Annotated in this window: 51 protein-coding genes and 1 pseudogene (2 of these 52 cut by a window edge); 32 read left to right on the top strand and 20 right to left on the bottom strand. The window is 67.5% G+C overall.

What is annotated here, in order from left to right; all coding sequences use genetic code 11:
• From AC5P78_RS11900 to AC5P78_RS11885, 4 genes are all read right to left on the bottom strand, one after another.
• Positions 1–173, bottom strand: partial view of an NAD-dependent succinate-semialdehyde dehydrogenase gene (locus AC5P78_RS11900; RefSeq protein ID WP_099474829.1) — the start only. It extends 1,192 nt beyond the left edge of the window; 173 of the gene's 1,365 nt are visible here — the first part of the coding sequence; its start codon is at positions 171–173; its stop codon lies beyond the left edge, outside the window.
• 83 nt (positions 174–256) lie between these two features.
• On the bottom strand, positions 257–1,099 hold the full coding sequence (locus AC5P78_RS11895) for an ABC transporter permease subunit (protein WP_005408823.1): 843 nt from the start codon (positions 1,097–1,099) through the stop codon (positions 257–259).
• Complete coding sequence (locus AC5P78_RS11890; RefSeq protein ID WP_005408822.1) at positions 1,096–2,028, bottom strand: ABC transporter permease subunit; 933 nt, start codon at positions 2,026–2,028, stop codon at positions 1,096–1,098. The genes AC5P78_RS11895 and AC5P78_RS11890 overlap by 4 nt, the downstream gene beginning before the upstream one ends.
• Positions 2,025–3,161, bottom strand: a complete 1,137-nt coding sequence (locus AC5P78_RS11885) for an ABC transporter ATP-binding protein (protein ID WP_005408821.1) — start codon at positions 3,159–3,161, stop codon at positions 2,025–2,027. Before AC5P78_RS11885 ends, AC5P78_RS11890 begins: the two co-directional genes overlap by 4 nt.
• A gap of 273 nt (positions 3,162–3,434) precedes the next feature.
• Here AC5P78_RS11885 and AC5P78_RS11880 point away from each other — a divergent pair, with 273 nt between their 5' ends.
• On the top strand, positions 3,435–4,835 hold the full coding sequence (locus AC5P78_RS11880; RefSeq protein WP_495217212.1) for a flavin-containing monooxygenase: 1,401 nt from the start codon (positions 3,435–3,437) through the stop codon (positions 4,833–4,835).
• A gap of 38 nt (positions 4,836–4,873) precedes the next feature.
• Here AC5P78_RS11880 and AC5P78_RS11875 read toward each other — a convergent pair whose 3' ends face one another.
• The 3 genes from AC5P78_RS11875 to AC5P78_RS11865 all read right to left on the bottom strand — a co-directional run bounded on the left by AC5P78_RS11875 (position 4,874) and on the right by AC5P78_RS11865 (position 8,230).
• The gene (locus AC5P78_RS11875) at positions 4,874–5,983 is read right to left on the bottom strand and encodes a polyamine ABC transporter substrate-binding protein (RefSeq protein ID WP_005408819.1); all 1,110 of its coding nucleotides are present in this window, start codon (positions 5,981–5,983) and stop codon (positions 4,874–4,876) included.
• Between the two features lie 91 nt (positions 5,984–6,074).
• The gene (locus tag AC5P78_RS11870; protein ID WP_005408818.1) at positions 6,075–7,472 is read right to left on the bottom strand and encodes a glutamine synthetase family protein; all 1,398 of its coding nucleotides are present in this window, start codon (positions 7,470–7,472) and stop codon (positions 6,075–6,077) included.
• Positions 7,469–8,230, bottom strand: a complete 762-nt coding sequence (locus AC5P78_RS11865; protein ID WP_043034384.1) for a gamma-glutamyl-gamma-aminobutyrate hydrolase family protein — start codon at positions 8,228–8,230, stop codon at positions 7,469–7,471. Before AC5P78_RS11865 ends, AC5P78_RS11870 begins: the two co-directional genes overlap by 4 nt.
• Positions 8,231–8,391: 161 nt before the next feature.
• On the opposite strand from AC5P78_RS11865, the gene AC5P78_RS11860 reads away from it, so the two are divergent.
• From AC5P78_RS11860 to AC5P78_RS11840, 5 genes and pseudogenes are all read left to right on the top strand, one after another.
• A complete protein-coding gene (locus AC5P78_RS11860; RefSeq protein WP_043034385.1) occupies positions 8,392–9,669 on the top strand; it encodes an NAD(P)/FAD-dependent oxidoreductase in 1,278 nt (425 codons plus the stop codon).
• 50 nt (positions 9,670–9,719) lie between these two features.
• Positions 9,720–11,328, top strand: a pseudogene (locus AC5P78_RS11855) (MASE1 domain-containing protein).
• Between the two features lie 198 nt (positions 11,329–11,526).
• Complete coding sequence (locus AC5P78_RS11850) at positions 11,527–13,080, top strand: MASE1 domain-containing protein (RefSeq protein WP_099523920.1); 1,554 nt, start codon at positions 11,527–11,529, stop codon at positions 13,078–13,080.
• Positions 13,081–13,176: 96 nt separating this feature from the next.
• Complete coding sequence (locus AC5P78_RS11845; protein WP_005408813.1) at positions 13,177–14,520, top strand: diguanylate cyclase; 1,344 nt, start codon at positions 13,177–13,179, stop codon at positions 14,518–14,520.
• 85 nt (positions 14,521–14,605) lie between these two features.
• On the top strand, positions 14,606–15,067 hold the full coding sequence (locus AC5P78_RS11840; RefSeq protein ID WP_004151683.1) for a bacteriohemerythrin: 462 nt from the start codon (positions 14,606–14,608) through the stop codon (positions 15,065–15,067).
• Here AC5P78_RS11840 and AC5P78_RS11835 read toward each other — a convergent pair.
• Positions 15,048–16,340: an MFS transporter gene (locus tag AC5P78_RS11835; RefSeq protein WP_174842179.1), complete on the bottom strand. Its 1,293-nt coding sequence runs from the start codon at positions 16,338–16,340 to the stop codon at positions 15,048–15,050. The genes AC5P78_RS11840 and AC5P78_RS11835 overlap by 20 nt on opposite strands.
• A 156-nt stretch (positions 16,341–16,496) precedes the next feature.
• Between AC5P78_RS11835 and AC5P78_RS11830 the strand changes: the two genes are divergently transcribed.
• Entirely contained in the window at positions 16,497–17,138 is a 642-nt protein-coding gene (locus AC5P78_RS11830) for a hypothetical protein (RefSeq protein ID WP_049460101.1), read from the top strand.
• Positions 17,139–17,253: 115 nt separating this feature from the next.
• On the opposite strand, the gene AC5P78_RS11825 is transcribed toward AC5P78_RS11830, so the two are convergent.
• The gene (locus AC5P78_RS11825; RefSeq protein WP_088430119.1) at positions 17,254–18,750 is read right to left on the bottom strand and encodes an aldehyde dehydrogenase; all 1,497 of its coding nucleotides are present in this window, start codon (positions 18,748–18,750) and stop codon (positions 17,254–17,256) included.
• Positions 18,751–18,853: 103 nt separating this feature from the next.
• Between AC5P78_RS11825 and aptA the strand changes: the two genes are divergently transcribed.
• The 6 genes from aptA (at position 18,854) to AC5P78_RS11795 (ending at position 25,073) form a co-directional block, all read left to right on the top strand.
• Entirely contained in the window at positions 18,854–20,206 is a 1,353-nt protein-coding gene (gene aptA, locus AC5P78_RS11820; RefSeq protein WP_049460099.1) for an omega-aminotransferase AptA, read from the top strand.
• Positions 20,207–20,269: 63 nt separating this feature from the next.
• The gene (locus tag AC5P78_RS11815; RefSeq protein ID WP_062607534.1) at positions 20,270–21,148 is read left to right on the top strand and encodes a hypothetical protein; all 879 of its coding nucleotides are present in this window, start codon (positions 20,270–20,272) and stop codon (positions 21,146–21,148) included.
• A gap of 118 nt (positions 21,149–21,266) precedes the next feature.
• On the top strand, positions 21,267–22,553 hold the full coding sequence (locus tag AC5P78_RS11810) for a DUF445 domain-containing protein (RefSeq protein WP_024958724.1): 1,287 nt from the start codon (positions 21,267–21,269) through the stop codon (positions 22,551–22,553).
• 245 nt (positions 22,554–22,798) lie between these two features.
• Complete coding sequence (locus tag AC5P78_RS11805; protein WP_005412781.1) at positions 22,799–23,113, top strand: DUF3649 domain-containing protein; 315 nt, start codon at positions 22,799–22,801, stop codon at positions 23,111–23,113.
• Complete coding sequence (locus tag AC5P78_RS11800) at positions 23,110–24,747, top strand: PepSY-associated TM helix domain-containing protein (RefSeq protein ID WP_099523907.1); 1,638 nt, start codon at positions 23,110–23,112, stop codon at positions 24,745–24,747. Before AC5P78_RS11805 ends, AC5P78_RS11800 begins: the two co-directional genes overlap by 4 nt.
• Complete coding sequence (locus AC5P78_RS11795; RefSeq protein ID WP_005408803.1) at positions 24,744–25,073, top strand: DUF3325 domain-containing protein; 330 nt, start codon at positions 24,744–24,746, stop codon at positions 25,071–25,073. Before AC5P78_RS11800 ends, AC5P78_RS11795 begins: the two co-directional genes overlap by 4 nt.
• A gap of 120 nt (positions 25,074–25,193) precedes the next feature.
• Here AC5P78_RS11795 and rlmKL read toward each other — a convergent pair whose 3' ends face one another.
• Both rlmKL and AC5P78_RS11785 read right to left on the bottom strand, forming a co-directional pair.
• Entirely contained in the window at positions 25,194–27,332 is a 2,139-nt protein-coding gene (gene rlmKL, locus AC5P78_RS11790; protein WP_099523906.1) for a bifunctional 23S rRNA (guanine(2069)-N(7))-methyltransferase RlmK/23S rRNA (guanine(2445)-N(2))-methyltransferase RlmL, read from the bottom strand.
• A gap of 145 nt (positions 27,333–27,477) precedes the next feature.
• Complete coding sequence (locus AC5P78_RS11785) at positions 27,478–28,005, bottom strand: alpha/beta hydrolase (protein ID WP_043034404.1); 528 nt, start codon at positions 28,003–28,005, stop codon at positions 27,478–27,480.
• A gap of 72 nt (positions 28,006–28,077) precedes the next feature.
• On the opposite strand from AC5P78_RS11785, the gene AC5P78_RS11780 reads away from it, so the two are divergent.
• On the top strand, positions 28,078–28,644 hold the full coding sequence (locus tag AC5P78_RS11780; RefSeq protein WP_012479642.1) for an N-acetylmuramoyl-L-alanine amidase: 567 nt from the start codon (positions 28,078–28,080) through the stop codon (positions 28,642–28,644).
• Between the two features lie 276 nt (positions 28,645–28,920).
• Here the strand turns inward: AC5P78_RS11780 and AC5P78_RS11775 are convergent, their stop codons facing one another.
• The 3 genes from AC5P78_RS11775 to AC5P78_RS11765 all read right to left on the bottom strand — a co-directional run bounded on the left by AC5P78_RS11775 (position 28,921) and on the right by AC5P78_RS11765 (position 31,540).
• Positions 28,921–29,823 carry a sulfurtransferase gene (locus AC5P78_RS11775; RefSeq protein ID WP_012479641.1) on the bottom strand — a complete coding sequence of 301 codons (903 nt, stop codon included), beginning with the start codon at positions 29,821–29,823 and terminating at the stop codon, positions 28,921–28,923.
• Positions 29,820–30,623 (bottom strand): CoA pyrophosphatase, encoded by an 804-nt coding sequence (locus AC5P78_RS11770; RefSeq protein ID WP_024957875.1) that lies wholly within the window; start codon positions 30,621–30,623, stop codon positions 29,820–29,822. The genes AC5P78_RS11775 and AC5P78_RS11770 overlap by 4 nt, the downstream gene beginning before the upstream one ends.
• A gap of 215 nt (positions 30,624–30,838) precedes the next feature.
• Positions 30,839–31,540 carry an FKBP-type peptidyl-prolyl cis-trans isomerase gene (locus tag AC5P78_RS11765; protein WP_005408797.1) on the bottom strand — a complete coding sequence of 234 codons (702 nt, stop codon included), beginning with the start codon at positions 31,538–31,540 and terminating at the stop codon, positions 30,839–30,841.
• 167 nt (positions 31,541–31,707) lie between these two features.
• Here AC5P78_RS11765 and AC5P78_RS11760 point away from each other — a divergent pair, with 167 nt between their 5' ends.
• From AC5P78_RS11760 to rnt, 15 genes are all read left to right on the top strand, one after another.
• Positions 31,708–32,490, top strand: a complete 783-nt coding sequence (locus AC5P78_RS11760; RefSeq protein WP_012479639.1) for an enoyl-CoA hydratase/isomerase family protein — start codon at positions 31,708–31,710, stop codon at positions 32,488–32,490.
• Between the two features lie 4 nt (positions 32,491–32,494).
• Positions 32,495–32,848, top strand: a complete 354-nt coding sequence (locus tag AC5P78_RS11755; RefSeq protein WP_005408795.1) for a hypothetical protein — start codon at positions 32,495–32,497, stop codon at positions 32,846–32,848.
• Complete coding sequence (nth, locus tag AC5P78_RS11750) at positions 32,848–33,537, top strand: endonuclease III (protein WP_012479638.1); 690 nt, start codon at positions 32,848–32,850, stop codon at positions 33,535–33,537. The genes AC5P78_RS11755 and nth overlap by 1 nt, the downstream gene beginning before the upstream one ends.
• Before the next feature lie 196 nt (positions 33,538–33,733).
• Positions 33,734–34,945 (top strand): OprO/OprP family phosphate-selective porin, encoded by a 1,212-nt coding sequence (locus AC5P78_RS11745; RefSeq protein WP_005408793.1) that lies wholly within the window; start codon positions 33,734–33,736, stop codon positions 34,943–34,945.
• Positions 34,946–35,167: 222 nt separating this feature from the next.
• Complete coding sequence (gene pstS, locus AC5P78_RS11740) at positions 35,168–36,184, top strand: phosphate ABC transporter substrate-binding protein PstS (protein WP_005408792.1); 1,017 nt, start codon at positions 35,168–35,170, stop codon at positions 36,182–36,184.
• Positions 36,185–36,875: 691 nt separating this feature from the next.
• Positions 36,876–37,964, top strand: a complete 1,089-nt coding sequence (gene pstS / locus AC5P78_RS11735) for a phosphate ABC transporter substrate-binding protein PstS (protein WP_005408791.1) — start codon at positions 36,876–36,878, stop codon at positions 37,962–37,964.
• A gap of 82 nt (positions 37,965–38,046) precedes the next feature.
• Positions 38,047–39,015: a phosphate ABC transporter permease subunit PstC gene (pstC, locus tag AC5P78_RS11730; RefSeq protein WP_005408790.1), complete on the top strand. Its 969-nt coding sequence runs from the start codon at positions 38,047–38,049 to the stop codon at positions 39,013–39,015.
• Complete coding sequence (gene pstA, locus AC5P78_RS11725) at positions 39,015–39,878, top strand: phosphate ABC transporter permease PstA (RefSeq protein WP_005408789.1); 864 nt, start codon at positions 39,015–39,017, stop codon at positions 39,876–39,878. Before pstC ends, pstA begins: the two co-directional genes overlap by 1 nt.
• 19 nt (positions 39,879–39,897) lie before the next feature.
• A complete protein-coding gene (gene pstB / locus AC5P78_RS11720) occupies positions 39,898–40,728 on the top strand; it encodes a phosphate ABC transporter ATP-binding protein PstB (RefSeq protein WP_005408788.1) in 831 nt (276 codons plus the stop codon).
• 65 nt (positions 40,729–40,793) lie between these two features.
• A complete protein-coding gene (phoU, locus tag AC5P78_RS11715) occupies positions 40,794–41,501 on the top strand; it encodes a phosphate signaling complex protein PhoU (RefSeq protein ID WP_005408787.1) in 708 nt (235 codons plus the stop codon).
• 258 nt (positions 41,502–41,759) lie between these two features.
• Complete coding sequence (locus tag AC5P78_RS11710) at positions 41,760–42,116, top strand: hypothetical protein (RefSeq protein ID WP_049395295.1); 357 nt, start codon at positions 41,760–41,762, stop codon at positions 42,114–42,116.
• Entirely contained in the window at positions 42,103–42,978 is an 876-nt protein-coding gene (locus tag AC5P78_RS11705; protein ID WP_005408785.1) for an HvfB family MNIO-type RiPP peptide maturase, read from the top strand. Before AC5P78_RS11710 ends, AC5P78_RS11705 begins: the two co-directional genes overlap by 14 nt.
• Entirely contained in the window at positions 42,971–43,726 is a 756-nt protein-coding gene (locus AC5P78_RS11700) for an HvfC family RiPP maturation protein (protein WP_049395296.1), read from the top strand. The genes AC5P78_RS11705 and AC5P78_RS11700 overlap by 8 nt, the downstream gene beginning before the upstream one ends.
• Positions 43,727–43,752: 26 nt before the next feature.
• Positions 43,753–44,274 (top strand): HvfX family Cu-binding RiPP maturation protein, encoded by a 522-nt coding sequence (locus AC5P78_RS11695; protein ID WP_100438043.1) that lies wholly within the window; start codon positions 43,753–43,755, stop codon positions 44,272–44,274.
• Between the two features lie 159 nt (positions 44,275–44,433).
• A complete protein-coding gene (rnt, locus tag AC5P78_RS11690) occupies positions 44,434–45,084 on the top strand; it encodes a ribonuclease T (protein ID WP_032965690.1) in 651 nt (216 codons plus the stop codon).
• Positions 45,085–45,275: 191 nt separating this feature from the next.
• Here rnt and AC5P78_RS11685 read toward each other — a convergent pair whose 3' ends face one another.
• The 3 genes from AC5P78_RS11685 to AC5P78_RS11675 form a co-directional block, all read right to left on the bottom strand.
• On the bottom strand, positions 45,276–48,302 hold the full coding sequence (locus AC5P78_RS11685) for a ligand-binding sensor domain-containing diguanylate cyclase (RefSeq protein ID WP_049395297.1): 3,027 nt from the start codon (positions 48,300–48,302) through the stop codon (positions 45,276–45,278).
• Positions 48,303–48,479: 177 nt separating this feature from the next.
• Complete coding sequence (locus tag AC5P78_RS11680) at positions 48,480–49,889, bottom strand: ATP-binding protein (RefSeq protein WP_005408780.1); 1,410 nt, start codon at positions 49,887–49,889, stop codon at positions 48,480–48,482.
• Between the two features lie 6 nt (positions 49,890–49,895).
• The gene (locus tag AC5P78_RS11675) at positions 49,896–50,624 is read right to left on the bottom strand and encodes a response regulator (RefSeq protein ID WP_005408779.1); all 729 of its coding nucleotides are present in this window, start codon (positions 50,622–50,624) and stop codon (positions 49,896–49,898) included.
• A gap of 204 nt (positions 50,625–50,828) precedes the next feature.
• Here AC5P78_RS11675 and AC5P78_RS11670 point away from each other — a divergent pair, with 204 nt between their 5' ends.
• The 3 genes from AC5P78_RS11670 to AC5P78_RS11660 are packed head-to-tail and all read left to right on the top strand — an operon-like array spanning position 50,829 to position 55,464.
• Complete coding sequence (locus AC5P78_RS11670) at positions 50,829–52,073, top strand: efflux RND transporter periplasmic adaptor subunit (RefSeq protein WP_099527861.1); 1,245 nt, start codon at positions 50,829–50,831, stop codon at positions 52,071–52,073.
• Positions 52,070–54,028 (top strand): MacB family efflux pump subunit, encoded by a 1,959-nt coding sequence (locus AC5P78_RS11665; protein WP_005412764.1) that lies wholly within the window; start codon positions 52,070–52,072, stop codon positions 54,026–54,028. Before AC5P78_RS11670 ends, AC5P78_RS11665 begins: the two co-directional genes overlap by 4 nt.
• The gene (locus tag AC5P78_RS11660) at positions 54,025–55,464 is read left to right on the top strand and encodes an efflux transporter outer membrane subunit (RefSeq protein WP_111197984.1); all 1,440 of its coding nucleotides are present in this window, start codon (positions 54,025–54,027) and stop codon (positions 55,462–55,464) included. The genes AC5P78_RS11665 and AC5P78_RS11660 overlap by 4 nt, the downstream gene beginning before the upstream one ends.
• On the opposite strand, the gene AC5P78_RS11655 is transcribed toward AC5P78_RS11660, so the two are convergent.
• The 3 genes from AC5P78_RS11655 to AC5P78_RS11645 form a co-directional block, all read right to left on the bottom strand.
• A complete protein-coding gene (locus AC5P78_RS11655; protein ID WP_024957861.1) occupies positions 55,436–55,669 on the bottom strand; it encodes a hypothetical protein in 234 nt (77 codons plus the stop codon). The two genes, AC5P78_RS11660 and AC5P78_RS11655, sit on opposite strands and share 29 nt — an antisense overlap.
• Positions 55,670–55,699: 30 nt before the next feature.
• Entirely contained in the window at positions 55,700–56,443 is a 744-nt protein-coding gene (rlmB, locus tag AC5P78_RS11650; RefSeq protein ID WP_005408775.1) for a 23S rRNA (guanosine(2251)-2'-O)-methyltransferase RlmB, read from the bottom strand.
• A 151-nt stretch (positions 56,444–56,594) separates the two neighbouring features.
• A protein-coding gene (locus tag AC5P78_RS11645) for a GFA family protein (protein WP_005408774.1) crosses the window boundary here: on the bottom strand, positions 56,595–56,748 show its final stretch. The gene runs 329 nt beyond the window's last position; only the last 154 of its 483 coding nucleotides appear in the window; the start codon falls outside the window, past its right edge; the stop codon is at positions 56,595–56,597.

The raw sequence follows: 56,748 nt of genomic DNA, 5'->3' as shown, positions 1-56,748 counted from the left end.
AGCTGCGCGGCGATCTGGCGAAGGATGGCGCCGCGGTCCTGCAGCGAGCGATCTGCCCAGCCCGGAAATGCATCGGCAGCGGCCTGCAGGCGCTGCTCGATGTCGGCTGCGCCCATCAGTTCATGGCGGTAGGTCACCTGTCCGGTGGCCGGGTCGACGATCTCGACGGTCATGGGGGATCTCCATCTGGAAGACCCCCATTGTGCGCCGCCGGCTGTGAGCCGGGTGTTGCCGGCGTTGTCGGCAGACCGTGTGCTCAGCCGTTGTCCTGCCGCGCCAGCTGCAGGTCGCGCTGGCGCCGCTTCTCGGCGCGGGCGTTGATGTACCAGCCGATCACCGCGGCGATCGACACCGCCGACACCAGCAGCGTGGCCAACGCGTTGATCTTCGGGCTGATGCCCATGCGCACCGAGGCGAACACCTTCATCGGCAGCGTGGTCGAGCCCGGCGTGGCGACAAAGCTGGCCACCACCACGTCATCCAGCGACAGGGTGAACGCCAGCAGCCAGCCCGCCACCAGCGCCGGCGCGATGATCGGCAGGGTGATGCGGCCGAACACGGTCAGCCGGCTCGCACCCAGGTCCATCGCCGCTTCTTCCAGCGACAGATCCATCTCCTGCAGCCGCGAGGACACCACCACGGTGACGAAGCACAGGGTGAAGGTGACGTGGGCGATCCAGATGGTGGCCAGGCCGCGTGCCGGGAAGCCGGGAATCGCGCCCATCGAGGCCAGCAGCGCCATCAGCGAGAAGCCCAGGATCACATCCGGCATCACCAGCGGCGCGGTCACCAGCGCGCCGAACAGCGGCTTGCCGCGGAAGCGCTTGAAGCGGGTCATGACCATCGCTGCCAGCGTGCCCAGCACGGTGGCCGTGCAGGCAGTCCAGAACGCCACCACCAGGCTGGTCCACATCGCATCCATCAGCGCGCGGTCGGCGAACAGGTCGCTGTAGGCACGGGTGGAGAACCCGGCCCAGACCATCGCCAGCCGCGAGCTGTTGAACGAATAGAACATCAACAGCAGGATCGGCAGGTACAGGAAGGCGAAGCCGAGCAGCAGCACGCCCAGCCCCAGGCCCTTTGCGCTACGCGGGCTCATGCCTGCTTCCCTTCCAGCAGGCGCTGCTGGGAACGGTTGAACAGCAGGATCGGCACCAGCAGCAACAGGATCATCGCCACCGCCATGGCCGAGGCGCCCGGCCAGTTTCGGTTGTTGAAGAACTCGTTCCACAGCTGGCGGCCCACCATCAGCGTCTCCGAGCCACCCAACATTTCCGGGATCACGAATTCACCGATGGCCGGAATCATCACCAACATGCAGCCGGCGATGATGCCCGCTTTGGACAACGGCAGGGTGATGCGCAGGAACGCCTGCCACGGCTTGGCACCGAGGTCGTAGGCCGCTTCCAGCAGGCGGTGGTCATGCTTGACCAGATTGGCGTACAGCGGCAGCACCATGAACGGCAGATAGCAGTAGACGATGCCGATGTAGGCGGCGGTCGGGGTGTCGATCAGCTGCAGTTTCGGCAGGCCCATCGACGTCATCAGCGTCTGCAGGCCGGTGAACTGCAGGAACTGGTCGAGCAGGCCGTTGCGGTCCAAGATCGCCTTCCATGCATACACGCGGATCAGGAACGAGGTCCACGACGGCAGCACCACCAGCATCATCGCCACGTTGCGCGCGGCGGGCGACAGGCGCGCGATGGCATAGGCCATCGGATAGCCGATCAGCAGCGTCAGGAAGGTCGAGATCGCCGCGATCCTGATCGAGCTCAGGAACGCCTGGGCATAGATCGAATCGCGGAACAGCGCCAGGTAGTTTTCCAGGTTCAGCTTCAGCGAGAAACCGCCATCGGCGTACTGCAACAGCCAGGTGTACGGCGGCGAGCCGACCCGGCTGAGCGAGAAGCTGATCATCAGCACGATCAGGAACGGCACTGCGAAGAACAGCAGCAGCCACAGGTACGGAATGCCGATCACCGTGGCACGCAGCCCCGGCAGCCAGCGCTTCAGGCCGGCGGTGCTCATGAGGTGAGCACCACGCCGTCGTTGTCGCGCCAGTGCACCCACACCTCGTCGCCCCAGGTGAGGCCATCACTGGCCCAGCGCTGCGAATTGGCGAAGTTGGCCAGTACCTTGGCGCCGCTGGGCAGGCGCACGTGGTAGACCGAATGGCTGCCGAAGTAGGCGATGTCCTCGATCACGCCCTGGGCCTTGTTGGTGTGCCCTTCCGGTTCGTCCTTGCCGATCATCACCTTCTCCGGGCGCAGCGCGAACGCGACCGGCTGCCCTTCATAGCCGGTGATGCCATGGGCGATGTAGATCGGCGCCGGGAACAGCGGCGAGCGTACGGTCACGTACTCCGGCAGGTCCTCGTCGATCACCCCGTCGAACAGGTTGACCGAACCGATGAACTCGGCGACGAAGCGGTTGGCCGGCTGCTCGTAGACCTCGTCCGGCTTGCCGACCTGCTGGATCCAGCCGGCATCCATCACCGCGATGCGGGTGGCCATGGTCATCGCTTCTTCCTGGTCGTGGGTGACCATCACGCAGGTCACGCCCGACGATTCGATGATGCTGACCAGTTCCAGCTGCATCTGCGAGCGCAGCTTCTTGTCCAGCGCGCCCATCGGCTCGTCCAGCAGCAGCAGCTTCGGCCCCTTGGCCAGCGACCGCGCCAGCGCCACGCGCTGCTGCTGGCCGCCGGACAGCTGGTGTGGCTTGCGCTTGCCCAGGTGGCCCATCTGCACCAGGTCGAGCATCTCGCCCACGCGCTTGCCGATCGCATCCTTGCCCAGGCCATCCTGCTTCAGGCCGAAAGCGATGTTCTGCTCGACCGTCATGTGCGGGAACAGCGCATAGGACTGGAACATCATGTTGACCGGCCGCTGGTACGGCGGCAGCGCGTCCAGGCGCTGGCCATCGAGGGTGATGCTGCCCTTGGTGGGCGTCTCGAAGCCGCCCAGGCAGCGCAGCAGGGTCGATTTGCCACTGCCGGAGCCACCGAGCAGGGCAAAGATCTCGCCCTTGCGCACGTCCAGGTTGACGTCGTCGACGGCGACGAAACCGTCGAATTCCTTGCGCAGGTCACGAATGGAGAGATAGCCGGGCGCACCGGTCGTGTCGACGACGGTGGCTACCGGCTGGGCTTCAACGGGCATGGGGGCTCCGGGAGCGGGCGGTGGACAGCGGCCGCCATTCTAACGGCCGGGGGGCCCAGGGGATATGACGGCGGCAGGCGGAAGCGGCCGCTGGCCGGCTCCGGGGGCGTTAGGAGTGTCGGTTTTCCCCCGCCATGGTGGCCTGCCCGCGCAAAGGCCCGGGCTCCCCGGGACGACCCTGCGGCCGTCCCGGCCAGACACCACAGGCGACGCCTCGATCTGCAACGTTTTTCAGAACCGGATCTGTTGAAGGCCCGGGGCATTCCCCGCGCAATGGCCCTGATCAAGGCCTTGCATGGACCCACACTGGTGATTTCCCCGGACAGCCCCTCTCCTTTCCCGCCCCGCCTGCCGGGCTCCCTGCCTGCAAGGCTGCCGCTGGTCATCATCGGCGCCGGCCAGGCCGGGTTGTCCCTCAGCGCGCTCCTGCAGGAAGCCGGCGTCGAGCATCGCGTGCTGGAGGCCGAAACCGTAGGCGCCAGCTGGCAGCGGCGCTGGGAGTCGTTCCAGACCAACACCGCCAACGCGACGATGGCCCTGCACGGCCATGCCTATGCGGGTGACGACCCGGAAGGCTTCATGGGCGCCCCGGAGGTGATCCGGCACCTCCGCGACTATGCCCACGAGCGTTCCCTGCCGATCAACGAGGGATGCGGGGTGCATCGGGTTGGGCCTGGGCCCGGTGGCTACGCCATCCACAGCAGCCAGGGGCTGATCCATGCCCGCGCAGTGGTGGTCGCCACCGGTGAATACCGCCGCGCACGGATGCCCCGGGTCCCGTTCGCGCCCGCGCCAGGCCTGACCGTGCTGCACTCGGGCGACTACCGCAGTGCCCGCCAGCTGCCCGATGGCGCCGTGCTGGTCATCGGGGGTGGGCAGTCCGGCGCGCAGATCGCCCAGGACCTGCGCGACAGCGGTCGCAGCGTGCACTGGTCACTGGCCCAGCGGCATTCGCATACCCGCCGGCTGCGCGGCAAGGACTCGATGACCTGGTGGGACATGGCCGGGCGCATCCATCAACATGTGAGTGAAGCGGCGGGCGTACTTGCCGGGGAACCGGATGCACTGCGCAAGGCCCGCACCGCAGAGTTCCCGCTTATTTCCGGCAAGGGAAACGGTGGCCTGGGCAGCTCGATCAGCCTGCTGGCGATGCACCGCGCGGGCATCAGGCTGCTGGGCCGGTTGCAGGGCTTCGATGGAAACGTCGCCCGCTTCGCCGATGTGCGCCCGCAGCTGCGTACCGCGATCGAGGCCACGCAGGCCGAGTACGCCTATCTTGATTCGCTGGCCAGCGCGTACTACGCCACGCGTCCCGAGCCACGCACCGACGATGCCCGCTACATTCCGGAGGAGGTCTATCTGCACTGGGAGCCGGACGCCGCCCCGCGTGAACTGGATCTGCAGGCGGAAGGCATCCGCTCGGTGGTGCTGGCCACCGGCTTCGTCGCCGAATGGCCCTGGCTCGACGTACCGGGCGCGCTGGATGCACATGGCTACCCGCTCGGCGACTTCGGTGTTTCCCCGCAACCGGGGCTGTTCTTCATCGGCATGCACAACCTGCAGCGGATGAGTTCATCGTTCCTGTGCAACGGCGGTCGCGCTGCACGCGACCTGCTGCCTGCCATCCTGCGGCACCTGGGCCGAAGCGGGAGTACCGGCATCGACCCAGGGTAAGGCAGCCGCCGGGCATGACCCGGCGGCACCAGGCCGGCTCAACGGCCGGTCTTCACCTCGGTCCACAGCCGGGTGTAGAGCTTGTCGGTTTCCGGCGTGTTGATCGAGTACGTGAACATCTTCGCGGCCACGTCGGCCGGCGGGTAGATGGTCGGGTCGGTACGGATCGCCTCATCCACCAGTGGGGTCGCGGTCGGCACCGGGTTGGCGTAGTGGATGAAGTTGGTGTTGGCCGCGGCAACCTTCGGCTGCAGCAGGTAATTGATGAAGGCGTAAGCGGCCTCCGGATGCTTGGCGTCCTTCGGGATCGCCAGCATGTCGAACCACTGCGGGGCGCCTTCCTTCGGGATCGAATAGGCCACGTGCACGCCATTGCTGGCTTCCTCGGCGCGGTCGCGGGCCTGGATGATGTCACCCGACCAGCCGACCACCAGGCAGGTGCCGCCATTGGCCAGCGAACCCACGTACTGCGAGGAGTGGAAATTCTGCACGTACGGTCGGATCGACTTCAGCAGGTCGGCCGCCTTCTGCAGCTCGGCCGGGTCACCGCTGTGCGGGTCCAGGCCCAGGTAATGCAGCGCGATCGGGATCATGTCGGCCGGCGTGTCCAGGATGGTCACGCCGCAGTCCTTCATCTTGCTGATGTTCTCCGGCTTGAACACCAGGTCCCAGCTGTTGGCGATGTCGGTGCTGCCACCGAAACGCTGCTTCAGCATCTCCACGTTGTAGCCGATGCCGGTGGTGCCGATCATGTACGGCACGCCGTACTGGTTGCCCGGGTCCTGGGTGGCGATGCGCTTCATCACCGCCGGATCGAGATTGGCCAGGTTCGGGATCTTGCTCTTGTCCAGCGGCAGGAACACACCGGCCTGGATCTGGCGACCGAAGAAGTTCAGGGTCGGCACCACCACGTCGTAGCCGCTGTTGCCGGCCAGCAGCTTGGTCTCGACCATCTCATCGCTGTCGAACACATCGTAGGTCACCTTGATGCCGCTCTCCTTCTCGAAGGTCGGGATGGTGTCCTCGGCGATGTAATCGCTGTAGTTGTAGACGTTCAGGACCTGGCTGTCCTGCGCGCCGCCATTGCCACCGCCACAGGCGGCGAGCATGGCGGAGGCCAGGCCGAGCGTGAGGATACGCAGCTTCATCGGGTGCTCCAGAATGCGGGAAGGGGGGCCGGCGGTGCCGGCGACGGGTGCCAGCCTACCCCCCGGCGGCGGATTTTTCTATTCCGGATGCTCAGACGTTCAGCAGCAGGAACTCGCGCTCCCACGAGCTGATGACACGGAAAAAGGTCTCGTATTCCTTGCGCTTCACCGAGATGTAGGCCCGGCAGAAGCGCTCGCCCAGCAGGGCCTGCAGTTCGCTGCACTGCTCCAGCCCATCCAGCGCTTCGCCCAGCGAGCGCGGCAGGTTGTAGCCCAGTTCCTTGGCGCTGCCGGTCACCGGCGCATCCGGTGCCAACCGCTCGCGGATGCCCAGCAGGCCGCAGGCCAGGGTCGCCGCCATCGCCAGGTAAGGGTTGGCGTCGGAACCGGCGAAGCGGCTCTCCACGCGCATGTTTTCCGGCGTGTCCAGCGGCACGCGCAGGCCACAGGTGCGGTTGTCGAAGCCCCAGTGCACGTTGCTCGGCGAGACTTCGCCGAACACCAGCCGGCGGTAGGAATTCACGTTCGGCGCGAAGAACGCCATCGCCTGCGGCGCGTACTTCTGCAGGCCGCCCAGATAGTGGCCGAACACCGGGCTGAACTCGCCTTCGGCATCGGTATCGCCAGCGAACACATTGCTGCCGTCGCTCACCCGCACCAGGCTCTGGTGGATGTGCATGGCACTGCCCGGCTCGTTCTCCATCGGCTTGGCCAGGAAGGTGGCATACACGCCGTGGCGCATCGCCGCCTCGCGCATGGTGCGCTTGAACAGGAACACCTGGTCGGCCAGGTCCATCGCATCGGCATGGGTGAAGTTGACCTCCAGCTGCGCCGCACCGGATTCGTGGATCAGCGTGTCCACATCCAGCTTCATCGCATCGGCGTAGTCGTACATCAGGTCGAGGATCGGGTCGAATTCGTTGACCGCATCGATCGAGTACGACTGCCGCGCGGTTTCCGGGCGCCCGGAGCGGCCGGCCGGTGGCAGCAGCGGGAAGTCCGGGTCGGTGTTCTTCTGCACCAGGAAGAACTCAAGCTCCGGCGCCACCACCGGGCGCAGGCCCAGCTCGGCGTAGGCCGCCAGCACGCGGCGCAGTACGTTGCGTGGCGCCAGCTCGTGCGGCTCACCGTTCTTGGTGTAACAGTCGTGGATGACCTGCGCGGTGGCGTCGGCCGCCCACGGCACCATGCGCACCGTGTCCGGATCGGGACGCAGCATCATGTCCGAGTCCGACGGCGAGGTCAGCTCGTAGTAGTCATCAGGGAACTCGCCGGTGACGGTGGTGGCGAAAATGCCTTCGGGCAGCCGCGTACCGTAATCATGCGAGAACTTGTCGGCGGGAATGATCTTGCCGCGCGCGTTGCCGGTGATGTCCGGGACCAGGCATTCGACCTCGGTGATGCGCCGCTCCTTCAGCCAGCGCAGCAGGCTGCTTTCCTGCGGTGCGGGGGGCGTAGCCGTCTTGCGCGGGCGCGTTCGGGAACTCATCGGGAATCCAGTCGGTTCTGTTGGTGCTGCCGGCAAGCTTGGCCGAACGCACGGAAAATAGCGTGATAGAACGGCGAGTCCATGACACGCCACTCCGGGTGCCACTGTACGCCGAGCACGAAACGATGGCGTGGGCTGCGCGCTGCCTCGACCAGTCCATCATCGGCCCTGGCCTCGACCTGCAGCCCGTGTGCCAGTCGGTCGATGCCCTGCCCGTGAACCGAATTGACCTGTGCGCGGTCACCGCCTTGCCACTGCGCCAGCCAGCCATCCGCCGCCAGGGCGACCGCATGGGCCGGCCCGTACTGCACATCAACCGGCGCCTTCGGGTTTTCACGATGATCCGAAAGACCGGGCGCCGCGTGCACCTGCGGATGCAACGTGCCACCCAGCGCAACGTTCAGCTCCTGCAGGCCGCGGCAGATCGCCAGCACCGGCAGGTCCAGCGCCAGCGCCTCGTGCAGCAGCGCGAACGCGTTGGCGTCACGGGCCGGGTCATGCGGATTGCCCGGCCAGCTGCGACCGCCGTCGTAATGCTGCGGTTCGATGTTGCTGACCGCACCGGTCAACAGCAGGCCATCGAGCCCCTGCAGCCAGTCGCCGGCCGGCAGCGGCGGCTGCACGCTCGGCAACAGTACCGGGGTCACCTCGGCGGCCTCGGCCAGCGCGCGCACGTACTTCTCGCCGGCCACCGCGAAACGGTGATGGCCGAGCACGGTGCTGTCGGTGGGCAGGCCCACCCAGGGCAGGCGGCGCATGGGAAAACTCCTTGGCGTGCCGACACGTTACCCGCCGTCCGGCGAAGGCAGCAAGTCGTCGCCGTCACACCATGGCTGTCACGCATCGGCGAAACTACTCGGGTGAATGCTGATCGTCCTCCCCCGCTCTCTTCCACCGCACTGCGCCCGCGAGGCCTGCGGTGAGTGCCGCGTTCCCGCCCAGCTGGTATGCCGCCAGCCTGCCCGAACCACCCGCGCTGCCCCCGCTGCAGGGCGAGGTTCAGGCCGATGTGGCAGTGCTTGGTGCGGGCTACACCGGCCTGACCGCGGCCCTGGAACTGGCCTCACGTGGCCAGCGCGTGGTGGTACTGGAGGCGCAGCGGATCGGTTGGGGCGCGTCCGGCCGCAATGGTGGCCAGGCGCTGGTCGGCTACGGCTGCGAGGTGGACGAACTGGAGCGTCAGCTGGGTCGTGATGATGCACGCCACCTGTTCGACTGGTCGCGCGACGCGGTGCAGGCGATGCGCACGCGCATCGATCGCCACCGCATCGACTGCCATTGGGTTGAAGGCCACGCCAGCGTGGCCATCCGTGAACGCCACGAGCGTGACCTGCACGCCAACTGCGAGCACCTGCAACGCCACTACGACTACCCCATGCAGTGGTGGAGCCGTGACGCTCTGCGCGCGCAGCTGGACAGCCCGCGCTACCGCGCCGCGATGTTCGACCCGCTCAGCGCACACCTGCACCCGCTGGCGTATGCACGCGGTCTGGCCGATGCAGCGCGCGCGGCAGGTGTGGTGATCCACGAGAACTCCGCAGTGACCCGCGTGCAACGCGGACCGCAGCCCACCCTGCATACCGCGCAGGGAAGCGTGCGCGCCATGCATCTGGTGGTGGCCGGCAATGCCTGGCTGCAGGGCCTGCTGCCCGAGCTGGAACGGCGGATCATGCCGGTGGGCACCTATATCGGTGCCAGTGAGCCACTGGGTGCAGAACGTGCCCGCGCCCTGATCGGCAACAACATGGCCGTGGCCGACACCGCCTGGGCACTGGACTACTTCCGCCTCAGCCACGACCACCGCCTGCTGTTCGGCGGCCGCGCCAGCTACTCGGCACTGCCCCCGCCCGGCCTGCGCGGGGTGATGCAGCGACGCATGCACGACGTCTTCCCGCAGCTGGCCGACGTGGTGCTGGACCAGGTCTGGGGTGGCTACGTGGACATCACCCGCAACCGCGCCCCGCACTGGGGCCGGCTGGACGGCAACCTGTACTTCGCGCAGGGATTCTCCGGCCATGGGGTGGCCGCCGCCGGACTGGCCGGCGAGGTGATCGCCGCCGCCATCGCCGGCCAGAGCGAGCGCCTGGACGTGTTCCAGCGCCTGCGGCATGCGCCCTTCCCCGGCGGCCGGCTGCTCCGCACGCCCCTGCTGGTGGCGGCGATGTCGTGGTACAAGCTGCGGGATGCGTTGTGGTAGCGGGGCCCTTCCCAGCCACATAATCGGCGCAGGAGCTGGGGAGCACGTGGATGCAGTGGTGGAAGGACGGCCTGCTGGTGAGGATACGGGTCAGCCCCGAAGGGCTGGCGCTGGCGCTGCTCTATGCCCTCGCCTGCTGGGGTGCGCGCAAGCTGTCACTGGACCAGTTCTTCCTGCCTGCCTGCCGGCGTGCGGGTGGCCGCGCTGTTGCTGTGCCCGCCCCGTCTTTGGCCCTACCTGCTGATGGGTGAATACGCCTACTTCGCGCATCTGCGCATCCCCCTGATCAGCAAATACAACCTGACCTGGGTAATCCTGGCCTCGGTGTTCCTGATGCCTGCCGTGATGCTGATCGTGCGCCTGCACCGGAAACTGCTGGCACGCACCACGATCGTCGGCGTGATCTCCATTGCGGTATGCGCCGCGACGGTCATCAGTCTGCTCAACCTGGGAATCTCGTACCTGCTCTGGGAGCCGTTGCAGAACGCGTCATTCATCACCAACGTATTGCGCTATGCGCTGGGCGACTTCACCGGCATCCTGATCCTGGCACCCCTGGCATTGCTGTGGATCCGCCGCGCCGAGGAAAAATGGACAACCGGGTCTGTCGCGGCCACGGTCGCAGCACTCGGCGCCATGCTGGTCATTGGCCTGCAGGCGACGCCGGTACCGGCCTCGATCACGGCCCCCGGCTCGCTGCAGCTGCTGTTGATCCTGCCTATTCCCGCGATCGCCCTGACCTGCCTGCTGGGATGGCGCGGTGCGGCCATCGGTGTCGCCGCCGTTAACATGATTCTTGGCCTCAGCACCCCCGCCGACCATCCGACGGCATTCGACCCGGCTACCTTCGCTACCCAGCAGGCCATGGCCATCGCCAGCATCGCCCTGCTGTTGCTGGGTGCGCGCATCACCCACTTCCAGAACCAGCACCGGCTGCGCGAGGAAGATGGCAGAGCGGCCCTGCAGCTTGCGCGGAATTCACACCTGGCCAGCGAGATGGACCTGCGCGAACGCGCGGCACACCTGCGCCAGCTGGGCGATGGCATGGACCTGTCGCTGAACGAAATGGTGAACTGGCTGCATGCGCAGGGTCATCACGCCGTGGCCGACAGCCTGCGGCATACCTCGGAGGTGCATTCGCGCCTGTTCCGGGCCCAGGCCAGCATGATCTATCCCGCCGCCCTGGAACAGCTGGGCCTGTACGTGGCGTTGCAGGCTGGCGGGGTGCGCGAGGCATGGAATGCTACGCATCGCATCGGCCAGCCGAGGTTGAAGGGTGACCCCTGCGCACTCGGGGTCGGCCTGCAGCTTGCTGCCTATCGACTCGTGGTCGATGCGGTCTCGCTTCTATTGAAGTGCGAGTGTGGACAGATCTCGGTCAGTATCCGCTGCGGAAGCTCCATCCGGAAGCGTGGTGCCTTCATCTGCGTGGCTCTTCTGGACCGCCACGCATCACTGGGAGGCCGTGCAAAGGCGCTGGCAAACGAGCAGCTGCTGGGCCGAGTGCTCGCACACGCTGGCCACATGGACCTGAGTGGCAACAGGCTCAGGATGGTGTTGACCGAAGCACGGGACGCTCCCCGCCAGGCAGGCACTACTGAAGCCTTGAGGGAAAGCACACGCTCCATGGACACTGGCGCCCCCCGGGCCGCGATCTGACTATCCCGGTGAAAGGAGCTGCAGATCATTGCGCGAAAGTGATCTTTGGTCGGCGCCGAATCCACCCCGTCAGGATCTGGCGCCGGCGTGCAATTGCGCCCCCCTGCTTCCATCCATACTGTCATCCAATGGCGCGTCATGGCGCGTTCAAGCAACCCGCACGGCCGCTGCCATGTCACGAGCAAGGGAGGCTCGGGTTTGGACCGATTCAAGAAGGCAGTTGAACTGAGCTTCCGTATCCGGCCAGCCGGCATCGCACTCGCGGCCGTCTATGCGCTGAGCTGCCTCGGCTCGCGTCAGTTTTCGCTGGATCAGTTCTTCCTGCCGGCGGGCATCCGCGCAGCGGCACTGCTGATCGTCCCGACCCGCCTGTGGCCCTACCTGCTGCTGGGCGAGTACGCGTACTTTGCAACGCTGCGCATCCCCATGATCGACACCTACGGCCTGGATTGGGTCATCCTGGCTTCGACGCTGCTGATGCCGATGGCGATGCTGGTGGTCTACCTGCATCGGATGAGAATACCGTCCGAAGCAGCCACCGGTCTGTGGCTGCTGTCGCTGTCGTTCTGCACAGCGTTGTTCGTGCCGGGTCTCAACCTGGGCATTTCATATGTCCTATGGTCGAACCCACCGCCCAGCAACCTGCTGGACGCGGTCGACCGGACGATCTTTGGCCACTTCGCCGCCATCATCACCCTGGTACCGTTGGCATTCCTCTGGTCGCGGCGGCAGGCCGACCCCGGTTGGACAGACCGTTTCGTCGCCCCTACCGCCTCGGCGATCCTGGTGATGCTGGTGCTGGGCCTGTGCATGCAATTGACACGCGCCGACGCCCACACGACGCGGACACACATGGTGCTGCTGGCCGCCCTTCCCGCCATCGCCCTGACCTTCATGCACGGGTGGCGCGGCGCAGCCATCGCGATTCCGTTGTTGAACCTCCCCCTGCACGGCGCAACGCCCAGCACTGGCCTGCCTTCCTCGTTCGACCTGGGCACGTTCGCCACCCAACAGAACATGGCGGTGATGAGTGTCGCACTGCTGGCACTCGGTTCCAGCATCAGCTATCACCATCAGCGCGCCCGGTCCCGCGGCCTGGCCGAGGCAACCACGCTGCGCCTGGCACGCGGCTCACTTCAGACCAGCGAGCGTGAGCTGCGTGAACGGGCCGTCCACCTGAAGCACCTGGGCGAGGGCATGGACAATTCGCTCAGCGAGATGGTCAGCTGGCTGAAGTCCCAAGGCCACCATGCGGTCGCAAACAGCCTGCAGCACGCGTCGTCGGTACATTCACGGCTGTTTCGCGAACAGGCCAGCCTGGTCTATCCCACCGGACTGGAGCAGGTCGGGCTCTACATCGCGCTGCACGCCGGCGGTGCATGCGAAATCTGGAACAACACGCATCGCGTCATTCCACCCAGGCTGGCGGGCAATCCCTGCCTGCTGACCGTGGATCTGCAACTGGCCATCTATCGCTCGCTGATCGAGGCGGTTTCACTTCTGCTGGAACTGGAAACCGGGCAGGTCTGCGTGCGCGCCCGAAGCGGTCGTGCAGGCAAGCATCGCGGCATTGTTGCCGTGGTGAGCCTGCTCGACCGTGGTTGCCCGCTTTCCACGCGTACCACCCAACAGGCCGTCGAGCGCCTGGCCGGACGGATGCTTGCCTACGGCGGAACGGTCCACTGCCGCGGCAATCGGCTGCGGCTGGTCCTGCATGAACCGATCACCCACGCGTCGCCAGCGGCGGCCTGACGCGGAATCTGGCCCGGCGCGCAACGTTCGCCGCTAAAGTTACACCCGAAACCGCCGTTATCCGTGCCGAGCCCCTCCCTCGTGAGCCACCGCATCATGCCCGTCCTGCCGCAGGCCGCCGTCGATGGCGACCTGGCCGATCCGCTGCCGCAGCGGATCCTGCTGGTCGAAAACTCCCGCGCCTTCACCGGCATGCTGCGCGAGGCCATCGAGCAGCGCCTGGAACTGCCGGTGGTGATCGCCTCCACCCTGGCCGAGGCCGACCGCCTGCTGAGCGAAGGTGGCGGCTGGTTCCTGGTACTGACCGGGCTGGTCCTGGCCGATGGCGACCGCGACGCGGTGGTCGAGTTCTTCCTCAAGCGCGACCTGCCCACCGTGGTGGTCAGCGGCGTGTACGACGAGGACCTGCGCAAGCGCGTGCTGCAGCAGCAGATCATCGACTACGTGCTGAAGAACACTCCCGGCAGCATCGATTACCTGGTGTGGCTGGTGCAGCGGCTGGAGCGCAACCGGCGCATCGCCGCGCTGGTGGTGGACGACTCACCGTCCGCGCGCGGTTATGCCGCAGCCTTGCTGCGCATGTACGGCCATGAGGTGCACGAAGCGGCCGATGGCAACGAAGGCCTGGCCGCGATCGAGGCGCATCCGGCGATCCGCCTGGCCGTGGTCGACCAGGAAATGCCGGGCATGCAGGGCGTGGAGTTCACCCGCCGCCTGCGCACCCTGCGCTCGCGCGACAAGGTGGCGGTGATCGGCATCTCCGGCAATACCGATGCATCGTTGATTCCGCGCTTCCTGAAGAACGGCGCCAACGATTTCCTGCGCAAGCCGTTCTCGCGCGAGGAATTCTTCTGCCGGGTCTCGCAGAATGTGGACCAGCTGGAGCTGATCGGCACCCTGCAGGACCTGGCCACCCGCGATTTCCTCACCGGCCTGCCCAACCGCCGCTGCTTCCTGGAGCAGAGCCAGCGCCAGCTGCCGCAGCTGCAGCTGCACGGCCAGTGCGTGGCGGTGGCGATGATCGACATCGACCACTTCAAGCACATCAATGACACCCATGGCCACGAAGCCGGCGACGATGCGCTGCGCGCGGTGGCCGGCGCGGTGGCCACGCATGCACGCAGCCACGACCTGATCGCGCGCTTCGGCGGCGAGGAATTCTGCCTGCTGGTGCCGGACATGGAACAGGACGAGGCGCTGCTGTACTTCGAGGAGCTGCGCCAGCGCATCGCCGCGCTGGAGGTGGACATCGGCACCGCCACGCTGCGCATGACGGTCAGCATCGGGCTGTGCTGCCTGCGCCCGCAGCGCGATGCACTGCACCGGCTGATCTCCGAAGCCGACCGCCAGCTGTACCTGGCAAAGGCCGGTGGCCGCAACCGGGTCAGCTGCACCACGGTCGCCAGCCCGCTGCGCCCACGCGAGCCGGCGCTGCCCTGACCGGTACGCTTTGATCCAGATCAACGCCGCCCGCGCCGGGCGGCTCTACAGTCGGCCCCGACATACGCATGAAGGGGAGCCGGGGATGGCACTACTGGTCTGGCAGGACGATCTGAACATCGGCATCGATGTGATCGACCAACAACACCGCCGCATCATCGAAATGCTCAACCACCTGCACGTGGCCCAGGCCAGCATGCAGCGTGCCGCAGTGGGTGAAGTGATCGACGAGGTGGTGGACTACACCATGTCGCACTTCGCGTTCGAGGAAGAGCTGATGGAGGAAGCGGGCTACCCGTTCTGTGCCGCGCACAAACGCGTGCATGAGGTCTTCATCAAGCGTGTCTCGGAGTACCGCATGCGCTTCCAGGCCGGCGAGGACATCAGTGACGAGCTGCGCACCATGCTCTCGCGCTGGCTGTTCAACCACATCCGCGGCGACGACCAGGCCTACGCCGAACAGGTCAAGGCGCACCTGAACCAGTTCGCCCGCGAACACCAGGGCGGCGGCTGGCTGGGTCGCACGCTCAAGCGCTTCTTTGGTTGAGCCGCAGCGCGCGCCGGTGCAGTGCCACCAGCGCGCACAGGGTCGCCACCGCAGTCAGGCACAGGTAGTAGCCGACCGCGACCAGGCCGAAGCGTTCGGCCAGCCAGGTGGCCAGGTACGGCGCCGGTGCCGCACCGAGAATGCCGGCCAGGTTGAATGACAGCGAAGCACCGGTGTAGCGCACCTCCACCGGGTAGATCTCGGCCAGGAAGGTACCGCAGGGGCCGTAGGTCAGCCCCATCAGGAACAGGCCCAGGCACAGGAAGGCGGTGACCAGCCACGGGCTGTGCGGCTGGAACAACGGTGCGAACAGTACGCCGAAGCCGACGATCAGTACGCTGGCAACAATCATCGTGCGCCGCGTGCCCCAACGGTCGCCATAGCGCGCCGACAGCGGGATGCCCAGCGCGAAGAACAGCATGCCGGCCATCTGCATCAGCAGGAACTGCTCGCGGCTGTAGCCCAGCACCGCGGTGCCATGGCCGAGACTGAACACCGTCATCAGGTAGAACAGCACGAAGGTGGCGAACGCACCCAGCGTGCCGAGCAGCATCGGTACCGGGTGGTCACGCAGTACCGTCCACATCGGCAACCGCACCGGCGCCTTGCGCTCCAGCGCCTTCTTGAAGTCCGGCGTCTCGTGGATGTTCAGGCGCACCCACAGGCCGAGGCCGACCAGCAGCGCGCTGGCCACGAACGGAATGCGCCAGCCCCACTGCAGGAAGTCGTTCTGGCTCAGGCAGCGGCCGAGCACGAGGAAGATGCCGGCCGACAGCAGGAAGCCGAGCGGTGCGCCCAGCTGCGGGAACATGCCGTACCAGGCGCGCTTGCCCGGCGGCGCATTCTCGGTGGCCAGCAGCACCGCCCCACCCCACTCGCCGCCCAACCCCAGGCCCTGGCCGAAACGGCACAGCGCCAGCAGCGCCGGCGCCCACAGCCCGATCTGCGCATGGGTCGGCAGCAGGCCGATCAGCACCGTGGACAGGCCCATGGTCAGCAGCGCGGCGACCAGGGTGGCCTTGCGGCCGATGCGGTCGCCGAAATGGCCGAACACCGCCGAGCCGACCGGACGCGCGATGAACGCCACCGCGAAGGTCGCCAGTGACTGCAGCAGGGCCGCCTGCTCACTACTGTCCGGAAAGAACAGGTGCGGGAACACCAGCACGGCGGCCGTGGCGTAGATATAGAAATCGAAGAATTCGATGGTGGTGCCGATCAGGCTGGCCAGCAGGACACGACGGGGGGAGTTCACGGGCGGCGCGGCAGCAGTGATCGTCGACATCGGCAACACGGGTAACGGCGGATCGCCCGATTCTGCCACGGGCCGATGGCCGCACGGGACGATGGTTTCAGCCGACACCGATGCCAACGGAATTTTTCCGGCCGCCGGCTAGGCTGCGCCACCGGTCCCTGCATGGATGCCTTGCCCATGGCTGCAGTTGCGTTGTCATGCTCCGATTCGCCGAAGCTGCCGCGCATGGCGGCATGGCTGGTGGTACTGCTGGTGCATGGCGGGCTCGCTCTGTGGCTGCAGGACAGCGGCCGGATCGAACTGCGTAGCGGTGAGGGCCCGCGGATCTCGCTGCATTGGCTGCCACCGGAACCGCCGGCGCCGGTACCTCAACAGCCCGCCTTGCCCTCCGCAAAGATGACGCGTCCGGCCGCATCGATGATGCCCCGCCCTGCCCCGGTTGCACAGGCAGAGAGCGCCCTGCCTGCCGCGGGGAACGTGGCTGCAGTGGCGCCACTGATCCTGAGCCTGCCTGCGGGCAGCATCGACGGCGGTGACGGCATCAGCGCAGCTGGCGTGGCGCCGCGCCTGATCGGTCGGCGCGAGGTCCATCCTGCGTTCGGGCCTCGCCGCAATTACTTCCGGATCCGTCGGCAGATGAGCCCCGAGCAGATCGTGCATGGCGTGGCGCAACTGCTGGGGCTTTGGCCGCCGGGATACATCGTCGACCCGTGCGAACTGGGTAAACAGGACATGGACTATTTCCAGAACGCGGTCGAAGAAGCCGACCGCGACATGCTGCGCGCGGCAGTGCTGCAGGTGAGTGCCCGCTGCCGGTAGCTCGACGGCTTTCTGCCTTCTGTAGAGTCGAGCAAGGCTCGACTGCTCTTCGCGAGAAGCAGTCGAGCAGGGCTCGACGCTACAAAGAGCGAACAGCGGTCAAGCAGCCACGTCGTTACAACTGGATCCAGGTGGCCTTGATCTCGCTGTACTTGTCGAACGCATGCAGTGACTTGTCGCGCCCATTGCCGGACTGCTTGTAGCCACCGAACGGTGCGGTCATGTCGCCACCATCCCAGCCGTTCACCCACACGCTGCCGGCGCGCAGCTGGCGTGCGACACGATGGGCGCGGCCGAGGTCGCGTGTCCACAGGCCCGCCGCCAACCCATAGCGGCTGTCATTGGCCACGCGCACTGCCTCCGCTTCATCCTCGAAACCAAGTACCGCCAGCACCGGGCCGAACACCTCCTCGCGTGCCAACGCGTGGTCCGGACGCACCTGGTCGAACACCGTGGGCTGCACATAGCAGCCGCCGGCCTCCACCTCGGCCCGATGGCCGCCGAGCAGCAGGCGGGCGCCCTCGCCTTCGGCCCGTGCGATATCGGCCAGCACCTTGTCCACGTGCGCGGCATCGACCAGAGCGCCCATCGGTGCATCGGCCTCCAGTGGATGCTGCGGCTGCATATGCTGGCCGTAGGCAATCACCTGGTGCACGAAGTCCTCACGGATCGAGCGCTGCACCAGCAGCCGCGAGCCGGCGGTGCAGACTTCGCCCTGGTTGAAGAAGATGCCCTGCGCCACGGCCTTGGCCGCTGCGTCCAGGTCCGGTGCGTCGGCGAACACCAGGTGCGGGCTTTTGCCACCGCATTCCAGCCAGACCCGCTTGAGGTTGGACCGTCCCGCATGCTCCAGCAGCTTCGCGCCGGTGGCGGTGGAACCGGTGAAGGCCAGCACGTCCACATCCATGTGCAGCGCCAACGGTTCACCGACGCGCGTACCGTGGCCTGGCAGTACGTTCAGCACGCCGTCCGGCAGGCCCGCCTCAGCGGCCAGCGCGGCCAATCGCAACGCACTCAAGGGCGACCGCTCGGAAGGCTTGAGCACCACCGAATTGCCCATGGCCAGCGCAGGCGCGATCTTCCAGCAGGCCATCAGCAACGGAAAGTTCCATGGCACGATCGCTGCGACCACGCCGGCTGGCTCGCGCGTGACCAGGCCCAGCTCGTGTGGGCCAGTCGGCGCGACTTCGCCGTACAGCTTGTCCACCGCTTCGGCGGTCCAGCGCAGGCAGCGCACCACGCCGGGCAGGTCGATACGGCGTGCGTCGCGCACCGGCTTGCCCATGTCCAGGGTTTCCAGCAGGGCCAACTCATCAGCGTGCTTTTCCACCAATGCCGCCAAGGCCAGTAACACCCGCTTGCGATGGGCCGGGCTGGCCTCTGACCAGTGGCCCGCATCGAAGGCACGCCGCGCCGACCGCACTGCGCGCTCTACGTCCTCTGCATCGCAGTCGGCGACCACCCCCAGCACGCGCCCATCAATCGGGCTGATGCAGTCGAAGCGCGCGCCGCTGGCAGCGTCGGTGTAACGACCATCAATGAAGGCCTGTGCGGGCATCGAAAGCTGCTGGGCCAGCACCTGCCAGTGGCTGCGGTCGGGAAAGTCGGCCATGTCGGGCTCCTCGGAACAGTTTCCCCGGTTATACCGGCGCGGCCGCGACTCCGCCGTGACGTGGCTGCGCTACATTTCCCCCATCGGACCCGATGGAGCTGGCATGAAGCGTTCCGCGAGCGACCTGCACGATCTGGCTACCCAACGCCCGGAGTCATTGGAGGCGTACTGGATGCCGTTCACCGCCAACCGCCAGTTCAAGGCCGCGCCGCGTGTGCTGGTGCGTGCCGAGGGCATGCACTACGAGGATGTCGACGGCCGCCAGATCCTCGATGGCACCGCCGGCCTCTGGTGCTGCAACGCGGGCCATGCCCGCCCACGCATCGTCGAGGCCATCGTCGAGCAGGCACGCACGCTCGACTACTCGCCGGCCTTCCAGATGGGCTCACCGCCGGCCTTCGCGCTGGCGCAGCGACTGGCCGCATTGGCGCCGACGCCACTGAACCATGTGTTCTTCACCAGCTCCGGCTCGGAGGCGGTGGATACCGCGATGAAGATCGTGCTGGCCTACCACCGCCAGCGTGGCGAGGGCCAGCGCACGCGTTTCATCAGCCGCGAGAAGGCCTACCACGGCGTGGGCTTCGGCGGCATGGCGCTGGGCGGCTTGCCCAACAACCGCAGGGCGTTCGGCCTGCAGCTGGGCGGCGTGGACTACCTGCGCCACACCCTGGACCTGCAGCGCAATGCGTTCAGCAAAGGCCTGCCGCGCCAGGGCGCCGAGCTGGCCGATGACCTGGAACGACTGATCGCACTGCATGATGCCTCAACCATCGCGGCGGTCTTCGTCGAACCCATTGCCGGTTCCGCCGGGGTGATTCTGCCGGCGCCGGGCTACCTGCAGCGCCTGCGCGAGCTGTGCGACCACCACGGCATCCTGCTGGTGTTCGATGAGGTCATCACCGGTTTCGGCAGGGTCGGCATGCCATTCGCCGCACAGCGCTTCGGGGTCACCCCCGACCTGCTGACCTTCGCCAAGGCGGTCAGCAACGGCGCAGTGCCGCTGGGCGGCGTGCTGGCCAGCGACGCGGTGCATGCAACCCTGATGCAGGCACCGCCACAGGCCATCGAGCTGTTCCATGGCTATACCTGTTCGGGGCATCCGCTGGCCTGCGCGGCCGCACTGGCCACGCTGGAGGTCTACGCCGAGGAGCGCCTTTTCGAGCGCGCCATCGAGCTGGGCGAGTACTGGCAGGAACGGCTGCATGCGCTGCAGGGCCTCCCCAACGTGATCGACATCCGCAACTTCGGCCTGGTCGGCGCGGTCGAGCTGGCGCCTCGCCGCGATGCGCCGGGCAGCCGGGGCTACGAGGTCTATCGGCGCTGCTTCCACGACGGCGGGCTGCTGGTGCGCTGTACCGGTGACATCATCGCGCTGTCGCCCCCGCTGATCGTGGACAAGGCGCAGATCGACCAGATCACCGGCACGCTGGGCGAGATGATCCGGGCCACTGCCTGAGCCCTGGCCGGCGGCGGCGAGCGGGTACAATGGGCGGTTCCGCTCCTGCTCGCTGCCGTGCCCATGGATATCGTCGTCAAAGAAGAACTCAAGGCCTATATCGACCCGCTGACTGCGGACGAACATGACGCGCTGGAGCGCAGCATCCTGGCCGAGGGCTGTCGTGACGCGCTGGTCCTGTGGGGCAACGTACTGGTCGACGGCCACAACCGCTTCGGCATCTGCCAGAAGCATGGCCTGCCCTTCAACACCGTACAGAACACCCGCTTCCAGAGCATGGAAGACGTGCACCTGTGGATGATCGAGCAGCACCTGGGCCGTCGCAGCGTGTCCGACTTCCAGCGCGGCGTGCTGGCGCTGCGCAAGCGCGACATCCTGGCCGCCCGCAAGCAGATCGAGCAGGCGCAGCTGCAGCGCGAGAGCGATGGCACTGCCGACGCCACCGATGAGGCCGGTGAAGACAGCCCACCGTGGGAGCCGGCGCCGAAGATCAGCCGCGCCGAGCTGGCCCGCGAAGCCAAGCTGAGCACCAGCCAGGTTGGCATGATCGAGCGCATCCACGCCCAGGCCGCGGCCGAGGTGGTGGAAGCGGTCAAGGCCGGCGTGATCTCGATCAGCGCCGCCGCCGCCGTGGCTGACCTGCCGGAAGAAGAGCAGCGCGCCGCCGCCGCCGGTGGCAAGGACGAGCTGAAGCAGGCCGCCAAGCGCGTGCGCGAGTCCAAGCGCAAGCCGCGTGCGCCGAAGCCGGAAGCAGCCGAGATGGATTTCGAGGAGGCAGATGAGGACGAGATCGCCAGCCGCGATGCCGAGGTGCTGTCGGCGCTGGAGCAGCTGGGCGAGGACGCACCAGCGCTGCGCCGTCGGGTGGTCGCGCTGACCCGCGAGAACGACACCCTGCGCGCGCAACTGGCCGCGCTGCGCAAGCAACTGGAAGCGCTCTGAACCAAGGGGTAGTGCCGGCCGCTGGCCGGCAACGCCATGAACGTATCGGGTGCGTTGAGGTTGCCGGCCAGCGGCCGGCACTACCAGATGCTCATGCCGTGCCGGTTAGACTTCCGGCATGACGTCTGCCAACGACCCGCGCCGCGCTCAGCTGCGGCGCCTGAAAGCCCTCGCGCTGGGCCTGCTGCTGTTGATGCTGGCCGGTTTCGCGGTCAGCCACTGGCAGGGCGAGCGCGGCATCTGGGCCTGGGTTTCGGCGTTCTGCGAGGCCGCAGCCGTGGGCGCACTGGCCGATTGGTTCGCCGTGGTCGCGCTGTTCCGCCGGCCGATGGGCCTGCCGATCCCGCACACCGCGATCATCCCGCGCAGCAAGGAACGCATCGGCGACAGCCTTGCGCTGTTCGTGCGCGACCAGTTCCTGGAGCCGGGCGTGCTGCTGGCCAAGCTGCAGGTGTTCGATCCGGCCAGCCGCCTCGGCAGCTGGCTGGCCGACCCGGCACGCTCGCGCATGCTGGCCGACATGGCCCGCGGCTGGGCGCTGCAGGCACTGGATTTCTTCGACGAAACCGCCGTGCGCCGGCAGCTGCACGGCTTCGTTGTGCAGCAGTTGCGGCAGTGGAATGCCGCTGCCACTGCCGGTGAACTGCTGGCCCTGCTGACCGCCGATGGTCGCCACCAGCGCGTGCTGGACGAAGGCCTGCAGCGGCTGGGCCGCTGGCTCGAGCAGCCCGAGGTGAAAGAACGCGCCTCGCAGCTGATCGTGCGTTACATCCAGCGCGAATGGCCGACGCTGTCGAGCACGGTGAACTGGGTCAAGCCGATTGACGAGATCGGCGACAGCCTGGCCGAGCGCCTGGCCCGCGCGGTACTGGAAGAGCTGCAGCAGGTACTGGCCGAGCCGCAGCATCCGCTGCGCCAGGACTACGAGAGCTGGCTGCAGAATTACGTGCAGCGCCTGCGCGAGGACCCGGCCCTGGCCGAGCGCATCGAACAGCTCAAGCAGGAAATGATCGACCATCCGGCCCTGCAGGACTACGTGCAGGGGTTGTGGGCGCGCATCCACGCCAGCCTGCGCGCGGACCTGCAGCGCGAGGACTCGGCGCTGGTCGGCCACCTGCAGCGCAGCCTGGGTTCGCTCGGTGCCAGCCTGCAGGCCGACCCGGCGCTGCGCGAGGCCCTCAACCAGCACCTGCTGGAAGGCGCGCAACGCCTGACCGGCCGCCTGCGCGAAGGCGTGACCACGCATATCGCGCAGACCGTGAAGGGCTGGGACGAGCGCCATCTGGTGGAACAGCTGGAACTGAGCGTGGGCCGCGACCTGCAGTTCATCCGCTTCAACGGCACCCTGGTGGGTGGCCTGATCGGCCTGCTGCTGCATGCGGCGACAGTGGTGTTCAGGTTCTAGGCCTCAACGCGCCCCTCGGGTCATCACGCTTGATTCATAAAATGCGAATGCCTATCATTTACTGATCGGTTGTACGCTTAGCCAATCGGGTGCGGAGACGCACCCATCGCCCGTGTACATCCCCGACCTCTGAACTGCCCGTCTGCGCGGGCCGTGCTTTGTCGATGGGACACGCTGGGCGACATGCGCAGGGCGCAAGGGGGCCGCGGACGCGTTCCATCCCCTCTCCTACCTGCAGGAATGCCGTGGACCGCTCGCCCGCAACCGCCAGCCCCCGCACCTTCTTTTCCAACCCGCGCTGGGGCGTGCTGTCACGCTCGTTGGCCGCGATCTTCGGCGGTTACGCACTGGCCTCGATGACCAGCGTGTTCTGCGCCGTGGCCCTGCCCGGCGCACGTGGCCAGACCGTGCTGACCGGCATGCTGCTGGCCATCCTGGTCGCCGCCTGTGCGGCACTGTGGGCATTCGCCACCCGCAGCGCGCTGCGCGCCTGGGTCGGCATCCTCGCGCCCGCGCTGCTGATGGCCGCCATTGCACGCCTGATGGGGGCCTGGGCATGAAGAACGGATTCCGCCAGTCGATGGCCTGGCTGCACACCTGGACCGGGCTGCTGGTTGGCTGGTTGCTGCTGCTGATCTTCATGGCTGGCACGGCCAGCTACTACCGCGAGGAAATCAGCCGCTGGATGCGTCCGGAACTGCCGTCCAGCAACGTCAGCATCGACGTCGCCGCACAGCGCGCGGTGGACTACCTGCAGGCCAACGCCGCGCAGGCCGAAAACTGGTTCGTCACACTGCCGCAGCCGCGCAACCCGGCCATGCAGATGTTCTGGCGGTTGCCGCCGGAACTGGCCGATCCCAGCCGTGGCCGCCGCGGTGGCTTCGGCGACGCCACGCTGGACCCCAACACCGGCCAGGCATTGAAGGCGCGCGAGACCCGCGGCGGCGACTTCTTCTACCGCCTGCACTTCGACCTGCACTACATCCCGGTGCTGTGGGCACGCTATCTGGTCGGCTTCTGCGCGATGTTCATGCTGGTGGCGATCATCACCGGCGTCATCACCCACAAGAAAATCTTCAAGGACTTCTTCACCTTCCGCAAGGACAAGGGCCTGCGTTCCTGGCTTGATTTCCACAACGTCAGCGCGGTGATGGCCCTGCCCTACCACGCGATGATCACCTACACCGGCATTGTGACGTTGATGATCATGTACCTGCCGTGGGGCGTGAAGGTGGCCTACCCGCAGGACGAGGACCAGTTCTTCGTCGAGGCCTTCGGTGGCATGCCGGAGGTGACCGCACCGGCCGAAGGCCGCGCCGCGCCGCTGCCGATCGCACAGCTGTTGGACAGCGCACGTGCACACTGGCACGGCGTGGAAGTGGCCGGCTTCACCGTATCCAACCCGGGCGCGGCCAATGCGGTGATCGACATCCGCCAGCGTGACGGCAAGCGCCTGTCCACCGACACCCCGGCCGTGCGCTACGACATGGTCAGCGGTGCGCTGCTGGAAGAGACGCCACCGTCGGGCGGAGCTACCGCGACCCGTGGCGTGCTGTATGGCCTGCACCTGGCCCGCTTCGCCGACTGGGGCCTGCGTGCACTGTTCTTCCTGTCCGGCCTGGTCGGCTGCCTGATGGTGGCCAGCGGCGTGGTGCTGTGGGCGGTGAAGGAACGGCCCAGGCACGCCAAGAGTGGCCGCACCGGCTTCGGCCTGCGCCTGGTCGATGCGCTGAACATCGGCACCGTGGCCGGCCTGCCGATCGCCTTCGCCGCCTACTTCTGGGGCAACCGCCTGCTGCCGCTGGACATCGCCGAGCGCTCGAGTGCGGAGGCCAACGTGTTCTTCTACGCCTGGGCCGGCGCGCTGCTGGCCGCCTTCATCTGGCCGAAGCGGATGATGTGGGCGTGGCAGCTCTACCTGGGCGCGGCCGCGTTCGCACTGGTACCGGTGGTCAATGCGCTGACCACGCATGCGCACCTGGGCAACACCCTGCGCAACGGCGACTGGGTATTGGCTGGCTTCGATCTGTCGATGATCGCGTTCGGCGCGATGCTGGCGCTGTGCGGTTGGCGCATGCAGCGCTGGACGCCACCGCTGAGTGCGGCCGAGAAGAAGAAGCGTGCGGCCGCTGCGGCTGCGCCGAAGGCATCGGTGAACACTGCAGAAGCGGCCGAAGCGGAGGCCAGCGCATGATGCTGCTGGCGCTGACCCTGTCGTTCTCTGCGTTCACCGCGTTGTCGCTGGCGATGGAAAAGCACCAGCACGATCTGCACGGCAAGGCTGCAGCCCCCCCGGCACGGCGCACGCAGTGGCGGGTACTGGGCTGGGTACTGCTGGCGGTAGCGTTCGCACTGTGCGTGGCCGACCACGGCTGGGCGATTGGCCCGGTGCTGTGGCTGGGAACGATGACACTGGGCGGTCTGGCGCTGTCGTTCGGGTTGTATCCGTACCAGCCGAAGTGGATCGTGCCACTGGCGATCGCGCTGCCGGTGTTGGGGCTGGTGGTGGCGTTGCTGTAGCCGGGCCACCGGGGTCGGATCCCTTTCGCGAAGCGCAAGGGCTCTGACCCCTGGTACGTAGATCCAGATGGGGTCAGAGCCCCTGCGCTTCGCGCAGGGGATCCGACCCCGGGCGTCGTGTTACCCCAACCGCTTCAGCTCCCACGCGCGATGGATGCGCGCGTTGCGTTCGAAGTCCGGGCCGATGGTGCGCGCGGTGATCTCGCGGCACTGGGCAAATTCGGCAATGGCGTTTTCTTCCAGCTTGAAGCGGCGGAAGTTGTTCGAGAAGTACAGCACGCCCCCCGGGGCCAGCCGCGCCACCGCCGCACGCAGCAGCTTCAGCTGTTCGCGCTGCACGTCGAAGTCATCGGCGCGTGCGGAGTTGGAGAAGGTCGGCGGGTCACAGAAGATCACGTCGTACTGGCCACGGTCACCTTCCAGCCAGGCCATCGCATCGGCCTGCACCAGAAGGTGCTGGTTGCCGCCCTGCCCGTTCAACGCCAGGTTGTCGTAGCACCACTGCAGGTAAGTGGCCGACAGGTCGACGCTGGTGGTGCTGGCGGCACCAGCCACGGCGGCCTGCACGCTGGCCACGCCGGTGTAGCAGAACAGGTTGAGGAAACGCTTGCCACGCACCTGCTCGGCCATCATCCGGCGCAGCGGGCGATGGTCGAGGAACAAGCCGGTATCGAGGTAGTCGAACAGGTTCACCTGCAGCAGTGCGTTGTTCTCGCGCACTACGATGAATTCATCTCGCTGCTCGAAGCGGCCGTACTTGCTGCCGCCCTTGCCGCGCTCGCGCGACTTCATCGAGACCTGTTCCGGCGGCACGCCGAACACTTCGCGCGCGGCAGCCAGCAGCTCGTTGCGGCGGCGGCGCACGTCGTTCTCCGGAATCGCGGCCGGTGCGGCGTATTCCTGCACGTGCAGGAAGGTACGGCGCTTGCCACCGTCTTCCTCGTAGACGTCGATGGCGGCCGCGTATTCCGGCAGGTCGGCGTCATAGGCACGGAAGCAGGTGATGTGCTCGCGGGCGCGCCAGCTCTTGAACTTCTTCAGGTTCTTGCGCAGGCGGTTGGCCACCATCTGCGCACCTTCGCTCAGCTCGCGTGGCTGTGCCGGATCACGGCCCGGCACGGCGATCGGGTCGCAGACGATCAGCGCACATTCCAGCGCACCATTGAACATCTGGTACTTCTTGCCCGCGCGCAGGCCGGTGGCGAAGGCCAGTTCGTCGTTGCCGCACAGCAGGCTGGCGCGCCACTGCGGCACCGCCTTCTGCAGGGCATTGCCCAATGCGCGGTACAGCGCCGGATCCGCAGCCAGGCGCTCGTCGTAGGGCGGGTTGCAGACCACCGCACCGATCTCCTGTTCGGGCGCGGCCAGGTCGGCAACGTCGGCACGGGTGAAACGGATCGCGTGGGCGACGCCCGCGACCTCGGCATTCTCGCGTGCCGCCTGGATCGCGGTCGGGTCGATGTCGCTGCCGTGGATGACCGGCTTCAGCGCGGCCAGGCCAGCGGCCTCGCGATCGCGCGCTTCGCTCTGGATAGTCTTCCAGGCCGACTTGTCGAAGCCCAGCCAACGGCTCGGCGGCAGGCTGCCGTGGCGCATCAGGCCCGGGGCGACGTCGGCAGCCATCAGCGCGCCTTCGATCAGCAGCGTGCCGCTGCCGCACATCGGGTCCAGCAGGCCGCCACCGGCGGCGTGCAGGCGCGGCCACTGCGCGCGCAGCAGCAGCGCGGCGGCCAGGTTCTCCTTCAGCGGTGCCTCGTGGGCAGCACCGCGCCAGCCACGGCGGTGCAGCGGGCCACCGCCGAGGTCGATCGACAGCGAGGCGCGGCCCTTGCGCAGCGACAGGTTGACGCGCACATCAGGCAGGTCGGTGTTGACCGAGGGACGCTCCAGGCCTTCATCGCGCATGCGATCGACGATGGCGTCCTTGATCCGCTGCGCGGCGAAGCGGGCATGGGTGATCTTGTCGCCGGACACGTGTGCGTCCACCGCCAGGGTCATCTCCGGCTTGATGTGCTCGTGCCACGGCAGCGCACGCACGCCGTCATACAGGGCCTGCTCGTCCGGGCACTCGAACTCGTCGATCGGCCACAGCACGCGGCTGGCCAGGCGCGACCACATCACGATCCGCAGCGCCTGCTCCAGTTCGCCCTCGGCGTTGACGCCGGCAATGGTGGCAGTGGCCTTGCCAAGGCCCAGGGCCGACAGTTCATCGGCAAGCAGGTATTCCAGGCCCTTGGCGCAGGAGACGAAGAATTTCACGGGATCGGTTCGCAGGTGGTCGGGCGCGGCACAGGGGCCGGGCCGGTCGGAAAGGAGGGCCGTAGGCACGGCCGGCAGGCCCGCGCCAGGGGCGGCGGGGCTGCCATTGTAGTCAATGCGGGCGGGCGCGCCGTGCGCCCGGGCTTCACAGTTGCCGCAACAGGCGCTCGAAGGCCTGCGCGGAGGCCTCCACGTGGCGTTCCAGGCGGTGGCCGTCGTCGACCAGCAGCAGCTGCGCCGAACGCGCCTGCGCCCAGGCGATCACCCCGGCGGCCGGGACCACATCGTCATGCCAGGCCTGCACCACGGTGATCGGCACGGCGGCGGCATCCAGCACCGGCATCGGGCCCATGGTGGTGGGCGGCACCATCAGGAACAGGCCGGCCACCGGCACCTGCAGCGAGGCGATGGCGGAGATGTAGGCGCCCAGGCTGGAGCCGGCCAGCACCACCGGGCCCTGCCGGGCGGCGATGGCGGTGCGTTCAACCAGGCGGCGCAGGCGGGTCGGCACGTCGCCCACCCGGCTGACCTCGCTCATCGCGTCCAGGTCGGTGTAGTCCGGGCGCTCATGGGTCCAGCCCAGGCGCTGTGCCACCTCGGCCAGCGCGGTGACCTTGGTCGCTTCCGGGCCGCTCTCGAAGCCGTGGGACAGGATGCAGTGGCCGCGGCTCATGCGTGCGCTCCGCACGAACGGGCCGACAAGGAAAGGGAAGGCAGGTTCATGCCGCAATGCTAGCATCGCCGGATGCCCAACCCGCTCCTGCCCGGCCTGCAGCTGCAGCCCCTGCCCTACGAAGACCGCCTGCCACTACGCGACCCGGCCACGCTGGAGATGGTGGTGATCCACTGCACCGAGTTGCCCGACCTGGCGATGGCCCGCGAGTACGGCGAGCGTGTGCTGTACGACAGTGGTGCCGGCAACAGCGGGCATTTCTACATCGACCGCGATGGCAGCGTGGTGCAGTACGTGGCACCGGAACGGGTGGCCCACCATGTGCGCGGCATGAACGCGCATACGCTGGGTATCGAACTGGTCAATACCGGGCGCTACCCGCACTGGTTCGACAGCCGTCACCAGGCGATGGACGAGGCCTACACCGAGGCGCAGCTGGAAGCGCTGGAGCGGCTGCTGCTGGCGCTGGTGGCACGCTATCCGTCGCTGCAGCGGATTGCCGGGCATGACCAGCTGGATCGGGAGCAGGTGCCGGCCAGCGATGATCCGACGCTGATGGTGGCGCGCAAACGTGATCCGGGGCCGTTGTTCCCGTGGGCGCGGGTGCTGGCGAAGGTGCCGCTGCAGCCGGTTGGGTAAGTGGCAGGGCTGCGCCCTGCACCCGCAGAAGCAACGTCAACGTCAACGTCAACGTCAAGAGCTGGCATTCCGGGGCATGGCGGGGTGGGTCCGGTTGCGGGGGACGCCGTAAACCCGTCCATGGGGGCTTGGCCGCGGCGTCCATGCCGCGGACACCCCCGCAACCGGACCCACCCCGCCTTCGACAGATTTATGCCGCTGTTGGTGGGTGCCGACCTTGGTCGGCACGGGGTCAGAGCCGTTTTCCGTTGGAAAACGGATCCGACCCCGCGCTTCTCAGGCGCCGGTCGCCACCGGGCGGCTGCTGTCGCTCACCCAACCGCTCCAGGAGTCGGCGTAGATGCGTGCGCCGCTCAGGCCTGCGCTTTCCATCGCCAGCAGCAGGTGGCAGGCGGTCACGCCGGAGCCGCACATCAGCACCACCTGCTGCGGATCACGGTTGCCGATCACACCCTGCAGTTCGACGCGTAGTTCCTGTGCATCGCGCAGCCGGCCGTCGGCGACGTTCAACGCAAACGGACGGTTGACCGCGCCGGGTACGTGGCCGGCGACCGGGTCCAGCGGCTCGACTTCGCCGCGGAAGCGTTCGCCCGCGCGTGCGTCGACCAGCCAGCCCGGCGCGTGCTTCAGGCGTGCGCTGATCTCCTCGGCATTGGCGATCTGGGCGGTGTCGAAACGGCCCAGGTAAGCCGGCAGCGCGGTCACCTCGTCCGGCCCCGTCGCCAAAGGTTGCCCTGCGGCCTGCCACGCGGCGATACCACCATCGAGCACGGCCACCTTGCTGTGCCCGATCAGGCGCAGCAGCCACCACAGGCGCGAAGCGGCCATGCTGCCGTCGCTGCCGTCGTAGACCACCACCTGCGTGTCAGGACCGATACCCCACTGGCCGAGCTTCGCGGCGAAGGCATCGCTGTCCGGCAGCGGATGGCGACCATGGCCGACGCGCGACAGATCGGACAGGTCACGATTCAGATCGGCATACACCGCACCCGGGATATGACCTGCCAGGTAATGGCCGCTACCCGCCTGCGGATCGGCCAGCGAGGAACGCGCATCAACCACGCGCACCGCGGTGCTGGCGGTGGCGCGTGCGTCGACCACGCGGATGCCCTCGCCCAACGCGGCAGCCAGGGTGGCGACATCGACCAGGGTGGTCCACGGCGGATCGATCGGGTTCATTGCACTTGCTCCAGGCGGCGACGCAGGTTGTAGAGAATGGCCGCGGTGGCGCCCCAGATGCGCTGGCCGGGCCAGCTGTACTCAAGGACGTGACGGATGCGGCCGCGATGGTTGATTTCGACCTGGCGCAGGTTGTCCGCCGCCATCAGGTAGTCCAGCGGCACCTCGAACACCTCGGCCACTTCGCTGGGCTGCGGCACCGGCACGAAGTCCGGATCGACCACCGCCACCACCGGGGTGACCCGATAGCCGGTGATCGTCACGAAGGGATCGAGATAGCCCAGCGCCTGCACCTGGCCCGGAGCCAAGGCGATTTCTTCCTGGCTCTCGCGCAATGCTGCCGCCAGGGCGTCGCGGTCGTCGGGCTCGGTGCGGCCGCCGGGGAATCCGACCTGGCCACCGTGCGTGCGCAGGGTTTCGGTGCGACGGGTGAGGATCACCTGCGCGCCACTGGCGCGCGGCACGATTCCCGCGAGCACGGCCGCTTCCACCGGAGGCCCGGGCGGCAGCAGATCGATCAGTTCACTGCGGTTCCAGCCATCGCCGGCCGGCGGATCGGCCAACGGATGCAGCGCGCGCATCAAACGTTCGTGGTCGGCCAGCGAGCCGCGCAGTGATTGCTGGAGCTGCGCCCGCAACGGCTGCACGCGATGCAGGATGCGACTGCGTTCGTCGTTGCTCATCGACGACCACCGTGCGATTTCATCGATATGACGTCCGCAGCCGGTGCACTGCCGGTGCGGATCCAGCGTGCACACGCCGATGCAGGGACTTGCGACAACACGCGCCGTTTCTTCCATTGTTTGCACCCGGCAACAGTAGCGCGAAAGGGCTGAATTTGCGCGGGTGGGCCGGTCGGACGGTAGAGTCGACTGTCAGTCGACTCGCGCGCGCAGCGGGCGTTTCCCCGATGTGACCCAAGAGCAGTCGACTGACAGTCGACTCTACCGTCAGGCACTGCGCAAACAAAAACGCGCCGGTGGAATCACCGGCGCGTTTGGTTTACTGCTTCGATTTACTTGACGCTGACCAGCTTGATCTCGAACTGCACAGCCACGTTCGGCGGGAACGGGGTGCGCGGGTCCGCACCGTAGGCCTGGTCCGGCGGCAGGGTGACTTCCCACTTCGAGCCGGCCGGCATCTGCAGCAGGGTCTCGCGCATGGCCTTCATTTCGACTTCGCTGACCTTGATCGACGGGATCTGCTGGGCCGGGCGGGCTTCGGTCGGGCGCTGGCCGTACGGGAACGGACCGGCCACTTCCAGCTGCACGGTGCTGGCCTGGGTCGGCTTGGCACCCTTGCCGGCTTCGATCACGCGGTACTGGACGCCGCTCGGCAGCGACTGCACGCCGGCCTTGGCCTTGTTCGCCGCGATGAACTGATCGCTCTTGGTCTTGTTTTCGGCAGCAGCCTTCTCGTACTCGGCCTTGGCAGCCTGGGCACGGCCCTGCTCGCGCTTCTGGAACGCTTCAACGGCCGGCTTCAGCTGCTCGGCGGTGATCGCCGGCTGCTTCTTGGCGTAGGCATCCTGCAGGCCCTTCACCACCGAGTTGATGTCCAGCTGCTCACCACGACCGGTCAGCTCCGCCAGGTTGTTGCCGTAGTCGTAACCGAAGTAGTAGCTCAGCTTGCCCTTTTCGGACGAGACGTCCTGGGCGAAGGCATTGCCCGTCAGGGCCAGGGCCGCGACGGCGACCGCGATAGAACGCAACTTCATCAAACAGTTCTCCAGGGGTGGTAACTCAGGGACGTTCTGCGCCGCCCTGAGGCGACGGGTTAGGATAACGGGCGCAACGTGTAACCGCTACTCACGATGCAGGCTATGACCCGTCTGCGTTCGCGGAGTTCAATATCACTTTTTTTTAACGTTCCAGGAGTTTCCCCGTGGCCGATGCCCTGATCGCTGTCACCGACGACGGCGCCATCCGCACCGTGACCGTCCAGCGCCCGGACAAGCTCAACGCCCTGAACGCCGCGACCCTGCAGGCCCTGGCCGAGGCCTTCAGCGCCGCCGCCGCAGACCCGGAGATCCGCGTGGTGGTGCTGACCGGTGCCGGCCCGAAGGCGTTCGTGGCTGGCGCTGACATCGCCGAGATGAACACACTCAGCGCGGTTCAGGGACGTGATTTCTCGCTGCTGGGCCAGGCCCTGATGCGCCAGATCGAGCGCATGCCCAAACCGGTCATCGCGCGCGTGAACGGTTTTGCCCTGGGCGGCGGCCTGGAACTGGCCATGGCCTGCCACCTGCGCATTGCCGCCGATACCGCCAAAGTCGGCCAACCGGAAATCAATCTTGGGCTGATTCCCGGCTTCGGCGGCAGCCAGCGCCTGCTGCGCCTGTGCGGCCGCGCCGCCACCTTGGAGCTATGCCTGCTGGGTGCACCGATCAATGCCGCACGTGCGCTGGAACTGGGGATCGTCAACGAGGTGGTACCGGCCGACGCGCTGGACAACCGCGTGCAGGACATCGCCCGGCAGCTGGCACGCTCGGCGCCGCTGGCCCTGCGCGGCCTGCTCGATGCGGTGCACGTGGGCGGCGAATGCAGCCTGGAAGCCGGGCTGGAATACGAAAGCGCACAGTTCGGCCTGCTGTTCGCCACCGAGGACATGCGCGAGGGAACCAGCGCCTTCCTGCAGCGCCGCCCGCCGGCCTTCCAGAACCGCTGACGCCATGGCATCCCGACCCAACCCCGCGCAGCTGTTTGCCCGGGTCCAGGCAGACGATCTCGACGGCGCCCTGCAGGCCGGGCTGATGGACTATGTCGCCCGCGCCGACGACGCGCAGTTGCTGCCCGGCCACCCGGAACTCCCGCAGCGGTTGCAGCAGGCCCAGCAGCAGCTTCAGGCCGCCTGGGCGGCACGCGAACGCTACCGCGCCCGTGCGGTGCGACTGGCCCGCCGCGAAGCCGAACGCGACGCGCGGCGCACGCCCGCCCCGGCGCCGGACGTGAAGCCCGCCCTCCCCGCCGCGGCCGCCGCCATCCTCGCCCGGGCCAAGGCCCGCGCCAGCGGCAAGGAGCAGTAATGGCGACCACGAAGAAGACCGCACGCGCCCCGGCGCGGCGTGGCGGCACGATGCCGCGCGCCGACGTGGTGGAGATGTTCACGCGCCTGCGCGAACTCAACCCGCACCCGAAGACGGAACTGGAGTACAGCTCGCCGTTCGAGCTGCTGGTGGCGGTGGCGCTGTCGGCGCAGGCCACCGACGTCGGCGTCAACAAGGCCACGCGCCGCCTGTTCCCGGTGGCCAACACGCCGGCGAAGATCCTCGCGCTTGGCGAAGAAGGACTGAAGCAGTACATCGCCACCATCGGCCTGTTCAACGCCAAGGCGAAGAACGTGATCGCGACCTGCGCGATCCTGCTGGAAAAGCATGGTGGTGAAGTGCCGCGCGATCGCGATGCGCTGGAAGCACTGCCGGGCGTGGGCCGCAAGACCGCCAACGTGGTGCTCAACACCGCCTTCGGCGAGCCGGTGATGGCGGTGGACACGCATATCTTCCGCGTCTCCAACCGTACCGGCCTGGCCCCGGGAAAGAATGTGCGCGAAGTGGAAGACAAGCTGGTGAAGGTGATCCCCGCCGAATTCCTGCTCGACGCGCATCACTGGCTGATCCTGCACGGACGTTATGTGTGCAAGGCGCGCAAGCCGGATTGCCCGGGATGCGTGATCGCCGATCTGTGCCGGTTCAAGGACAAGACCCCGGCCGAGTGACGGCCGCATCCATGCAGGGCGTGGATCGACTGCAACCAAGGCGCAATCCGGGCGTCATACGCAAGCGGGTTCAATGGCAGGCCCTGCCGTGACGGGGCCTGCGGTGGATGTCTGCCGCGCGTGAACTGTCACATTTACGCAATCTTTACCTTCTAGCCTGCGCGCATCTTCCCACCTGCCTGCAAGGCTCCTCTCCATGAAACTGCATCACCAACTCCTGACGGTGGCCGTGGCTGCTGCGCTGTATGTGCCGGCTGCACACGCCGAAGTCGCCATCGACGTGATCGGCGGTTCGGAAATCACCTTCGAAGGCCTGGTCCAGGCCGATGGCAACTGGTTCCACAACGATGTGGTCGACCTCAACGGTGGCGACGCCGGCAACGGCAAGAACAGCGAATTCGAACTGCGTCGCGCCGAGCTGGTGCTGAAGGGCAAGGGCCCGGGCAACGTGGAGTGGGTGGTCGGCTATGACGCCAAGGCCGACAAGTTCCTCGACACCAACGTGAAGTACAAGCTGCTGGGCAACGCCAACCACTTCCTGCAGCTGGGCCAGTTCAAGCAGCCCAACAGCCTGGAAGAACTGTCCAGCACCAAGAACAACGATTTCATTTCCAAGGCAGCGGTCACCAACACCTATGCCATCGCCCGCCGCCTGGGCGGCGCGTACAGCTACGGCCAGGACAACTGGTCGGTGACTGCCAGCGCCTTCGGCCGCGAGCTGACCCGCAACCTGGCCCACGGCAGCGGCTACGGCGCGCGTGGCACCTGGGCCCCGATCAATGAAAAGGGCCAGGTCCTGCACTTCGGACTGAGCTACGTCAACTACGACACCGACGCCGACACCCTGCGCGTGCGTGCACGTCCGAATGCCGACCTCGCCACGGCCCGCCTGGTCGACAGCGGCAACCTGACCGACACCGACCGCGTCAGCACCATCGGTGCCGAAGCGATGTACTTCCAGGGCCCGTTCAAGGCCCAGGCCGAGTACTACACCAGCAAGGCCAAGCGCTACGACCACGACAACTACACCAGCGACGGCTATTACATCAGCGGCGTGTGGAACGTCACCGGCGAGACCTGGAGCTACAAGGGCGGCACCCCGGGCACCGGCCTGCCGAACAACCCGGCCGGCGGCCAGTGGCAGCTGGGCGTGCGCTACGACCACATGGACCTCAATGACGGCAACCTCGCCGCCAACCCGGTTGCCGGTCGCCCGCCGATCGTCGATGGCGTGCTGGGTGGCAAGATGGACATCTGGACCGTTGGCGCCAACTGGTACCTGCGTTCCAACTTCAAGCTGATGCTCAACTACGTGATGGTCGACAGCAAGAAGTACAGCTCAACGGCGCGCGGTTTCGTCAATGATGATCCCAACATCCTGGAAGCCCGCGCGCAGTTCTTCTGGTAAGTCCAGCCCCCTGCGTTGACCCGCGAAGGCACGGCCCCGGCCGTGCCTTCGTCGTTGCATCGATAGCCGCGCTGCCCTGCCGGCGCAGCGGACGTGACATCGCTCATGACGCGTGTCACGCCCGCGTCATATGACAGACGCAGGGGTGTCACGCAACCGTTATGGAATGTGCACCGAAACGTCGGGCAACCGCCCTTCGACCACCACCCCAGGAGTCTCCCTGTGATCCACGCCTTCAAGTCGCGCGCCGCTGTCGCCATCCTGGCCGCATCGTCCGTGTTCGCCGCCAACGCCGCCGATATCACCGGCGCGGGCGCATCGTTCATCTACCCGGTCATGTCCAAGTGGTCGGCCGACTACAGCACCGCAACCGGCAACAAGGTCAACTACCAGTCCATCGGTTCCGGCGGCGGCATTGCCCAGATCAAGGCCAAGACCGTTGATTTCGGCTCCTCCGACGCGCCGCTGAAGCCGGAAGACCTGGCTGCTGCGGGCCTGGCGCAGTTCCCGTCGGTGATCGGCGGCGTGGTGCCGGTGGTCAACGTGGCCGGCATCGCGCCGGGCGCGCTGAAGCTGGACGGCGCGGTGCTGGCCAACATCTTCCTGGGCAAGATCAAGACCTGGAACGACCCGGCCATCGCCGCGCTGAACCCGGGCGTGACCCTGCCCAACGCCAAGGTCACCGTCGTGCATCGTTCGGACGGCTCGGGCACCACCTTCAACTTCGTCAATTACCTGTCCAAGGTCAGCCCGGAGTGGAAGAGCTCGGTCGGTGAAGGCACCTCGGTGCAGTGGCCCGCCGGCATCGGCGGCAAGGGCAACGAAGGTGTTGCCGCCTATGTGAAGCAGATCAAGGGCGGCATCGGCTATGTCGAACTGTCCTACGCGCTGCAGAACAAGCTCTCCTACACCGCGATGAAGAATGCCGCCGGCAAGTTCGTGCAGCCGAGCGACACCTCGTTCGCAGCCGCTGCCGCCAGCGCCGACTGGGCCAACGCCCGCGACTTCTACCTGGTGATGACCAACGCGCCGGGCGCCGAGTCCTGGCCGATCACCGCCACCAACTTCATCCTGGTGCAGAAGACGCCGAAGAATGCTGCCAATGGCAAGGCGACCCAGGAGTTCTTCCGCTGGGTCTACAAGAATGGCGACGCCCAGGCCCGCCAGCTGGACTACGTGCCGCTGCCGGACAGCCTGGTCCGCCAGATCGAGACCTACTGGTCGCAGAACCTGAAGTAAGCAAGCGCGTTCCCCCGCAGGAACGGGGGCGGCGGGTCCTCTCTCCCCCGCCGCTCCCACCCGGGCGCGAGATCCTCGAGATCTCGCGCTCTTCTTGTTTTTGGGGGATTGGTCGTGAAGAGCGTTGCGCCTGCGCTGATCCATGGGGGAGTCGGTGGGCCAGGGCGTGCAGGACACGCCGTAAACCCCGCTCCGCGGTCCGGCCCAGCCGCTGGCGGGTGTGCGTTCGGGCGCTTGCGAGGCAGTGCCTCGCGGGCAAACCGCCCTCACCCTTGGGGGCTCGTCCACGGCATCCATGCCGTGGACGGTCCTGCACGCCCTGGCCCACCGCCTCTCGACAGTTCATCGGGGGCGCGGTGGGGTCATGGAAGGCAGGAGCAAAGGCAGGAGCGTCTGTAGAGACGAGCCCACGCTCGGCTGGGTGCTGGAGCGTGCGGACCAACGGTCCGCACCTACCGAGAACAGGGAGCAGTCGAGCATGGCTCAACTCTACAAGGGCCAACCGACCGTCATATCGGTGCGCAGATCGCGGGTTTCCGGGCACCTGCCGGATCGGCGCCAATCCTGTGAAACCCTTGTCAGAACGTGATCCAGGACACCCCTGTCATGGTCGTAATACGGCTGTAACAAAAACATCATTTCATAGCCGCATCCGCCGACCACGTCGGCTCTTCCCCGCTATGGAGTGACCATGAAACTGCACTCGGCCGGCCTCGCCGCCCTTTCCCTGGCCATCGCCCTGGGCCTGTCGGCCTGCGGTGGCGACAAGCAGGCCGCGCAGCAGCCGGCTGCCGACGGCGCCGCCGCCCCGGCCGCTGCCGGTGCCAAGGTGACCGCCGAAGTGTCCGGCGCGGGCGCGTCCTTCATCTTCCCGCTGGTCTCCAAGTGGTCGGCTGACTACAACACCAGCACCGGCGCCAAGATCAACTACCAGTCGATCGGCTCCGGCGGCGGTATTGCCCAGATCAAGGCCGGCACCGTCGACTTCGGTTCCTCCGACAAGCCGCTGAGCAGCGAAGAGCTGGCCCAGGCCGGCCTGGCGCAGTTCCCGTCCGCCATCGGCGGCGTGGTGCCGGTGGTCAACATCGAAGGCCTGGAAGCCGGCAAGCTGCGCCTGAGCGGCGCCCTGCTGGCCGACATCTTCCTGGGCAAGGTCAAGACCTGGAACGACCCGGCCATCGTCGCCGCCAACCCGGGCGTGAAGCTGCCGGACGGCAAGATCACCCTGGTCCACCGTTCGGACGGTTCGGGCACCACCTTCAACTTCTCCAACTACCTGTCCAAGGTCAGCCCGGAGTGGAAGAGCAAGGTCGGCGAAGGCACCTCGGTGCAGTGGCCGGACGGCGTCGGTGGCAAGGGCAATGAAGGCGTCGCTTCCTACGTGAAGCAGATCAAGGGCTCGATCGGCTACGTCGAACTGGCTTACGCGCTGCAGAACGGCATGCCGTACACCGCCATGCAGAACGCGGCCGGCAACTGGGTCGAGCCGAGCGCGGAAACCTTCGCCGCCGCGGCCGCCAGCGCCGACTGGGCCAGCGCCAAGGACTTCAACCTGGTCATCACCAACGCTCCGGGCGAGCAGGCGTGGCCGATCACCGCCACCAACTTCATGCTGATGCAGAAGAAGCCGAAGGACGCCAAGCGCAACCAGGACACCCTGGCCTTCTTCAAGTGGGCCTTCGAAAACGGCCAGGCGCAGGCCAACGAGCTGCACTACGTGCCGCTGCCGGCCGAACTGGTCAAGCAGATCGAGGCCTACTGGGCGACCGACCTGAAGTGATGGACACGACGGTGCCCGCCCCACGCGGGCACCGTTTCTTCCACGCCGTGCCGCCCCGCCCCTTCCTGGCCCTGCCGTCCCCATGAATTCCATCGCCCAGCCTGTAGCCGCCCCGTCCACGCGTGATGCGCGTGATGCCCGCAACGACAAACTGTTCCGATGGGTGCTGGTCGGCACCGTCATCTTCGTCCTGATCGCCCTGGCCTGCGCCGCGCTGTCGATGCTGTGGGGCGGCCGCCATGCCCTGCAGATGCAGGGCCTGAGCTTCTTCTTCTCCGCCGACTGGAATCCGGTCGAAAACAAGTTCGGTGCGCTCGCCCCGATCTACGGCACCCTGGTCACCGCCGTCATCGCGATGGTCATCGCCGTGCCGGTCAGCTTCGGCATCGCCTTCTTCCTCACCGAAGTCGCGCCGCGCTGGCTGCGTGGTCCGGTCGGTACCGCCATCGAACTGCTGGCCGGCATTCCCTCGATCATCTACGGCATGTGGGGCCTGTTCGTGCTGGTGCCGGTGATGACCGAGTACGTCACCCCGTTCCTCAACGAGACCCTGGGCGAATGGCCGATCATCGGCCCGATGTTCCAGGGCCCGCCGCTGGGCATCGGCATGCTCACCGCCGGTTTCGTGCTGGCCATCATGGTCATTCCGTTCATCTCCTCGGTGATGCGCGAAGTGTTCCTGACCGTGCCGACCCGCCTGAAGGAGTCGGCGTACGCGCTGGGCTCCACCAAGTGGGAAGTGAGCTGGGACATCGTCCTGCCCTACACCCGCTCGGCAGTGATCGGCGGCATCTTCCTCGGCCTCGGCCGCGCCCTGGGCGAGACGATGGCGGTGGCCTTCGTGATCGGCAACAGCGTGCGCCTGTCGCCGTCGCTGCTGGAGCCGGGCACCACCATCGCCGCGCTGATCGCCAACGATTTCGGCGAAGCCACTGAAACCTACCGTTCGGCCCTGCTGCTGCTCGGCTTCGTCCTCTTCATCGTCACCTTCGTGGTGCTGGCCATCGCCCGCCTGATGCTGATGCGCCTGTCCCGCAAGGAGGGCAACTGATGTCCACCACCGCTGATTCGTTGTACCTGCGCCGCCGCATCGGCAACGTCGTTGCGATCACCGCCTCCTGCGCCACCGCGCTGTTCGGCCTGTTCTTCCTGGGCTGGATCCTGTTCACCCTGGCCTCGAAAGGCCTGGCCGGCATCAACTGGGACCTGTTCACCAAGATGACGCCGCCGCCGATGCAGGACGGTGGCCTCGCCAACGCCTTCTTCGGCAGTGCCGTGATGTGTGCGCTGGCGATCGGCATCGGCACGCCGCTGGGCGTGCTGGCCGGTACCTGGCTGGCCGAGTACGGCAACGCCCGCAAGGCCGGCACCGTGGTCCGCTTCGTCAATGACATCCTGCTGTCGGCACCGTCGATCGTGCTGGGCCTGTTCGTCTACACCCTGTACGTGATGCAGACCGGCGGCAACTTCTCGGCGTTCGCCGGTGCCCTGTCGCTGGCCTTCATCGTACTGCCGGTGGTGGTGCGCACCACCGACGAGATGCTGCGGCTGGTGCCATCGCAGATGCGCGAAGCGGCCCTGTCGCTGGGCATCCCGCAGTGGAAGGTGATCGTGCAGGTGCTGTACCGCAGCGCGTCGGCCGGCATCATCACCGGCATTCTGCTGGCGCTGGCCCGCATCTCCGGCGAGACCGCTCCGCTGCTGTTCACCGCTTTCGGCAACCAGTACTGGAACAACAACATCTTCCAGCCGATGGCCTCGGTGCCGGTGGTGATGAACCAGTTCGCCGGCAGCCCGTATGAATCCTGGCAGGTGCTGGCCTGGGCCGGTGCCCTGGTGCTGACTGTCTTCGTGTTGCTGGTCAGCCTTGCCGCCCGCGGCATCCTGCTGCGCAACCGTATCTCCCATGACTGACCTTTCCGTGGACAACGCCATGAACGACCTTTCCAACGCCGTGCCGATGCAGCGCATCGCCGTGCCGTCCTCGCACGAGAGCCTGCACACGCCGTCGCCGGTGAAGCTGGCTGCGCGTGGACTGGACTTCTACTACGACAAGTTCCACGCCCTGAAGGGCATCAACCTGGAGATTCCGGAAAAGCGCGTGACCGCGCTGATCGGTCCCTCCGGTTGCGGCAAGTCGACCCTGCTGCGCATCTTCAACCGCATCTACGCGCTGTACCCGAAGCTGGAAGCGCGCGGTGAAGTGCTGCTGGACGGCGAGAACATCCTGTCGCCGAAGTACCCGATGAACCGCCTGCGCAGCAAGGTCGGCATGGTGTTCCAGAAGCCGGTGCCGTTCCCGATGACCATCTTCGAGAACGTGGCCTACGGCATCCGCCACCACGAGAAACTGAGCAAGGCCGACATGGCCGACCGCGTCGAGCAGGCACTGCGCCAGGGCGCACTGTGGGACGAAGTGAAGGACAAGCTGGGGCAGAGCGCGCTGGGCCTGTCCGGTGGCCAGCAGCAGCGCCTGTGCATCGCCCGTGCCGTGGCGCTGCGCCCGTCGGTGCTGCTGCTGGACGAGCCGACCTCGGCGCTGGATCCGATCTCGACCAGCCGCATCGAGCAGCTGGTGGAAGAGCTCAAGCACGAGTACACCATCGTCATCGTCACCCACAACATGCAGCAGGCCGCGCGCGTTTCCGACTACACCGCCTTCATGTACCTGGGCGACCTGATCGAGCACGACCGCACCGAAGTGATCTTCTCGCAGCCGTCGCAGCGGCAGACCGAGGACTACATCACCGGTCGCTTCGGCTGATCGACGCTGATCCTTCGCCACATGTCCCAGCCAGGCACGGCCTGGCTCTACCCGGATTGCAGACCATGAACCTTCCCAACGACCACATCGTCAAGAGCTACGACGAAGAGCAGCAGCGCCTGGTGGCCGAAATCGTGCGCATGGGCGAGATGGCCGTCGCCCAGCTCGAAGCGTCGATGGACGTAATCGAGAAGCGCGACGAGAACGCCGCCCATCGCATCATCGCCAACGACGAAGCCATTGATGCGCTGGAGCAGCAGATCAGCCATGACGTGATGCGCCTGGCCCTGCGCGGCCCGATGGCGCGCGACCTGCGCGAGATCCTCGCCGGCCTGCGCATCCCGGCCGATATCGAGCGTATCGGCGACTACGCGGCCAACGTCGCCAAGCGTTCGATCGCGCTGGGCAAGGTGCCGCCGCTGCCGCAGATCCAGGGCCTGCGTGCGCTGGGCCGCCTGGCCGCGCAGCAGGTCCGTCGTGCCATTGCCGCCTACCGCGACAACGACGCCGACGCCGCACTGGAACTGCGCGAGGACGACGCTCGCCTGGACGCGCAGTACACCGCGCTGTTCCGCGAGCTGCTGACCTACATGATGGAAGACCCGCGCAACATCACCCCGTGCACGCACCTGCTGTTCATGGCCAAGAACCTGGAGCGCGTGGGCGACCACGCCACCAACATCGCCGAGAACGTTTGGTTCCTGGTGCACGGGGAGCAGCCGCTGCCGCCGCGCGAGAAGCGCGACGAGACCTCCAGCACCGGCCAGCCCTGACGCTGCACTGCAACACCGGAGTTGACTCCAAGGTGGCCGCTGTCCTGGTGACAGCGGCCTTCTTTTTTGGGGTGTTCCACCCGCGTTGTGGGCGCCGGGCTTGCCCGGTGCGAACCTTCCGGATGCTTCTGTAACAAACCTCACGAAAATTTGAGTTCTTGGCGAGGATTCGTTGAGTAGGATCGCTGCACCATCGTTTCCACCGGCATCCCTGCCGGCCATCCGGGCACCCGCCCACACCACCCAGGAGCACGACCGATGAGCAGTTCCAACAAGACCCTGTCCCTGCTGACTGCTACCGCCCTGGCCGCCGGCCTGGGCATGACCGCCAGTGCCTCGGCCCTGAGCATGAGCGACCTCGCCCAGGGCTACCTGGTTGCCGGGCAGGCAGCCAAGGCCAGTACCGACGCCAAGGCCGCAGACACCAAGATGGCCGCTGACGCGACCAAGCATGCCGAAGGCAAGTGTGGCGCCGACGGCAAGCCCGCCGAAGGCAAGTGCGGCGCCGACAAGGGCAAGGCTGCCGGCGCTGCGGCAGGCGCCAAGCCCACGTCCGGCGACAAGAAGGCGGCCGAAGGCAAGTGTGGCGAAGGCAAGTGCGGTGGCAAGCACTGACGTCCGCGCCAGCGTCGTCAGCCCGCGGTCGCCGCTTCGTGCGGCGGCCGCCGGGTTGGGGCTGCGCAGGGCGTTGCTGCAGGAGCTGCGTGATGCACCGGCGGGCGACTTCGATTTCCTCGAATGCGCACCGGAGAACTGGATCCATGTCGGTGGTCCTGCCGGGGATGCACTGGCCGAGCTGGCACAGCGCCATCCGCTCAGCTGCCACGGCCTGTCCCTGTCGCTGGGCGGCAGTGCGCCGCTGGATACCCGGCTGCTGGAACAGGTCGGCCAGTTCCTGGAAAAGCACCGCGTGCCGTTGTACAGCGAGCACCTGAGCTACTGCAGCGACGACGGCCACCTGTACGACCTGCTGCCGATTCCATTTACCGACGAAGCGGTGCGCCATACCGCCGCACGCATCGCCCGTGTGCAGGACCTGCTGGGTCGCCGCATCGCAGTGGAGAACGTGTCCTACTACGTGGCGCCGGAGCCGGCGATGGACGAGCTGGCCTTCACCAACGCCGTGCTCGCCGAGGCCGACTGCGACCTGCTGCTGGACGTCAACAACGTCTACGTCAACGCTTGCAACCACGGCTACGACGCCGACACCTTCATTGCCGGGCTGCCCGCAGAACGCATCGTCTGCCTGCACGTGGCCGGGCACCTGGACGAGGCACCGGACCTGAAGATCGATACCCATGGCAGTGCGGTGATCGACCCGGTCTGGGCGCTGCTGGCACGCACCTATGCACGCATCGGCGCACGCCCCACCCTGCTTGAGCGCGATTTCAACTTCCCGCCCTACGCCGAACTGCAGGGCGAGCTGCAGACCATCCGCCGCCTGCAGGCGACGCACGCCGGGGGCGCACATGGCTGATGCTCCCGACACGCTGCGCGCGCAGCAGCACGCATTCACTGCCCATCTGCGTGATCCACAGGGCGTGCCGCCACCGGCCGGGCTGGAATCACGCCGGGTCGCGGTATACCAACGACTGCTGTTCAACAACCTGCTCGGCCTGTTGAGCAACGGCTTCCCGGTCTGCGTGCGCCTGCTCGGCGAACCGGCCTGGAGCGGACTGGTGCGCCAGTACTTCGCGACCCATCGCTGCCAGACACCGCTGTTCACCGAACTGGCCGCCGAATTCGTGCAGTGGCTGCAGGCGCAGCCACAGCTGCCGCATCCGGCGTTGGCCGAACTGGCCCACTACGAGTGGGTGGAAACCGCGCTGTACCAGCTGGATGCCGAACCGCTGCCGGCGCAGGACGACACCGACCCGCTGCGGGTGCCGCTGCAGCGCTCGCCGTTGGCATGGCCGCTGCTGTATCAGTGGCCGGTGCACCGGCTCGGCGCTGAGGACGCACCGACCGAGCCGCCGGCCGAGCCGACTGGCCTTCTGGTGCGCCGCGATGCCGACGGCGAGGTGCGATTCGCCACGCTCAGCCCTCTGGCGGTGTTCCTGCTGTCCAGCATCGGCGAACAGCCCGGCCTTGATGGTCAGGCCTACCTGCAGCGTCTGGCCGCCGCGCACGGCCTGGCCGAGGACGCGCTGGCCGGACCCGGCGCCGCGCTGCTGCGGCAGTTCCTGCAGGCCGGCGTGATCGGCCCGCTCACAGCCCCTCCCTGACACACATCATTCGCGGAGACCCCCTGATGAACCTTCCGACCCTGGCCACCGCGCGTGGCCAGCTGGACCGTCTCGCCCCCTGGTTGGCCCCGCTCGGCCTGCGCCTGCTGCTGGCCTGGGAGTACTTCGAATCCGGCCGCGAGAAACTGCACGGCCAGAACTGGTTCGCCGACCTGCAGGATGCCTTTCCGTTCCCGTTCGATCAGCTGCCGAGCACGCTGAACTGGCAGCTGGCGACCTGGTTCGAACTGGTCGGCGCGGCCTGCCTGCTGTTGGGTTTCGGTACGCGTTTCGCCGCCGCCAGCCTGCTGGTATTGACCGTGGTGGCCACCTACGCCGTGCACTGGCCGATGCAATGGGACTCGCTGGGCGACCTCGCGATGGGCTATGCGATCACTGACCAGGGCTTCGGCAACTTCAAGCTGCCGGTGCTGTTCATGGCGATGCTGCTGCCGTTGATTTTCAGCGGCGCCGGCAGGCTGAGCGTGGATGCGTGGTTGGCACGGTGGTCTCCCTCGGCCACGCCTGCGCGGCCAGCAGTCAGGTAGATGCCGACCTTGGTCGGCGCGCATCGTGCCAACCCAGGTTGGCACCTACCGGAATCCTGGGCGCGCGGTGCACCGGTAGGTGTCGACCTTGGCCGACACACGCCCACCATGCACAGAAGGCTGGCCGGACGCTCAAGGCCGCTCTGATAGAATTCACGCATGAATGACCCCACTCCCGCACCTGCCGCCGCCTCCGATTCCGCAATCCCCCAGGCGCAGCGCGCGATGTCACAACGCTTCCGCGGCTTCCTGCCGGTGGTGGTGGACGTGGAAACCGGCGGCTTCGACAGCCAGCGCAACGCCCTGCTGGAAATCGCCGCGGTGCCCATCGAGATGGACGAGAACGGCCTGCTCTACCCCGGCCAGACCGCCAGTGCCCATGTGGTGCCGGCCGAGGGCCTGGAGATCGACCCGAAGTCGCTGGAGGTGACCGGCATCATCCTCGACCACCCGTTCCGGCTGGCCAAGGAAGAGAAGGCCGCACTGGACCACATCTTCACCCCGGTACGCGCGGCGATGAAGAAGTACGGCTGCCAGCGCGCGATCCTGGTCGGCCACAACGCCCATTTCGACCTGGGCTTCGTCAACGCCGCCGTGGCCCGGACCGGCCACAAGCGCAATCCGTTCCATCCGTTCAGCGTGTTCGACACCGTCACCCTGGCTGGCATCGCCTACGGGCAGACGGTGCTGGCGCGTGCAGCCACGGCCGCCGGGTTGGGCTGGGATGCGAACGAAGCACACAGCGCGGTGTATGACACCGAACAGACCGCACGATTGTTCTGCACCATCGCCAACGCCTGGCCGCGGTGAAGCGTCCAACGGCGGAGCCCCTCGTGGCGTGAAGCAAATCAGCGGTCGGGCCGGACAAGGTGGGTTCGCGGGGGACGCCGTGAACCCGTCCCTGGGGGCTTAGCCGCACTTCTCTGGTGGGTGCCGACCGTTGGTCGGCACCGCCGGTTGGTACGACAACACCAGTAGATCCACGCCATGCGTGGATGCGATCAACCAATACTCGTACGATCGCGGCCGTCGCTCTTGGCGCGGTACAGCGCGCGGTCGGCGCGCTGGTACAGCAGCGCCGGGGTGCGGTCATCGGCATCCAGTTCCACCAGGCCTGCGCTGAAGGTCACGCGCAGGCCCGCTACACCGGCCCAGTCGGGGTGGTCATGGAACAGGCCGCGCAGGCGCGCGCACAGCTGCGCGGCTTCTTCCAGGCGGGTGTCGTTGAGCAGCAGCGCGAACTCCTCGCCACCGGTACGCGCGGGCAGGTCCGAGTCGCGGCAGGCCGCGGCGATCAGCCTGGCCACCTGCACCAGCACCGCATCGCCGATGCTGTGGCTGTGGCGGTCGTTGACGTCCTTGAAGTGGTCGATGTCCAGCACCACCAGGCACAGCGGGTGGCCGCTGCGCTGTGAACGGGCGAAGTCGCGCGCCAGCGTTTCATCGAAGGCACGGCGATTGGCCAGCCCGGTCAGCGCATCCTCGCGCGCCTGCCGCTCAAAGGCCTCGGCCTGCCGTGCAAGGCGCTCGGCCAGCTCGGTCTTTTCCTGGTTCAGCGCCTGCAGGTGCACGGTCTTGGCCTGCAGGTCGAAGGTTGCCTCGTCCACGCGCCGTGCCAGGCGCAGGTTGCTGGCCTTCAGCTGCTGCAGCAGCAGGCGGTACAGCACCACCAGCCCAGCCAGCAGCAACAACCCGCCCAGCAGCTGCACGCTGCGGCGTTGCCACCAGAACGGCTCCACCGTGAAGCTCCACACGGCTTCCTGCTGGCCCCAGGCCCCGCCTGGATGCGCCGCCGACACGTGCAGGGTGTAGTCACCTGGGGGCAGGCCGACGAACTCGACGCTACGCTGCGGGCCGCGCTCGACCCAGCCGGTGTCCAGGCCATCCAGCCGCGTGCGATAGCGGATCCGGTCCGACATCAGGTAACTCAGGCCCACATAGCTCACCGCCAGACGTCGGCCGCCGGGAATGTAGTTGCGATCCGGGCCCTCCCAATGCACGGGTGCGCCATCCACCTGCACGCTCTCGATCGCTGCCGGCGGTGATGGGCGCTCGCGGAAGCGCTGCAGGCGTTGCGGGTCGACGGTGCTCAGGCCTCCGGCGGTGACCACCCAGAAGGTGCCGTCCTGGCGCAGGATGGCCGATGGCCCGGAGCTGCCGTTGGCCTGCGCGTTGGCCATGCCGTCGATCTCGTTGTAGCGCTCCACCACCACTCGTGGTGCGCGGCCATCGGCCACGGCATTGAGGGTCGCCATGTCGGTGCGCAGCACGCCGCGGTTGCTGCTGATCCACACGTTGCCAAGACGATCCGGCACCAGCTGGAACACCGCATCCACCGGCATGCCCTGCTCCAGGCCGACGCGCGCCAGCTTTCCGTCGAGCCAACGGTACAGGCCGCGGTCGCTGCTGATCCACATCGCGTCGCCCAGCTGGTGGAAACCGAACACACTGCGGCCCCCGCCCATCGGTGCCAGGTCGATCGACTGCACGTGGTCGCCACGCAGCACGCGGATGCCCTCGATGGTGCCGATCCACAGGTTGCCCTGGTGGTCATGCTCGAGTGCGGTGATGAGGCCACCGGGCATGCCCGGGGCAGTCGACACCTGCACCCGGTCGCCGTCGATGCGTACCACGCCCTTCTGCGTACCCGCCCAGACCCTGCCCTGCGGATCGACACTGATCGCGCGGATGTTGCCACCCGGCATGCCGTCGGCTGCCGCATAGTTGTGGCGGAGACTGCCATCGCGGTCCAGCCGGTAAACGCCGTCGCCGAACGTACCCACCCACAGGTCGCCGTCCGGCCCCTGCGCCAGACTCAATACCGATGGCGCCTTGCCGCCGCGGTTGTGCAGGGGAACCGCGCGGAAGCGGCCATCGGGTGTCTGCAGGTCGAGACCACTGGCACTACCGACCCACAACTGGCGGTCGCGGTCCTCCAGCACCGTGCGCACATAGTCGCCACTGAGGCCATCGCGCTCGGTGTAGCTGCTGAACAGTGTTTCGCGCAGGCGGTACAGGCCACCGTTGGCCCCCGCCCAGATGCTGCCTTCGGCATCCTCGCGCAGGCTGACCACGCGCCCGCCCGGCAGGTTCAGGCCGGCCGGCAATCGTTCCAGACCATGCGCCGAGATCCGCAGCAGGCCCTGGTTCTCGGTTCCCAGCCACAGGTCGCCGTGCCGGTCCTGCAGCATCGAGGTCATGTGCAGCTGTCCCGGCAGCCGGTGCACCAGCACCAGCTGATCGTCCTCCACGCGGTACAGGCGCTCGCCAGCGACGATCCACAGCGCGCCATCAGGAGCCCGGTACGGCCAGGACAGGCCGGTGCCGGCCCCCAGGCCCCACGCCGCGGGCGCGCGCTTGAGCACGCCGTCGTTGTCGCGCAGCACCAGCCCGTCAAGCGTGCCAACCCAGACCCGGTCCTGCGCATCGACCACCAGCTTGGTGAAGCTCATCGCCATCGGCAGGTCGGCCGCCGGCGCCTGGTAGACGATGCCCTTGTCCGGCGTGAGATAGCCGATGCCCTTGCCTTCGTACAGCAGCCACAGGCGCCCCTGGCTGTCCATCTGCATGGACTGGATCAGCACCTGCGGGGTGTCGGCCTGATGCTCCCAGACCCGCCACTGGCCGTCGTTGCCACGATGGCTGACGTTACCGCGCGAATCACTGATCCACAGCCCTCCCTGCCGATCGACCAGCAGTGCGCCGATGCCGTTGTCGCGCAGCCCCGGGCGGGTGCTGCGGTCGAACACGGTGAAATCCAGGCCGTTGTAGCGGACCAGGCCTTCCCAGGTGGCAAACCACAGGTGCCCCTCGGGAGTCTGCGCGATATCGCGCAGCGAGTTGTGCGGCAGGCCATTGCGCGAGGTCCACACGTCGATGGCGTAGTCGCGCAGCGGCGGCGCGCCCTCCTGCGCGGCCAGCGGCAGCGCCAGCACCAGCAACACCCACAGCAGACCGCGCTGCAGTGCCTGCCTGGCCTTCGAAACGCGGCGCTCCACCCAGCACCCGTTGTCCCCTGACCTGCCCATCAGCTCGGCGGCAGTGGCCGGTAGCGGCTGCAGGGCATGACAGCAAGCGGGAACGACCGGGCAACGCGGAACGGCGTGCCGTCAGGAACGGGCTGACTCATCGGGGAGAAACTGGGGAGATGCGCAGATGATAGGCCAAACCCTGGCCCCGGCGTCATCGCGTGCGTCCGGCGGGGCTCAGCCGGGCCGGCCAGGCGGCACCACCTGCGCACTGGCCGGCCACTGCACCACCGCCTCCAGACCGCCCTCGGCACGGTTGCGCAGCCACAGCCGCGCGCCATCCTTCTCGGCCAGGGCGCGCGCGATGGTCAGGCCCAGCCCTGCGCCGCCGGTTTCCCGCGAACGCGAGGTTTCCACCCGCACGAACGGGTCGAACACGGCCTCCAGCTGGTCTTCCGCCAGGCCCGGGCCATCGTCGGACACCATCGCCGTGATCGTGCCGCCGCTGCGTTCCACCCGCACGCGCACGCGGTGGGCATACATCACGGCGTTATCCACCAGGTTGGAGAACAGCCGGTGCATGGCCAGCGGGCGCAACATCAGCACCGCACCGGTGCCGCCCTCGAAGACCACGTCGGCACCACCCTCTGCGGCGTCTTCCACGATGCTTTCCAGCAGCGAATCCAGATCCAGCGCGGCGCGCTGCTCGGCGCTCTCGGCACTGCGGGCCAGCTCCAGCCCTTCGCGCACCAGTGCCTGCATCGCCGCCAGATCGCCGATCAGGCGCTCGCGCAGCACCTCGTCGCTGACGTTCTCCAGGCGCAGGCGCAGGCGGGTCAACGGGGTCTGCAGGTCATGGGTGATCGCCGCCAGCATCTGCGTGCGTTCGGCCAGGTGCCGCTGCAGGCGGTGCTGCATGGCATTGAAGGCCTCGGCGGCGCGCTGCACCTCGCGCGGCCCGCGCAACGGCAGTGGATCGCGCTGCAGATCGTCGCCGAGATCCTCCGCAGCCGCCGCCAGCTCCTGCAGCGGCGCACTGGCCATGCGCGCAACGATGTAGGCCAGCACCGCGATGGCCAGCACCAGCAGGGTCAGGAACCACGGGTCCACGGCCAGAATGCCGTTGTGGGCCACTGCTGGCGAATCCAGCGCCAGCTTCAGCAACGTACCGTCGTTGAGCGTCACATCGACCGCGCGGCACTTGGGCGGAATGAAGGCCGGATCGCGCTCACGCGGATGCCGTCGGTGCCCCGGCGGCGGTGGCGGCAGCAGATCCTGCAGCTTGGGAATGCAGGAACGGAACGAGGTGAAGTGCACATGCGCGCGCGACACCGGGCCGGGCCGGTCATCCAGGACTTCCATCAGTGCGGTATCCGCCCGCCCCAGGCGCGCGCCGGGCTGCAGCGCACGCACGCTGGGCCCACCGATCTCAAGCAGTCGCTCGCGCAGTTCGGGATTGCCATCGAGCAGGTTGACGTAGCCCTGCAGGCGGTCGGCGATGCGGTTCAGGTTCTGCCGCTCGAATTCCTGCTGGCGTTTGGAGGTGGCCAGCATAGTCGCGCCGATCGCAGCCACGCTCATGCCCAACAGCAGGATGACGAACAACCGCCCGACCATCGAAGACAGGAAATGGCGCAGGCGCTTCATGACGGCTTATTCCAGGTTCACCGAGGAGGCCAGCACGTAGCCTTCGTTGCGCACGGTCTTGATCAGGCCATCCGGCCCACCGTCATCGCCCAGCTTGTTGCGCAGGCGGCTGACCTGCAGGTCGATCGCGCGATCCTGCGCCTCGTAGTTGCGGCCGCTGCTGAGCGCGACCAGCTGTTCGCGCGACAGCACCTTGTTGGCATGGGCGATGAACACTCGCAGCAGGCGGAACTCGGCACCGGACAGCACCACCACGCGGTCGTCCGGATCGACCAGGTGGCGATGCTCCAGGTCGAACACCCAGCGCGAGAAACGCGCACGGCGCACCGCCAGCGGCTCCAGGTTGGCCGGCAGCGCCTCGGTCCGGCGCAGCACGTTGCGGATGCGCGCCAGCAGCTCGCGCGGTTCGAACGGCTTGGCCAGGTAGTCGTCGGCGCCCATTTCCAGGCCGAGCACGCGGTCGATCGGCTCGGCGCGCGCGGTCAGCATGATCACCGGGGTGTTCGAGCGCGCCCGCAGGTCGCGGCACAGGGTCAGGCCATCCTCGCGCGGCAGGTTGAGGTCGAGCACGATCAGGTCCACGTGCTCGCGGTCCAGCAGCTGGCGCATGGCGGTGCCGTCTGCGGCCGTGCTCACCTGGTAGCCGGCACGGCCGAGCTGCTCGGCCAGCAGGGTGCGGATGTCGTTGTCGTCGTCGACGATCAGCAGTCGATGCATCGTGTTTTCAGTCTCCATGTCGCGATCATCCCGTGTCGGCAGCTGAACCGCATCCGGGGCAATGCGTACCAGTGTATCCAGCCATGAGCGGGATACCTGTGGTTACGCGTATTCACCGACAGTGTTACATAGAGACATACCCCGAGGATTGAGCCGCCTGTCGCCCGGTCTTCACAATGCCCACCAACGCCGCCGCCGCGGCCCCGAGAGTGAAGCCACGACGTGACGTTCCGCCTGTTGCCCGCGACCCGCCGTGGTCGCTTGATACTGATCGCCCTGCTCGCCCTCATCGTGGCCGTCGCCGCCTGGTGGCTGCTGCGCAAACCCGCCGCCCCGGCGGTGGCGACCACGCCGGTCAGCCGCGGCGACATCGAGCAGACCGTGGAAGCCACCGGCGTGATCGACGCCTACAAGCTGGTCAGCGTCGGCGCGCAGGCCTCGGGCCAGATCAAGTCGCTGAAGGTACAGCTGGGCGATACCGTGAAGGAAGGCGACCTGATCGCCGAGATCGATGCCACCACCCAGCAGAACCAGGTGCTCAACGCGCAGGCTTCGCTGGACCAGGTCACCGCCCAGCGCGCCGTGCAGCAGGCCACCCTGCGCCAGGCCGAACTGGAGTTCGCACGCCAGCAGCAGATGCTGGCGGCCGAGGCCACCTCGCGCCAGGAATACGATGCCGCCGAAGCACAGCTGAAAACTGCCCGCGCCCAGCTGCAGTCCTACGAGGCGCAGATCAAGGGCCGCCAGACCGAGCTGGGCACCGCCCGCGCCAACCTGGCCTACACCCGCATCACCGCGCCGATGGATGGCACCGTGGTGGCGGTGGTGGCCGAGGAAGGCCGCACCGTGAACGCCAACCAGACCGCGCCCACCATCGTGATGCTGGCGCGGCTGGACGTGGTCACGGTCAACGCCGAGATCTCCGAGGCCGACGTGGTCAAGATCAAGGCCGGCATGCCGGTGTACTTCACCACCCTGGGTGACCCCGACCGCAAGTACCACGCCACGCTGCGCCAGATCAATCCGGCGCCGGCCTCGATCGCCAACGAGAACTCGTCCAGCTCCAGCAGTTCGTCCAGCTCCAGTTCCAGCAGCGCGGTCTACTACAACGCGCTGTTCGACGTGGAAAACCCGGACGGCACCCTGCGCATCGACATGACCGCGCAGGTCTCGGTACTGCTCAAGCAGGCCAAGGACGTGCTGATGGTGCCGGCGGTGGCGCTGGGACCGAAGCGCCGCGGCGACGAGCGCATGGTGAGGGTGCTGGACGACAAGGGCCAGCCGCAACCGCGCAAGGTCACCGTGGGCATCAACAACGGCGCCTCGGCCGAAATCCTGTCCGGGCTGAAGGAAGGCGAACGCGTGGTGGTGGGCGAAGCCAGTGCGGCCGGTGCCAGCGCCGGCGGCGGCAACCGCGGCGGCATGCAGATGCGGGTCGGCGGCCCGGGCATGGGTCCGCGCCGATGAGCACGAAGGCGCCGCTGCTGCGCCTGCGCGACCTGCGGCGCGAATTCCCGGCAGGCGATGATGTGATCGCCGTCCTGCGCGACGTCAACCTGGATATCCACGCCGGCGAGATGGTGGCGATCGTCGGCCAGTCCGGCTCGGGCAAGTCGACGCTGATGAACATCCTCGGCTGCCTCGATCGCCCTACCCGCGGCAGCTACCAGGTGGCCGGCCGCGAAACCGGCAGGATGGCGCCGGATGAACTGGCCGAACTGCGCCGCGAGCATTTCGGCTTCATCTTCCAGCGCTACCACCTGCTGGGCGACCTGGATGCGCGCGGCAACGTGGAGGTACCGGCGGTGTATGCCGGCAGCCCCGGCCCGGTGCGCAACGCGCGTGCCGAGCAGCTGCTGCAGCGGCTGGGCCTGGGCGACCGCATGCACCACAAGCCGGGCCAGCTGTCCGGTGGCCAGCAGCAGCGCGTGTCGATCGCACGTGCGCTGATGAACGGCGGCGAGGTGATCCTGGCCGACGAACCGACCGGCGCGCTCGACACGAAATCCGGCGAGGAAGTGATGGCGATCCTCGGCGAGCTGCACGCCGAAGGCCACACCATCATCATCGTCACCCACGACATGAGCGTGGCCGAACACGCGCAGCGCATCATCGAAATCCGCGATGGCGAGATCATCGCCGACCGCACCAATCCGAACGCACCGACCTACCGCGCGCAGCGCGAGGCCAGCACCGGCGTGGCCCGCGGCAACAGCTGGCGGGCAGCCCGTGACCGCTTCACCGAAGCGTTCCGCATGGCCCTGCTGGCGATGAACGCACATCGGCTGCGCACCTTCCTGACCATGCTCGGCATCATCATCGGCATCGCCTCGGTGGTCTCGGTGGTGGCGCTGGGCAATGGCTCGCAGCAGCAGATCCTGCAGAACATCAGCGCGCTCGGCACCAACACCATCGACGTCTATCCCGGCCGTGGTTTCGGTGACATGCGCTCGGCGCGGGTACAGACGCTCAAGGCCAGCGATGCCGATGCACTGGCAAAGCAGAGCTACGTGGACAGCGCCACCCCCAGCGTGTCGACCTCGGTCACCGCGCGTTACCGCAACCAGTCCTCCACCGCCCAGGTCAGTGGCGTCGGCGAGCAGTTCTTCCGGGTCAAGGGCGTGACCCTGCTCAGCGGCAGCTTCTTCGATACCGACGCGGTGAAGGGCCTCGGCCAGGTGGCGGTGATCGACGAGAACACCCAGACCCAGTTCTTCCCCGATGTAGATCCGGTCGGCCAGGTGATCCTGCTCGGCAACGTACCGGCACGCGTGGTCGGCGTGGCCAAGCGCCAGAGCTTCGGCTTTGGTGGCAGCACCAGCCTCAGCGTGTGGGTGCCCTACACCACGGTGATGTCGCGCATGCTCGGCCAGAGCCACGTTTCCAGCATCACCGTGCGCGTGGACGACGACACGCCGATGGATGCGGCGCAGGAAGCGATCACCCGCCTGCTGACCCTGCGCCACGGCACCGAGGACTTCTTCCTCAGCAACAGCGCAGAGATCCGCCAGACCATCGAGCAGACCACGCGCACGATGACCCTGCTGATCGGCGCCATCGCCGCCATCGCGCTGCTGGTCGGCGGCATCGGCGTGATGAACATCATGCTGGTCTCGGTGACCGAGCGCACCCGCGAAATCGGCGTGCGCATGGCGGTGGGGGCACGGCAGAGTGACATCCGCCAGCAGTTCCTGATCGAAGCGGTGCTGGTGTGCCTGCTCGGTGGTCTGCTCGGCATCGGCCTGGCCCTGCTGCTGGGCTCGATGATCGGCCGCTTCGCCAGTGACTTCCAGGTGCTGTTCTCCACCGCCTCGATCGTTGCCGCGTTCGCCTGCTCGACCCTGATCGGCGTGGCATTCGGCTTCCTGCCCGCGCGCAACGCCGCGCAGCTGGACCCGGTGGAGGCCCTGGCCCGCGAATGAAGATGATGACCCGACTGCCCTTCCCTGCTCCCTCGCGCCTGCTGCTGGTGGGCGCTGTTCTGCTTGCCCTCTCAGGCTGTGCCTCGGTGGGCCGCTACCCGGTGCAGGCCCCCGACGTGGCGGCCAGCTACGGCCGTGGCGATGCCACCCTCAACGCACCGGCCGACGATCCGCGCAGCAGCCTGGATACACCGGGCCGCGACATCCGCCAGGACAGCTGGTGGACGGGCTTTGGCGATGAACGACTGAACCGCCTGGTGGCGCAGGCGCTGGCCGCCAACAGCGATCTGGCCGCCGCTGGCCTGGCCGTGCAGCGGTCGCGCCTGCAGGCCGGCCTGGCCAGCAATGCGCTGTGGCCGCAGCCTTCGTCGTCCGGCGTCAGCGGCAATGCCAGCCGCGCCACCGACCAGGCCGACGACTGGCGACGCAGCTATTCCACCGGCGTCTCGCTGGGCTGGGAGGTCGATCTGTGGGGCCGTCTGCGCACCCAGCGCGACATCGCCCGCTGGGAAGCCGAGGCCAGCGAGGAAGACCGGCAGAACACCGCGCTGCTGGTGATCGGCGACACCATCACCCAGTACTGGAACCTGGCCTATCTCAACCAGTCCATCGCCACCGGCCAGGCCAACCTGGAGCGGCTGGAGCGCACCCGCGACCTGGTGCAGGCCCGCTTCGACGCTGGTGCGGTATCGCGCCTGGAAGTGCGCCAGGCGCTGCAGAACCTGCAGTCGCAGCGTTCCTCGCAGAGCGCGCTGGAACAGCAGCGGGTGGAGGTGCGCAATGCATTGACCGTGCTGCTGGACGGCACGCCCTGGCCGCAGCAGGACGAACCGCAGGACCTGCTGGGCGCACGCAGCCCCGGGATCAACGAAGGCCTGCCGGCCGAGCTGCTCGGCCGCCGTCCCGACCTGCGCGCGTCCGAACTTCGCCTGCGCAACAGCCTGAAGACCATCAAGGTGACCGCTACCCAGTACTACCCGGCGCTGAGCCTGACCGGCAGCCTCGGCTCCAGTGCAACGTCGCTGGGTGACGTGCTGCGCAACCCGGTGGCCACGCTGGGCGCCGGCCTGTCGCTGCCGTTCCTCAACCTGCAGCGCGCGCAGCTGGATACCGACATCGCCGGCACCAGCTATCAGATCGCCGCGACCAATTTCCGCAGGACGCTGTACACCGCGCTGTCGGAAGTGGACAACGCGCTGTCGGCACGCGAGCAGCTGGCGCGCCAGGTGGCGGCCTCGCAGGCGTCGTACGACGAAGCAGTGGAAGTGGAGCGCGCGCAGGAAGTGCGCTACCGCGTAGGTGCCACCGACCTGCGCACCTGGCTGGAAGCGCAGCAGACCCGGCGTGATGCCGAGCTGTCGCTGGCGCGCGTGCGCCAGGGCCAGCTGAACAACGACATCACCCTGTTCAAGGCACTGGGCGGCAGCGCGGGGTGAGGCGGCAAGGGCGCCAACCCGGGTTGGCGACTACCCGGTGGGTGTCGACCTTGGTCGACACGGCAACGACCCGGTAGGTGTCGACCTTGGTCGACACGGCAACGACCCGGTAGGTGTCGACCTTGGTCGACACGGCAACGGCCCGGTAGGTGTCGACCTTGGTCGACACGGCAACGGCCCGGTAAGTGTCGACCTTGGTCGACACGGCACATGGAAAAGGGAACCGACCCCGAAATCAACCGCGCTGGCGCACGGCCTCGAACAGGCTGACGCCGGCGGCGACGGAGACGTTCAGGCTCTCGATCTCGCCCGGCATCGGGATCTTGACCAGGCCATCGCAGTTCTCGCGGGTCAGGCGGCGCAGGCCATCGGCCTCGCCACCCAGCACCAGGGCGATGTTGCCCTTCAGGTCCAGCTGGTACAGCGACGCAGTGGCTTCGCCGGCCAGGCCGTAGATCCACACGCCCTGCTTCTGCAGGTCCTTCAGGCAGCGCGACAGGTTGGTCACCGCCACTACCGGAATGAGATCGGCGGCACCGGCCGAAGTCTTGCGCACAGTGGCATTGACCGTGGCCGACTTGTCCTTGGGGATGATCACTGCAGTGGCGCCGGCCGCGGCGGCCGAGCGCAGGCAGGCGCCCAGGTTGTGCGGGTCCTGCACTTCGTCCAGCACCAGCAGCAGGGCCTTGCCCTCGGCTGCGGTGACCAGGCCCTCCAGCTCGTTCTCGCTGTAAGTGCGGGCGGCGGCATAGCGAGCGGCCACGCCCTGGTGGCGTACCGAACCGCCGACACCGTCCAGCGCCTGGCTGTTAACCTTGCGCACGTCGATGCCCTTGCGGCGGGCGTTTTCCTCGATCTCGGTCAGGCGCGGGTTCTTCGCACCGGCCTCGACCAGCACTTCGCGGACGTTCTCGGCGTCGTTCTCGATGGAGGAGGCGACGGCGTTGACGCCGACGATCCACTGGCTGTTCTTGCTCATGCGGGCGGGGACCGGAAAGGGGGTGGCTATGGTAGAGCATCGGCGGGCCGGGCGCTGCGGCGGGGCCCCTGTTGAGCCGAGCCTGCGCTCGCTGCCGGGCTGAGGCCGCGGCGACCTGCCAGCCGAGCCTGGGCTCGGCGCTACAGGGGCGTTACCGGCTGCGCGGCGGCCAGTGCGGCGTGTCGTGGTCCGGGTGCTGATGGGACACGATGGTGGCCAGGAACTCCAGCGCCGCGATGTCTTCCTCGGTACGACGGGCCGGCAGGCTGGCCAGCGTATCGACGAACGGCAGCTTGCGCTCGACC

This window comes from Stenotrophomonas sp. YJH_SMC_133 (genome assembly GCF_059370655.1).
The sequence above is the reverse complement of the archived record's forward strand: the minus strand, read 5'-3'. Positions and strand labels throughout refer to the sequence as shown.

Excerpts from the sequence above, each read along its gene's own strand:
- AC5P78_RS11680 (WP_005408780.1), bottom strand. The coding sequence starts at position 49,889 with ATGAAGCGCCTGCGCCATTTCCTGTCTTCGATGGTCGGGCGGTTGTTC.
- AC5P78_RS11810 (WP_024958724.1), top strand. The coding sequence starts at position 21,267 with ATGACGTCTGCCAACGACCCGCGCCGCGCTCAGCTGCGGCGCCTGAAA.
- nth (WP_012479638.1), top strand. The coding sequence starts at position 32,848 with ATGGCGACCACGAAGAAGACCGCACGCGCCCCGGCGCGGCGTGGCGGC.
- pstB (WP_005408788.1), top strand. The coding sequence starts at position 39,898 with ATGAACGACCTTTCCAACGCCGTGCCGATGCAGCGCATCGCCGTGCCG.
- AC5P78_RS11675 (WP_005408779.1), bottom strand. The coding sequence starts at position 50,624 with ATGGAGACTGAAAACACGATGCATCGACTGCTGATCGTCGACGACGAC.
- phoU (WP_005408787.1), top strand. The coding sequence starts at position 40,794 with ATGAACCTTCCCAACGACCACATCGTCAAGAGCTACGACGAAGAGCAG.
- AC5P78_RS11870 (WP_005408818.1), bottom strand. The coding sequence starts at position 7,472 with ATGAGTTCCCGAACGCGCCCGCGCAAGACGGCTACGCCCCCCGCACCG.
- pstA (WP_005408789.1), top strand. The coding sequence starts at position 39,015 with ATGTCCACCACCGCTGATTCGTTGTACCTGCGCCGCCGCATCGGCAAC.
- AC5P78_RS11785 (WP_043034404.1), bottom strand. The coding sequence starts at position 28,005 with ATGAGCCGCGGCCACTGCATCCTGTCCCACGGCTTCGAGAGCGGCCCG.
- AC5P78_RS11845 (WP_005408813.1), top strand. The coding sequence starts at position 13,177 with ATGCCCGTCCTGCCGCAGGCCGCCGTCGATGGCGACCTGGCCGATCCG.
- AC5P78_RS11800 (WP_099523907.1), top strand. The coding sequence starts at position 23,110 with ATGAAGAACGGATTCCGCCAGTCGATGGCCTGGCTGCACACCTGGACC.
- pstC (WP_005408790.1), top strand. The coding sequence starts at position 38,047 with ATGAATTCCATCGCCCAGCCTGTAGCCGCCCCGTCCACGCGTGATGCG.
- AC5P78_RS11660 (WP_111197984.1), top strand. The coding sequence starts at position 54,025 with ATGAAGATGATGACCCGACTGCCCTTCCCTGCTCCCTCGCGCCTGCTG.
- AC5P78_RS11695 (WP_100438043.1), top strand. The coding sequence starts at position 43,753 with ATGAACCTTCCGACCCTGGCCACCGCGCGTGGCCAGCTGGACCGTCTC.
- AC5P78_RS11875 (WP_005408819.1), bottom strand. The coding sequence starts at position 5,983 with ATGAAGCTGCGTATCCTCACGCTCGGCCTGGCCTCCGCCATGCTCGCC.
- AC5P78_RS11745 (WP_005408793.1), top strand. The coding sequence starts at position 33,734 with ATGAAACTGCATCACCAACTCCTGACGGTGGCCGTGGCTGCTGCGCTG.
- AC5P78_RS11700 (WP_049395296.1), top strand. The coding sequence starts at position 42,971 with ATGGCTGATGCTCCCGACACGCTGCGCGCGCAGCAGCACGCATTCACT.
- AC5P78_RS11815 (WP_062607534.1), top strand. The coding sequence starts at position 20,270 with ATGGATATCGTCGTCAAAGAAGAACTCAAGGCCTATATCGACCCGCTG.
- AC5P78_RS11885 (WP_005408821.1), bottom strand. The coding sequence starts at position 3,161 with ATGCCCGTTGAAGCCCAGCCGGTAGCCACCGTCGTCGACACGACCGGT.
- rnt (WP_032965690.1), top strand. The coding sequence starts at position 44,434 with ATGAATGACCCCACTCCCGCACCTGCCGCCGCCTCCGATTCCGCAATC.
- AC5P78_RS11755 (WP_005408795.1), top strand. The coding sequence starts at position 32,495 with ATGGCATCCCGACCCAACCCCGCGCAGCTGTTTGCCCGGGTCCAGGCA.
- AC5P78_RS11795 (WP_005408803.1), top strand. The coding sequence starts at position 24,744 with ATGATGCTGCTGGCGCTGACCCTGTCGTTCTCTGCGTTCACCGCGTTG.
- AC5P78_RS11770 (WP_024957875.1), bottom strand. The coding sequence starts at position 30,623 with ATGGAAGAAACGGCGCGTGTTGTCGCAAGTCCCTGCATCGGCGTGTGC.
- AC5P78_RS11685 (WP_049395297.1), bottom strand. The coding sequence starts at position 48,302 with ATGGGCAGGTCAGGGGACAACGGGTGCTGGGTGGAGCGCCGCGTTTCG.
- AC5P78_RS11825 (WP_088430119.1), bottom strand. The coding sequence starts at position 18,750 with ATGGCCGACTTTCCCGACCGCAGCCACTGGCAGGTGCTGGCCCAGCAG.
- AC5P78_RS11880 (WP_495217212.1), top strand. The coding sequence starts at position 3,435 with ATGGCCCTGATCAAGGCCTTGCATGGACCCACACTGGTGATTTCCCCG.
- pstS (WP_005408791.1), top strand. The coding sequence starts at position 36,876 with ATGAAACTGCACTCGGCCGGCCTCGCCGCCCTTTCCCTGGCCATCGCC.
- AC5P78_RS11775 (WP_012479641.1), bottom strand. The coding sequence starts at position 29,823 with ATGAACCCGATCGATCCGCCGTGGACCACCCTGGTCGATGTCGCCACC.
- AC5P78_RS11710 (WP_049395295.1), top strand. The coding sequence starts at position 41,760 with ATGAGCAGTTCCAACAAGACCCTGTCCCTGCTGACTGCTACCGCCCTG.
- AC5P78_RS11830 (WP_049460101.1), top strand. The coding sequence starts at position 16,497 with ATGGCTGCAGTTGCGTTGTCATGCTCCGATTCGCCGAAGCTGCCGCGC.
- AC5P78_RS11765 (WP_005408797.1), bottom strand. The coding sequence starts at position 31,540 with ATGAAGTTGCGTTCTATCGCGGTCGCCGTCGCGGCCCTGGCCCTGACG.
- AC5P78_RS11865 (WP_043034384.1), bottom strand. The coding sequence starts at position 8,230 with ATGCGCCGCCTGCCCTGGGTGGGCCTGCCCACCGACAGCACCGTGCTC.
- AC5P78_RS11895 (WP_005408823.1), bottom strand. The coding sequence starts at position 1,099 with ATGAGCCCGCGTAGCGCAAAGGGCCTGGGGCTGGGCGTGCTGCTGCTC.
- AC5P78_RS11665 (WP_005412764.1), top strand. The coding sequence starts at position 52,070 with ATGAGCACGAAGGCGCCGCTGCTGCGCCTGCGCGACCTGCGGCGCGAA.
- rlmB (WP_005408775.1), bottom strand. The coding sequence starts at position 56,443 with ATGAGCAAGAACAGCCAGTGGATCGTCGGCGTCAACGCCGTCGCCTCC.
- AC5P78_RS11840 (WP_004151683.1), top strand. The coding sequence starts at position 14,606 with ATGGCACTACTGGTCTGGCAGGACGATCTGAACATCGGCATCGATGTG.
- AC5P78_RS11890 (WP_005408822.1), bottom strand. The coding sequence starts at position 2,028 with ATGAGCACCGCCGGCCTGAAGCGCTGGCTGCCGGGGCTGCGTGCCACG.
- aptA (WP_049460099.1), top strand. The coding sequence starts at position 18,854 with ATGAAGCGTTCCGCGAGCGACCTGCACGATCTGGCTACCCAACGCCCG.
- AC5P78_RS11780 (WP_012479642.1), top strand. The coding sequence starts at position 28,078 with ATGCCCAACCCGCTCCTGCCCGGCCTGCAGCTGCAGCCCCTGCCCTAC.